Here is a 57,671-nt window from a genome sequence, read left to right on the forward strand (position 1 = left end):
TTCTACGAAATTGAATACGTTACGCGCATATAATGCGGAAGCTTCTGTCGCTACAGTTGCTGGAATATTTGGAACACCCAAAATTTTCACACCATTTTCTGTAAACACAGTCTCGCCCACTTTAGAGCCTTCAACGTTACCACCAGTTTCAACAGCCATATCAAGAATGACAGAACCCGGTTTCATCTTGGCAACAGTTTCAGCCTTAATCAGACGTGGTGCATCACGACCTGGCAGCAACGCAGTAGTAATAACGATGTCAGCGTTAGAAACAGCCTTATCAACAATCGCGGCTTGGTCTTTGATGTATTGCTCACCCGGCATCCATCCATAACCATTTTTAGCGGCGTCTGCTGCGCGTTGTTTTTCTTCTTCAGACATTGGTACGTCTAACCACTTACCGCCTAAAGATTCAACCTGATCTTTTGCCGTAGGACGTAAATCAGTTGCTTCAACAATTGCACCTAAACGTTTTGCTGTTGCAATTGCCTGAAGACCTGCAACACCCACGCCCATAATCACAACACGAGCAGGTTTTACAGTACCGGCAGCAGTCATAAGCATTGGGAACATACGTTGATATTCAGCAGCAGCAAGCAAAACTGATTTATAACCAGAAAGGTTTGCCTGAGAAGACAATACGTCCATATTCTGCGCACGAGAAAGCGTACGAGGAAGCAATTCCAATGCAAAAGCAGAAACTTGCTGATTCGCAAACTGATCTAGTTCGGTATTACGATAAGGATCAAACATTGCTACAACAGCAGTATTTGCTGGAAGTTTTTGAATTTCCCCGCCTTGTGGCGCACGAACTTTCAAAATAATTTGACTCCCCGTATAGGCATCATCCGTAATGGTTGCACCGACCTGTTCATAAGCACTGTCAATGTACGCAGCCTTTACACCAGCACCACGTTCAATCACAACGCTATGACCAGCGCTAATCAACTTCTTTACTGTCTCTGGCGTAGCAGCTACACGATTTTCACCGACGACAGTTTCGGTTGGGATTCCGATTTGCATGAGCATTCCTCAAGCTAGTTTTTCTTAAAACAATAGGAATACTCATAAATTAAATAGTGAGCATCCAATCCTTGTTAACTATTATGTATTTGTAAATATTGCTTAATCACAATATTAAATTCCTCAGCTTTTTCAACCTGAGACCAGTGTCCACATTGGTTAAAAATATGTGCATCTGCAAGGGGTACGATGTTTAAGATATCCCATGTACGAGATATTGGAATTACCACATCCTGCACACCATGAATCAACAATACAGGGATGTTGATATCTTTCATCTTTTCAAAGTCTAGTGGAAATTCGAAGCGATCACGGTCACGAGCTGAAACGACATCATGCAATCGATCTGATGCATAGTCATTTTTAGCTGCCTCAAAACGTACTTTCACTAACTCATCTGTCACTAGTGATTTATTGACAACAAACATTTCTAGTGTTTTACGAATACCAGCTTCACTCAGCTCAGGATTAGCATGTGCCTTTAATGCTGCAGTTTGCATAGCACCACCAGTACCCATCGACACAATTCCAAGCACACGCTCTGGATAATCCAAAACCATTTGGAATGCTAACCACCCACCCAAAGAGTTTCCAACCAACCAGGTTTTCTCAATACCCAATGCATCAAGCGTACGTACAGCATGATCAACCCATGCACGAATACCATAAGCTGTTCCTTCAGCAACAACCGTCTGACCATAGCCAATAGAGTCAATGGCGATGCAGCGTGCTTGCTCACTGATTTGTGGTAGATTCAACCACCAATTCGCAGCAGCCGACACGCCAGTACCTGAACCATGTAAAAATAGAATAGGGGTTCCTTGACCCATTTCATGATAATGCGTTAACTCACCTGATGCGGTTTCAATCCATTTATCCTCCAGCCCAAAAAAGCTATTCGTTTTATAGTCTGGAATTTGCACTGTACTCATTTATATTCCTCACATTGAGTAATCAAAATTGGAGCTAATATTTAATTTAGCCAATAAAAAAGCATCCATTGAGATGCTTTTCAAAAGATAATTCAGAATAATTAAACTACCTTTGACATGGTCAAAGCCAAGTCCTCGATCATGTCTTCTTGACCACCAACAGTTCCTCTGCGACCTAATTCCAATAGGATTTCACGAGCTGAAACGCCATATTTTGCTTCCGCACGCTTCGCAAATAGTAGGAATGAAGAATAAACACCTGCATAACCCAATGTTGCTGCATCACGATCTGCACGGATTGGGTTAAACATCATTGGAATAACTAAATCTTCAGCAACGTCTTGAGCTTTGAACAGATCAACTCCTGTTTCAATACCCATACGGTTTGCGACAGCAATAAAAAGTTCTAGTGGTGTATTACCTGCACCAGCACCTAAACCAGCTGCGGCAACATCAATACGTATAGCACCAGATTCAATAGCTGCAATTGAGTTAGCAACGCCCATGCTTAAGTTATGGTGTCCGTGAAAACCCACTTCAATAGATGGATCTAAATGCTCACGGATTAGACCAATACGATCCTTCACATCTTGAGGCAATAGATATCCAGCCGAGTCAGTAATATAAATACAGTTAGCACCATAAGAGACCATCTTTTTAGCCTCTTCCAGTAGTTGCTTTGGCGATGCCATATGAGCCAGCATAAGAAAGCCCACCGTATCCATGCCTAACTTACGAGCCAGAGTAATGTGCTGCTCAGATACGTCAGCTTCAGTACAATGTGTTGCTACACGAATGGTTGATACACCAATTTCATGTGCCATCTTCAAATGATCAACAGTACCAATGCCAGGTAATAATAGTGCAGAAACTTTGGCTTGTTTCATCCGAGGGATAACCGCTGATAAATACTCTTCATCAGTTGCTAGTGCAAAGCCATAGTTTACTGAGTTGCCCCCTAAACCATCACCATGCGTGACTTCAATTAAAGGCACACCCGCATCATCCAAAGCAGTTGAAATAGCTACCATCTGATCGACAGTAATTTGATGACGTTGTGGATGCATACCATCACGTAAAGTCATATCGTGAACAATAATCTTAGACATGTGATTTCTCCTTAAACTGATTGTGCTTGGTTAGACAAAACATGCTCAGCAAACATTTCTGCTGTACGTGCCGCTGCTGCTGTCATGATATCTAGGTTACCAGCGTATTTAGGTAAGTAATCACCTAAGCCTTCTACTTCAAGGTAGATAGATACACGATTACCATCAAATACTGGACCATTTACCAACTTGTAGCCAGGAACGTACTTTTGTACTTCCTTAATCATTAAATGCACAGATTCAGTAATGGCGACCTGGTCTGGCTCACCTTCTACCAAGCAATGTACTGTGTCACGCATCATCAATGGTGGTTCAGCAGGATTGATAATAATAATGGCTTTACCTTGCTTCGCTCCACCAACTTTCTCAATCGCACCTGCAGTCGTACGAGTAAATTCATCAATGTTTTTACGAGTACCTGGACCTACTGATTTCGTTGACACTGTTGCAATAATTTCAGCATAGTTCACGGTCTGAATACGTGATAAAGCCGCGACCATCGGAATAGTTGCCTGGCCACCACATGTCACCATATTCACATTTGGTACTTCGCCAGCTTTCAGCAATGACTGCAGATTAACTGGTGGTACACAGAATGGACCAATCGCCGCCGGGGTCAAGTCAATCATCAACACGCCTAGCTCGTTAAGCTTACGACTATTTTCTGCATGCACATAAGCAGAAGTTGCATCAAAAGCAATCTTAATTTCATCTTCCAATACATGTGGCAACAAACCGTCTACACCATTAGAAGTCGTTTTCAAACCCATACTAGCTGCACGAGCCAAGCCTTCAGAAGTAGGATCAATTCCAACCATCCATACTGGCTCCAAAACTTCACTACGCTGCAATTTATACAGCAAATCTGTTCCAATATTTCCTGGACCAATTAAGGCACATTTTATCTTTTTCATTTCCTTATCCTTTATTCAGCAGCAAAGCATGCAACAACTGAATTGAAGCCTTCAATTTCAACTTTAAACTCATCCCCAGGATGAGCCACCACCATTGGACCCAATGCCCCCGTCAGCACAATATCTCCTGCTTGTAATGGACGTCCGCGTCGTACCATTTCATCAGCTAACCAAACTGCTGCATTCAATGGATTAGCTAAACAAGCTTTACCAACACCTTGCGAAACGACCTCATCACCCCGAGTCATCACCATTTTGCAGTTAACTAAATCAAGTTGATTAAGCTGTACTGGATGTGAACCCAACACGAAAGCTGCACTTGATGCATTGTCAGCAACCGTGTCAATCAATGAGATTTTCCAGTTCTCAATGCGACTATCGACTATTTCAATAGCCGGTAAGGCATAGTCTGTTGCACTAATAATGTCTGCATATGTATGTCGGGCTTGAGTTAAATCCTTTTTGAGTACGAGCGCAATTTCAGCTTCAACTTTTGGCTGAATCAACTTACCCGCTGGAATGGCTTCACCATCGCCGTATGCCATATCAGCAAATAACATCCCAAAGTCAGGTTGATCTACGCCGAGTTGGGCTTGTACCACTTTAGAAGTTAGACCAATTTTTCGACCTACTAAACGGCGCCCTTCCGAGAGTGCACGTACAGTATTGATTTCCTGTACTGCATAAGCGATATCCACATTTGCCTGTTCACCACCGAGCTCAGCACGAATAGGAATAATCGCAGTTTGTGATAGTTCAGCTTGTCTTAATGCAAGTGCCGTCAACTCAATAACAGTAGAATTTTGCATTGACCTTTCCTTAATTTGTCTAATTGTTTTATCTTCAAAAAACTTAGGATGTAAAAAGACCGCCTAAAATACCAATACATATTTTATTGAGATTAATAGCTCATATATATCAAATACAATATAGTCACAAAAACCAAGCACTTGAAATTAATAACTATTTAGAAAATCTCTATAAAGAACCAAATCAAACATGCTAATTTGGTTCTCATAGCAAGAGATTATTTCAAGCCTAACGTGTTCAGAACATTGCTTAAAGTTAATGCAACTTCTGAATCACTATCAGGTTTAGTTTTGGTACGCCATGCAATATAACCATCAGGACGGACTAAAATAGCGCCTGAATCTTCAATTTCAGATTTTCTATTCCAGTTTCCATAGACATCCCGATAGCTACTCTTACCGATTTGAATAACATCTAGATAAGGCAGTTCAAGTTTTAGAGCTGCCTCATGCCAAGCCCTACCAGACAAACCTGTAACTAGCGTATATCTGCCTTTACCAGTAATATCTAAAGTTGAACGTTTCAGCCCATTTTGATCAATAATCCAAGCATGTGGGATTTTGGCACCAGGTCGTGTTGTCTCTTTTAAATAAAGCTGGTTATCCTGCTCGAAAATTTCTTGAGCATTCTCATTAATGACTGCTGAAGATATATATCGTTGGTTCAACTCAACACCTTGGGCATTAAACTCAAAGTTTTTGATTTCCAATGCATTGAAAAGTTCAGCACGAATTTTTGCTGCTTCTTCCGTCTCAGCATAGACTCTTTCTAACAGCTGAGCTTGCGTAGTGACACCTTCGTTAAAACCAAAAACATCTTTAAGTTGTTTGTAATCAAAGCGTGACTGATTTGCACGAGCAACAATTTGTTTGCCGACTGGTGCACGTTCAACAGTATATGTATCCAACAATTTTGAATCAGCCCACCCTTTAACCACATAAGCGAGCTTCCACCCCAAGTTAAATGCATCCTGTATACAAGTATTAGAGCCCAAGCCACTTGAAGGTGGATGACGGTGTACAGCATCACCTCCACAGAATACGCGTCCTACAGAATATTTAGTGGCATGTGTTTGATTCACATACCAGCTTGCTACCTTTTCAATTTCGATCTCAACATCATCAGAGCCGATGAATGTTTTGATACGCTTCATTAGCTCCTCTTGTGTATAGGTTGGCTCACCTTTTGAAACATCAAAGCCCCAGCCTGCAATCCACTTGGTCCACGGCTCAATAGCTCGTAACAATCCCATCCCAATATCACCAAAACCAGCTTCAGGGTTAACGATCCATTGCAAAATGCTCGGTCTATGTTGAACAAATTTTGTTAAATCTGCTTTAAAAATAACATACGATGTACCTGCACGTGCCATGCAACCTTCAAGTGGTAAATCTAACTCTTCAACAACTTTAGAGCGAGCACCGTCCATTCCCACCAAATATTTCGCACGTAAACTGAATTCCTCTTTAGTTACATTATTTCTAAAGTATGCAACAACACCTTCTGCATCCTGCGTATGGGATAAATATTCAGTATTGAAATTATAGATAGCTCCCCTTTCGGCTGCATTTTTAACTAGTAATGCTTCCATTTTGGGCTGAATAATATCAACTAATGGTGATGGACTACCCTTAACATAATCACCATGACGGTCATCACCAGTACCCCAAGCACGCATACGTGCAATCTCTTCCCCAGCAAGACTGGTTGTAATCAAGCTATCGCCCATTTGGTCCCAAGGCGTTGCAATTTGCTTAACTTGCTCTTCAATTCCCAAATCTCGTAGCACTTCCATTGCACGTTGGTTAGTAATGTGTGCTCTAGGACTGTTTGCTAACCAATTAAATTGAGTAAACAGTTGAACTTGAATACCATATGTTGCTAAAGCTAAACCCAAAGTTGAACCTGCTGGGCCAGTACCAATGACGATAACGTCCGTATCATATTGAGATTGTTGAGACATCTTATAAACTCCGAATAACAAATAGGATGCTCTATTCAAGTTTTAAACATTGGTAGAACAAATAATGGTACGGTAACAATTAAATGTTGAGTGCCATTTATCCTAAAAGGCTATATTCCTAATATTACCCATTCCTAGGTTAATAATTTCTTCGACAATTTATATAACAGTGAGAACACATATAAAACATTTAAAATTCGATATATAAAAAAAGTATATTTCAATATATTCAAACAATAAAAAAGAAAACTTAGAAAGTTTTTAACAATCAATTAATATAAATATTCTATTTTAATAATTTTAAAATTTTTGCTAATAATGCAATATGGTTTAGCTTAGTGAATAGATAGGATGTCTGTAAAATTAATCTGTGTATCTCATACACCATTATTAAATTTTGCCTCACCACCAGAAGAGGTTAAAAATTCTACGTATGCCTCATTTCAAAAACTGGCAAATGAGGTACAAGAATACGACCCTACTTTGATTATCGTATATGGTCCAGATCATTTTAATGGCTTTTTTTATGAGCTCATGCCAAGTTTCTGCCTCGGTATTCGGGCACAAGCTGCTGGAGACTGGAACTACGGACCAGGTCCTATCAATGTTCCTGAAGCAAAAGCAATTCAGCTATTAGATTATTGCCTAGATCATGGTATAGATCTGTCTTATTCCTATCGTATGCAAATCGATCATGGCTTTACCCAGCCATTGCACCTATTATGCAACAGTCAATTAGGCCAGTATCCTGTTATCCCTATTTTTATTAACTGTGCTGCTGAGCCGCTACCAAAGATGTCAAGGGTGATAGAGGTTGGCAGAATTATTGGAAATTATTTAAAAACTCTAGATGAACGTATTCTTATTATCGGTACTGGCGGACTTTCTCATGATCCCCCAACCCCTAGTATCAGAACAGCGCCACCAGAAGTACAAGAGTTCTTAATTGCTGGTAGAAACCCTACACCTGAAGCAAGAGCCGAAAGACAGAACAAAATTGTTGCTGTTGGTCAACAAATGGTTGATGGTGATAAACGTGCTGCTCTACCACTCAATTCTAAATGGGATAAAGAGTTATTAGAAAAATACTCAAATGCTGATTTTGAGTATTTTGCAAAGATGACTACTAGTGATATTCGTATAAATGGTGGGAGAGGTGGACAAGAAATCCGAACTTGGTCAGCCGCTTTCGCCTCTCTAGCAGCCTTTGGTGAGTACAATGCAGAGGTGATTTATTATGACCTGATTCCTGAATGGCTAGTTGCAATGGGCATGATGAAAGCTGAGCCCAAATAGTCGTCTAACGATAATCGTGGATTAAAATGGCTAGGAGGATTTTTCTAGCCAGTATATTCAAGCTACAGCTATAAAAATGCTATAGTGAAGGCATTGGAATAGTAAAACTACAATTGGTTAGACATATGGAATTACGTCATTTACGTTACTTTGTAGCTGTAGCAGAAGAACTAAACTTTACTAGAGCAGCTGAAAAAATGTTTACAGTTCAGCCCTCTCTCAGTCAACAAATAAGGGATCTTGAGGAAGAACTTGGCGTCTCATTAATTATTAGAGCCAACAGAAGAAAAGTAACCCTAACCCCAGAAGGAGAGGTCTTTCTAACTCACGCAAAAAATACATTAGAAAGTGCAAAGCTTGCAATCTCAGCTGTACGACAAGTCGCCAATAACCGCAAGAACCAATTTTACATCGGTTTTTTGAATGTAGCCGAAATTAAAATAATGTCATTAGTAATTGATAAAATTAAAGAAAAATTCCCTGAAACCAATATTAATATTCAAAGTTTACCAGACGCTGAGCAAATTCATCGACTCAAAAACAACCAACTTGATCTCACGTTTACTCGTTACTGTATTGAGGATGAAGATTTTTCTAGTATTTTGTTGTTGTCTGAAAAAATCCTCATGGTTGGATCTAATAAATTTTTTGAAAATCAAGACATCATCACGCCTGAACTTTTAAATAATCAACCCATCATTATTTGCGAACAAAATGCTTCACCTATCTTCTTTGAAAAAATTAATGATGTCATACACAATAATATAATTAACCCATCAAAAGTTATATACGCAACAAACCTATTGCAACACATCAATCTTATCAATATGAGCTTTGGCATCAGTTTTATTCCAGAATACGCCGTTAAATACTTAAATGAGGATATCAAGATATTAGAACCTTCTTTTGAAGTTCCACTATTAGACTTGTATGCCAACTTTAAGTACAGTACGACAAACCCAGCTCTAGATTACATCGCTGAAGAACTCAAAACTATATCTATCGAGAACAACTAAGGCCCCCCCCTTCTAGAATAATTATTTTGTCATTTCAGATTCATTAATTAATATTGGTACGTCTGCACGTCTTGTAAAAAAATCTACTTTTAAAATAAAATAATTACTATTTAGAGCTCCTTACTTTATTTACATCTACCAAATATATTCAATTTCCACTCTATCTATATTTAATTTGTATAAATCAATAGAATGATTCTCTTAATAATATTTTAATTATAATTCAATAACTTATGTTGATTATTATTTTTCTTGTTTTAGCAATTTTCAACTATCATTAGTGTGCTGTACTTTTTGTATTAATAATAAAGGAATATGGAATATGATGAAATCAGCACGTCTACATGAAGTAGGAGGTGAACTTAAAATTGATGAAATTAACATTCCCTCAATTGGAGAAAAAGATGTTCTCATTAAAGTTAAAAGCTGCAATTTAGTTCCTAACTTAAAAAATGTAATGCACTCTTACCCAACATGGTTTCCATTCTTACCACTTCCAAAATTACCAGCCATTTATGGTTTGGATGCAGCTGGAGTTATTGAAGCCGTTGGCGATAAAGTACATGGACTAAAAGTTGGCGATAAAGTATATGTGAACCCTGGTCGCAGTTGCGGTTCATGTTATTTTTGCCGTAGTCAGCAACCAATCAACTGTAAATCTTTTACTTTCCAAGGATATTTTGGCTTCGGTCCAGGCTCTCAAAAGATTTTTGATGACTATCCTTATGGTGGCTTGTCTGAATTCATGACAGCACCAGCTGATGGCGTTGTTAAATTGGGTGAAAAGATTACTTTTGATGAAGCATGTCGTTTTGGTTATATAGGTACAGCTTATTCTGCCCTCAAAAAAGCAAACGTCACCTCTGGTACAACTGTATTAATAACGGGAGCAACAGGCACTCTAGGGCTTGGAGCTGTTCTCTGTGCATTAGGTATGGGTGCTACTAAAATTCTTGCTGTTGCCCGCAATGCTGACCTACTCGATAAATTGAAAGCTATTGATCCTGAACGTATTGAAACTCTCTCTTATGGTTCGAAAAATATGATTGAGTGGGTCAATGAAAATACCGAATACCTCGGCGCTGATGTATACCTTGATACCTTAGGTCCAGGTTCCCCTAAAGAAGTGACATTAGATGGTCTAAACTCACTACGTCGTGGTGGTTCAATGGTTAGCATTGGTGGTATGGATGAAGATTTACCAGTACCAATGTTTAATATCATGACTCAACAAAAAAATATCCTAAGTTCACTGTGGTTCACCGTCACAGAGGGAGAGGAAATGGCTCGTATGGCTGAAGCTGGCACATTAGACTTATCTGTATTAGAACATCAAAAATACAGTTTAGAACAGGTTAATGAGGCACTTACTCTCATTGACAATCGTACAGGTGGTTTCACTAATGTTGTAATCAATATCTGAACCTAGAACGGAGTCATTAAAATGGATCTAAGAAGAGTTGTTACTGGAAATGATGAGTCAGGTCAGTCCATTTTTATATCGGATAGCATTCCTTATTCTTACACATATGAACATGTCCCTGGTTTTAAAACTTGCTTAATATGGACTCATAACAGGAATAATGGCTCCAACCATACTGAGACAGTTAGTGCTACATCAAGTTTGGCTCCCATCAAAGGTGAAACTAAGCTGCTCATTGTAGACTTTCCACCTGATTCTATTTACGCAAATGGGAACTTTGATCCAGAAGCAGCTTTTAATGAACAAAAAGAACATCTCCTTGGCCTTTTTGATCACTTCGAAGCAGATAACCCTGGTATGCATAATACCCATACTGTTGATTTTGGCATAATCCTTGAAGGAGAAATTTCATTGGAACTAGATAACAATGAAGTGAAGATCCTCAAGAAAGGTGATTACGTGATTCAACAAGAAACTCGCCATGCTTGGCGGAATCACTCTGCAACTTTTGCTCGATTGGCCTTTATCTTAAATGGTAATTAAATTAGAAAAACTAGAGGGTGGTTATACAAGCCACCCTCTAGATCATAAAAAATTTTATTATTTAAAGATAACAACCAGCAAATAAAAAACAATTAAAAGTATTTAAAAAATTAAGAGCATTACCAATTTATCTATATTTCCCAAACATACTAATATAATCACCAATCCAATCATAAAAACTATCTTTAGATACATAATAAATATTGGATTATTTATCACACAAAATAATAACCTAAACATCCAAGCCAATATATTGGCTTTAAATTAAAAAAGTCTTAATAGGATTTTTAAGACATTTATTTTTATTAAGGAAAATCATATGAATATTAATCTGTATAAACCAATATATATCATTATTGGTGTTGTACTTACTAGTTCTGCTTTTTCGGCATCAAATATTGACTCTCCAACTACACCATGGGGCATTTATGGGGGGGGTGCCTATGCCCAACTGCCAACCTCAGCTACTGTTAAAACTAATGATTCTATAATACCTGGAGCTGATGCAAAGTCATCTAATAACACAACAATTGCAGGTGGCATTACCTATCAATTTACTCCTAACTGGAGTGGTGAGTTTGCGGGAGGCATTCCTCCAACAACAACCATCAGCGGTAAAGGTACTCTAGCTAGTGCAAACACAATCGGTAAGATTACATACGCTCCTGCTGTATTTTCCGTTCGGTTTAATCTTTTTCCAGATACTCCAATTCAGCCTTATATCGGGGCTGGTATAAATTGGACACTAATTATGAATACAAAAGATGGTTTCGTACAAAACTTCAAAGTCCGTAATGCCATTGGTCCTGTTGTACAACTTGGCTTTGAAGTACCAATGAATAAAAAACTAAGTCTAGTGGTAGATGCCAAAAAAATCTGGATTGATACCAAGGCAAAAGGGAATTTACCAGCACTTGGGGGTAGCTCTGCAACAGCAGATATTCATATTGCACCACTAGTGACAATGGTTGGTTTGAGCTACCAATTCTAGAGCTTAGTTTTTTATTAAAGGTAACATTGGAGATAAAGACAAAATGCATTACCAAACTTTATGGATAACAGTGGTATGTGTAATAGCAACAATAGGGACAACAACAACATTTGCCAATTTTATTGAAGATAGCCAGACTCAGCTTAAATTTAAGAATTTCTATTTAGACCGTCGATATGACAGTACACCTGTAAAAAACTTTGGAAGTTGGTCACAAGCGGTAACTGTGGATGCTAAGTCAGGTTATGCAAAGCTTGGTTCAATACAATTGGGTATTGATGTGTTAGCACAACATGCTTTCAGACTTGACGGACATGATCGTAATGCAGACTGGGTTCTTCCTTACAATGGTACTCCTGGTACTGGAACAGGTAAACAGGAACGTCAGTTTGGCAAAATAGGGGCAACTCTTAAAGCGAAAGTCAACCAAACTGAATTACGAATAGGTGAAATTTTACCAGTAACACCAGTGATTTATTTTGATCCATCACGTCAACTTTTAACTACTTATAATGGAGTATGGTTAGAATCAAAAGATCTGAAAAATAGCAAACTGACACTCGGTTATCTCGATAGTATTAATGCACGTTATGAAAACCAACCAATGGATTTTGGTTTGTGGCCTAGAGCCTTGAACAATGATGGTCGAATAAAGGGAATGTATGTTGCAGGAATTGATCATCAGTTCAATCAACATTGGTCAACCAGTTATTTTTATAGTGATATCAAAGACATTTACCATCAGAACTTTCTTGGCGTGAATTATAAAAATAATGATGAAAAATTAAAAATCGATTCACATCTGCGGTTTTTTAATAATGCAGAGTCAGGTGATGCACTGTATGGCGATATTGATAATCAGGCTCTATCCTTCGCTTCAACGTTTGCCTATGGTTCACATCGTATAGGACTTTCCTATCAACAAATGTTTGGAGATCATGGTCGCGATGCAAGTGCCAAAACAGGAGCACCACTTTTCCCCACCCTAGCAGGCTTTGTGCCACAACCTTATTTAGATAACTGGTCAGTTGCAGGCTTTATTCGTAAAGATGAAAAATCGGTAGGTGTAACCTATAGCTATGATTTTACGGATCTCGGTATAAAAGGTTTAACACAAACGACAAAATATTGGTATGGCTGGGGCGTTGATTCAGCTTATGAATCCAATCAAGCATTGACAGGTAAAGGAAAAGAAAAGGAATTTAACTTTATGCTGAATTATGTTGTGCCTGAAGGAAAATTAAAAGGTATGGGCTTCCAATGGTTATATATTGATGTGGACTATCAAAATATTACAGGTCAAAGCAGTGATTTGCAGGAGCATCGTCTTGCAACGACCTATACCTATACATTCTAAGGTGGATATCAAATTATCAGTAGACAGAATAAGGGATCTGTATGAATCATATACAAAATAAGCACTCAACTATCACTATTACTATTTGTTTTTTGATTGCAGTAATTGAAGGAATTGATATTCAAGCAGCAGGTATCGCTGCTGCTGGTATAAGAGAAGCATTTGCACTTAATAGTTCACAACTGGGCATTTTTTTTAGTGCTGGGATTCTAGGATTATTGCCTGGTGCATTAATTGGTGGACACTATGCTGATCAGTTAGGCCGTCGAATCGTACTAATTTGGGCTGTGAGTGTATTTGCGCTTTTTACTTTATGTACAGTATGGGTGAACAGTTTTTACAGTTTATTACTGGTTCGTTTTCTTGCAGGTGCTGGTCTAGGTGCTGCAATGCCAAATTTGATCATTTTAGCATCAGAAGCAGTAACTGTTGAAAAACGTGCTCGTGCTGTAGGGTTAATGTATTGTGGGATGCCATTAGGTGCTGCAATTTTGTCTTATATTGCTAGCCTTGATTTTGGTACAAACTGGAAAAACATTTTCTATTTAGGGGGTATTTTGCCGATTGTAATTATACCTATTATGATTAAGTTTCTACCAGAATCATGTGAGTTCCTCAAAACACGCTCTAAGGAATATATTAAAATTGAGCAACAACGCTCGTTTAAACTTTTATTCCAACAAAATTATACTAATCGTACATTACTACTATGGGTAAGTTATTTTTTTACTCTGATGGTAGTTTATATCATGCTGAGTTGGTTACCATCACTATTTATAGAGCTAGGTTTCTCCCGTAAAGAAGGGAGTATCGCTCAGTTCTTCTTTATGATCAGTGCCACCATTGGTACTATAATTCTAGGGATATTAACTGATCGCTGGAATAAAATATATGTGATTTTATTAATGTACGGCGGAATATTAGTAGGTTTATTAAGCTTAAATACAGCAGATTCTCTAATCCAAATGTATTTGGCTGCAGTATTAACAGGTGGCTTTGTAATTGGTTGTCAGAGTGTCTTATATGCTTTTGCTAGTATCTTATATCCAACTGAAATTCGTGGAACGGGTGTAGGAAGTGCAGCTGCCGTTGGACGTATTGGAGCTATGCTAGGACCAGCAATTGCAGGCCAACTACTTACAATGGGCAGCGGGGCTACTGGAGTAATTTCAGCAGCTATTCCATGTATTGTCATTTCAGCATTGTGTATGTTGATTTTGATTCATAAGATTCGTTAAAGAAATATTCTAAAAATACAGGCATTACTTAAAATTCAGGTGAATCACGTTGATTAATATCTTCTGATTTTCCAATAAATAAAGGAAAGAATAATGAAATTACTAAAATTATCTATATTTGCAGCGATCATTGCTAGTATGACAGGAACGACTTTTGCAAAAGATAATCCCCTCCCGCGTGTTGGTTTTGTAGCTGGTGCTGGTGACTATCCCAAAATGGCAGTCACCAATCAAGCCTTTTTTGACGGACTATCAGAAGCTAACTATAAAGATGGAAGCACTATGCAAGTGGTCTTTCGCACAGCTAATGGTAATATGAGCCTCATGCCCCAACTAATTAAGGAAGTATTGGCAGAAAAAGTGGAGTATCTTGTAGTTTCATCATCTCCTGGATGTGCAGCTGCACAAAAAGCCACTACTACTATTCCGATATTATGTATTTCGGTACAAGATGATCCAATTAAAGAAGGGCTAACAAACACACTAGCACATGGAAATAGCAATCTGGTTGGAGTTCATAGCTATCTCGCAAATGGTATTTCTCAGCAATTGATCATGTTAAAAAAACTGAAGCCCGAACTTAAGAAATTAGGTGTACTATTTAACCCTAAAAATGAAACACACAAACGCCTTTTGAATGATTGGAAAACTGTTGCAAAAAAACAGGCTATCGATATTTTTCCTATGCCTGTAATAATTTCTGCTGAGCTGCCGGATATAATTAATAAAGCAAAATCTTCAAATGTTGATATTGCGATTGGACTTTTAGGAGCAGATACCTACGCAATGAGGAAAGAAATCGCTGAGGCTGCAAAAGAAAAAGATTTTCCAATCGCCATGGATACTCCAGGTGGATATACCCAAATGGGGGGAATTGCAACAATTGGCGTTGATATCGTTCCCCTCTATCGGCAAGGTGCGTTAGAATTAATGGTTCCTATGCTCAACGGTAGCAAACCATCTGAATTACCTTGGATTGGTCCTAAAGAAATTACTATGAAAATAAATGATCTAGCTTTAAAAGAATTTATTTCTATTTCGCATTAAAAAATAGAGGCGCATCATTATTTTTTGATAAGTTAAATGCTTAAATTAATAATTTTACATTAAGTATACTTGAACATAAATGATGCGTACTTTGTACTAATTATTTTTAGTTAAAATAATTCACAGATTAAAGAGTACTATAAATAAAACTCATAAAAATTAATTTTAGTTTTTATAATCACTACTGACATAATTTCTGAGAATTTTATAAAATATTAGGATTAAGGTTATATTTGAATTTTTGTTAGGTAACATGTTATGAGATCAGAAAAGAATTCTCTGGGCTGTAATAATAAGCAGTATTTTTCAAACCCCTATTTCTTAAAAAACAATATATATCATATGATTACAAGCACTCCTGCCTTTAGGAGACTAGATGGTATTACTTTCTTAGGCGCTATTGGGCTATTAGAAAAAGTAAATGGTAAAAAAGATATCAGTAGAGCTGAACATTCTATAAATATTGCTTCTTTAATATACAAAATTTGTAATGCTAGATGTTATGATCAAGAACTAACCAAACACTTATGTATTGCAGGGCTATTAAATAATATTGGTCATTTCCCTCTTTCTCACAGTGTGTCAGGTTACTTATCTAGAAAATTTAATATGGATCATCATGCTCTAGGTAGTTTAATTATCGATGGTGAATTTCCACATCTTAGTGACTTAAACAAAATACTAAAAAATAACTTAGATATTAGTTTTATTAAGTCTTTACTAGATAAAAAAATAGAAAAAGATCTTGGTGGAGATATTTTTAGCAGTAAATTTAATGCAAGTACAATTAATGGAATATATCAAAGTGGTTTATTTATAGGTTATGATTTGTTTAATAAAGATAAAATTGTTAATGAGGTATTCTTAAAAACCAGTAGAGATATTAATTATACTTTATTAGATCATTTTTGGGAGTCAAAGAATTTTGTTTATAATCAGTTTATTCAGAGTGAATTTGGTTTGTTTGTAGACAATATAGGTGAATTATTCTTTAAAAAAAATATAAAAAATTTAAATATTAATGATTTATTAAGCATAGAAAAAACATGGCATAAAAAATTCTTTTTTATGAAGCTATTTAAAAACTTAGATTCTTCTAGTCTCATTTCAAATTACAGAGGAAGAACCTTCTATATTCCTAAAGAAATCAATGGTAGTGATCAACTCTTTTATAAAAGAAGGAAGTATACTATTAACACAAATGAAATTTCATTAAGTAATAGATATATTTGTTTAATGAATATGCAGAAACAGAAAAAGTTTAATGATAAAATTCCAACAAAAAATCTTAGCCTTTTTTAATATAAAGTTCTAATTCTAAAAATTTTATACACAATTATTATAATAACTCTTATGCCTAAGTTTGGTCAAAGAAATAGGTCTGCTCTTAATTCCTATTTCATTTAACTTAATTGACTTTATAAAAAATCAAAAAGTAAACCCCAAATAGAAATGTCCGATTTCTCCAAAGTAAAAATGTCCGCTTTTAGAGCACTCACCTAGAGGTTTTCTGAGCGGGCTGTTTAATATGTATGTATCCATATCGGATAAAGAACTTAAAGATTGCCAGTCTTGCAAGAAGTCTGTGATCGACGCATAACACAATCCAAAGCCTCCTAACTCTTACAACTATCAAAATGCCAGATCTGGCACTTAATTCAAGGATACAGAGTTCAAGGTCCTACTACATTAGCCCACGCCAGTCGTAGTCAATCGAGTAATTACAAATTATCTAAACAATTGAGATTACAGTGTTTAACCCTTTTAACCCTTTTTACCGAACACCTCCATGGCTTCGGACCGACCTTGGCCCATGAAAAGCTCAAGACTGCTCATGGATTCAATATTTCAGTAGACACACTGTGTTGCTGGATGATTGCTGCTGAGTTCATAGCTATTTCCTGTCATTGTTGAATTTTGGATATAAAAAAGCCGTATCCATAGACACAGCTTTGAATAAAAGAGTCAAGTCATTTATAACATTGAGCGTTTAAGTGTAGTGATGAGTCAGCTTAGGCTAATAAATAGATCGCTTAGAGTTAGGTCAACATGCGTAAAGCTTGTTCAAGTCCACGTTGTTTAAGGTTAGCCCCAGCCCCAAACCATGCTGAATCCATCCGGTGATCCGTTGAAATCGCACGTTGTTCGTGATCGACAAACTCGGTGATACTACAAAGCAGCCTAAAGAAATTTGCCACAAGATTTCTGCCTCAGCATGACTGCCGATAGGCCAGACAGGAGGTTTAACTTGGTAATCTACAATGAGCACTATTATAATAAATAGAGGCCAGTTGAAAGAGGCCTTATCCAATATTTTTGTTCAAAAATATTATTTTGAATACGTTCCTATGATTTCGTGTCCATATGAATTATCTATGGGACATAGCCAAATTCCTTCGGAATTTTTTGTAAATACATAAGTCGCTTTACGAACTACTTCAGGATAATTTGGTGCTGATATACTGGTATTGGCTAAGATCAATGCAGAGTTGCCAGTTTCGAGATTATTTGTAGACCATTTTTAAAATATATAGAGATAGCTTCAGAGGTTTTACGAATAGCTTTCTTACCTACTACTGCATTTTACCGAGCTGAACAACTAATACAGCATCATTTTTATAAATATCCATGAGCGTATCAAAATCTTCAGCAATAATTACTTTATCTGCCTTATTAATTTGTTCAATAACTGGATGAGTCATAATTCAACTACTATAAATATTATTATTCCACTGGTAGATTAGTATCTAATGCCCATTCTGTCCATGAGCCATCATACACACCTAAAACCTTATAACCTATAAGATAAGCGGCCAAAAGAACAATACAAGCAGTTACTCCGGAACCACAACTAAATACCAAATTATCTGTTTTTTTTAATCCTTCTTTTTCAAATATTTTTGCTATTTCCTCAACACTTTTGTATTGACTTCCTTGAAGGACATCACTAAAAGGAATATTTAATGCGCCTGGAATATGACCACTTCTTAAGCCACTTCTTGGCTCTGCTTGAGTACCATTGAAACGTGCAGATGAACGAGCATCAATCACAATAAAACGATCTGATTTAATATTTTCGACTACGGCAGTTTTATCTATTACTTGCTCTGCCTGAAAGTTAAAAGATTGAAATATTGTATTAGAAATAGGTTCTGAGTGGCTAAAGGATGTATCCAAACCTAATTCCTTCCATGAAGATATCCCGCCATTCAAAAGGTAGACATTTTTGATCCCCATTACTTTTAACATCCACCATACTCTTGGTGCGGAATAAGCACCTTGCTGATCATATACAACTATAGTTGAGTTTGATGTAACACCAATATTTGCTAAAGAAGAAGCCATCTCCGTATATAAAGGAAATGTATGGGGAATATTTGTATTTAAATTCGAAAAGGAATTTTCTAAATCAAAATAAATCGCCCCTGGAATCACTTCTGTTGATATTTCATCATTTATGTTCACTGTTTTTTTTAATGTAGCATCAAGGATGATAATATTAAGTTTTTTCTTATTATTCACGAGCCATTGTGGTGTTACTAAAATTTTCATTTAAAATATCCTTGTAAATATAATTGTTGATGTGGACTCAGGATTTTAGACTATAGAAATATTACGATTTTCTACTTCTTGAAGATTATTTAAAATTAACATAATACGGCTTATGCGTAACGTTAAAGTTTAATTTACAATTTTTAATGAAACAGCCTGTCATAGACAGGCTGTTTTACTTTATGCTGCTTTAGGATTTTTCGCTTCAAGCCAAGCATTGATTTGGCTTTCGCTCCAACAGGCAATTCAAATTAATTCATGAAAATACGATAATATTCCTTTTAACAAGGTCTAAACATGGCTTTTGCAAAACAAAAATAGCCACTAAAAATACATATCGACCTCCTGCATGCACATGGAATAACACTAAAATATATAAGCTTTAATTAAAGATACATAGCTCATATCACTAGATTAGAATGCTCTCCATTACTATTCATTCAGTTAACACGAAAATGCATACCCCACCCCTATGATTAAGAAAACATCTAAGCGAACAAGCCATTCTTTAAGAAAAACTTTACTATTTAAAATCACTTTGTCCGAACAAAAGATTTCTGCGGTCGAGTTAGGGTTTGTCCGATAACAGCATTCCTATATTTTTAGGCGTAAAAAAAAGATAGGCAATAAAGAACCCAAAGGCTCCTTAACTCACCGCTCTGATACTTTATTTAAGGACGCATCAGAAAATTGGAGATGCACCGAACGATGCGGAGAGAGGAAACCCAAACTCTCTAAAACTTGGGAAATATTACTAAACATTACATTTTTATAAATTTAGATCAAATCAGATGTATTTTATTAAATGCGTACAATTCTATCTATTTAACATCTGGCCTAATAACACTGCCATACATTAAAATGGCAAACTTAATACCTCAGCATATTGCGCTAACCCATTATGAATGCAGATATAAAATTCAAAAAAAAAAAGAAATCAGAACGAGTAATTATTCTAAATACAGCAACTCAGCTCTTTATTCAGGATAAGTTACATTACTGTTGGGATCGACTGTATTATTACGGAATTCAATATTGCGAAAGCAACCGTTTATAAGCACTTCCTATCTAAAGAAAAACTGGTAGTCGTTTACTTACAGGAATTAAAACTCGATATTCAGATTGATGTAGGAGAGCATATCGCGACACGATCATTTTTAAAGGACATATAACTAATTATTTTTAAATACTTTTTTAACACAGAATTTTTTATGCCTTCGTAATATTTTCAATTCACTAAAGAGCCTTACATGGGTAAATATCTTTCAGCATTTTTAGCTATAGTGATTATTCTCACAAGTATAGCTTTCATTCGATTATCAGAATTTGAAATTTCCGATTATGGACAACAGCGTATTATCTCATTTAAGCATCATCAGGATGTCCTGCAGGGTACGCTAATCCTACCTCCTAATCAAATTTCACCGCCTGTGGTTATTTTAGTTCATGGTGACGGACCTCAGGATCGTTGGTCAGATAATGGCTATCTTCCACTGGTTAATTATCTTGTATCACAGGGCATAGCGGTTTTTTCATGGGATAAACCTGGTGTAGGGGCAAGTACTGGTAACTGGCTGGCACAGAACATGCCAGATCGTGCAGATGAAGCAGCATTCGCACTCCAAATTCTGAAAGAACAACCAGAATTAAAAAGAAGCCATATAGGCTATTTGGGATTTTCACAGGCTGGCTGGGTTATCCCCAAAGTGACTCAGCTAGCAACACCTGATTTTATTATACTGGCTGGTGCAGCAATCAACTGGCGCAATCAGGGAATATATTATACTGGGCAACGGCTGAATTCTGAAGGACGCTCCTTTGCTGATATTGAAGAGGCAAAAAAACGCGAAGCAATAATTTTTGATAAGCAGTTTACCAAAGGCGTTGCTGCCCGCCCATGTGCATCCCGTTGTACTCGCCAGGATTTTGAGCGTAGAAACTCCCTTGCAGATGCAACCCAAGATATCTCAAAGATACATACCCCCGTGTTCATTCTAATGGGAAAAGATGACCGAAATGTCAATCCTGATGAAACAATAGATGTCTGGAGCAAAACATTACCAACTGAAACTTCCCGTTGCATTGTACTGATCCCAAAAACAACTCACGGGCTTTTGCGGAGCACTTTGTTTGACTACCAATTACCCTCTCAATGGCCGATTTGGAAACAGGGACTCTTTTTATTACTCGGACAATATGCATATTCGCCTAAAGTACTCAATGCTATTTCTGGCTGGATACTTACTCAACAATGCAAGTATTGAACTACTTTCTTAATGGGGATTGCTTTCTAAAATTTGAATCAATTTATTGTGAATTCTTAAAACGGAATTCTACATGCTTAAGAATTCGACACACACTGCTCAGTCCAATAACCCGTTGTAAGAAAAGTTTCTCCAGCTTGAACTTGGTCTTGGTTTTATGATTCAGCAGCTTGTGCAAGTAATTGTCACCATCCTAGATGTAACATCAGTCTCAACATCATAAGTTTCTGGTTGGTCACCAAAGTTGGCCTCCCAATAAAAGCCAACTTCAATAGCCGTTACATTCAGTTCATTTTATTTGTTTTTGTTGTAGCGCCCCTGAAAAATGACCTCAATATCATTCTTATTTTTATCCAGTGTGACTAGTTTTACCTCGGTATAAATATTTTTTCCTACTGATTCAAACCGAATGTGAGTGGGCTCAAGACCTATGTATTCAGTTGTAAAAGTATCTTCATAATTAATCCAATACATTTAGCAAGATGTACTCTCGCCTGATCACCATTATAAGACTGTTTTAAAAAATTCAACTCATTGGGACAAAGCGTAGTAGGTGCTTCTAAAAGGAAAAGTACAAAATTCGATTTTGACATTCTCGGCTTAGTTATCATTAAATTTTGTAAAGACTTAGGTGGTAAAATCTTTTGTTGTTCTACAATAGCTGCAGCTTGAACTATTAAACTATAAGCCATTTTTTCGCGATGATTTCTAGTACCGGAATTTGCCAGAATTACCCATTCTGGCATAGGTCTCAAAGTTTTCTCATCAGCATCTCTATACTTTCTAAAATGTGAAGAAATAAGTAAAAAAATAATAATTGCTATAACTAATAAACCAATTAACACTGTTAACCCCCTATTTTCAATGAAATACTTACGTTAAATTGATATTTAAAGAATGGGCACATAAGTTCGTTGAAATATCTAAACTAAAGAGATGGACTATTTGAAAGTAATTTGTATGTTTGTATGATAGCAATCATACAATTTTATGTGATTGATATATTAAAAGGCAAATTAATGAAAAACCCTTTTAGAAAGAGAAATTATTAATGAAGTTTAGTACATCACTGACCAATGATGAGTTAGAGAATCTTTATAAAAATCTTGATTCCAACGTGTTAAATCTACCTGTAAATTTTAAAAAATTAAGATTAGGGTTATTACCTCGTGTATGCCAAGCATTGATAACAGCTCTAAAATATAAGCCCACCAAGGTAGTCAAATTCTTTCAGTTTGATTCAACAAAAGATGAAGCCATTACTGAACTATTACAACATCCTGAATGCTTAACAGCATTACTTATGTCAGATCAAGTTTATGAAAAGGACAAAGTATTCGGGGGGGAGAAAATAGAGGTAGAACTGAAATCAAAAATTAATCGCGATATACAACTTAGACTTAACCAAACTATTTTTCAAAAACAACATAGAATTCAAATGTTCGCTGTTGATCACTCAATAAAAAAATACGCATTCCCTAGTTGCTTTTATTTTCCAGAAGGAAGTAACACATTAAATACAAGTGAGTTTTACACTTCACTCCTTAATAAAATTATTAAGCATTATCACCCGAAGACTAAAATTAGCAATCAAGAAACCAGTAGTTTAGCTATGGCAATCCATGAGCTAATAGAAAATACGGAACAACACGGAAAGATTGAATTCAATACAGGAAAAGTAAAAAAGTCTGTTAGGGGGTTAATTATAGATTACAAGTTTATCCCCAAAACACATACGCTTGAAAGCATAAGTGGAATAAATACACCTATGACAGACTATTTGAATGCAACTCGTAAAGATAAAGGAACATTATACTTTTTAGAAATTTCTATTTTCGATAGTGGTGAAGGAATTTTAAAAACCTTTAGATCGAACAGTGATGACTCTCTAGACCTTAAAAAAGAAGTTGAAATTGTTGAAAATTCTTTTACCAAAGGAGTAACTTCTAAAGCCGAATCTCAGGGCTATGGTCGAGGCTTGCATAATGTTAGAACTGTTTTAGACAACAGAAATGGTTTTTTGTCGCTTAGAACAGGAAGAGTTTCTTTGTACCGTGATTTTAATCTCCACCCATTAACTGAGAATGATCAAACCCCTCTTTCACTTTTTGATGAAATTAGCAAATCTAATGCTCAATATAATGAACTGGCTCATGCCGAAGGATTAGCTCTTAGTATATTGGTACCCTTGCGATGAAACACTTTTATTTTTATCAAGCATCGCTCAGTGAAAACAAGGCAAATTTTATGATTTGCTATTATTCTGGAAGAGATCTTTGTTTTGAAACTTTCTGCAACGAAGTACTAACTCACTTTAATTCTTCAATATTTACTAGAAATCTTGTTTTTGTAACTCCCGCATTTAACAAAAGTGATATCGAAAGCAAGTTATTTAACTCCGCAGCCCAATCGATCATTAAAGATAGGATAAATAGCCTGCAAGAACTAGAATTTCACACCTGTTTCATTAATCGTAATGGGAAGTTTGAACTTCAAACATTCAATGAAAGTAATCCTATTCTTACAATGCAGGAAATTGAAAAAATTCTTGAGATAGGATTGTTTAACATTATCATTCATCGGAATTTAATTATTGAAGCCCATTCAAATATTCATTTTGTTAAGCCTTCAGGAAAACACACTACTAAATTTATTGATGTTAAAAATATACTTGAATCCTCCCCAGAAATATCATTTATTGCAACAAACCTCTTAAAATTGCTTCCTGAAAAAGTTGAAAAAATATATATAGATACATCAGGCATATATTCATTAGCTTTTGAATTGAGTAATCTTATTAAAACTTTTGATGCTAATATTAAAGTAATTTCAATTGACTCTTTTAGCAGCTATGGGGGATTTGAACAATACAATTTCAAATCAGATATTGGCACAGTTGTTTTAATTTCTGCTTCTACAAGTAATCAATTATACAAAACACTAAGGGGCTTAGTCTCATTAGAACAAGCTTCTTTTGTAACAGTCATTATGACTCAACAAAATTGTGAATCACAGAAAGTCTTAGTTGAGTTTGAAAAATATAGACTTAATCATAGTGCGAAATATTTCGAAAATTTTGATTCTTATTCTGAAGACAAATGTCCTATGTGCATGGAACAGTCTTCAATACCCGTAGTATTAGATAAAAGTCGGTTTGATTTTGCAGCCCCACGAACAGAATCTTATTTGCCAGTAAAAATGGATTCTGATGTAAATTTACGTAACCTGATGAGCAAGTATAAAGATCTTGACGCTTTTAGATGTATCTTTGATGGTGTTGACGGAACTAAAACTCCTACACCTGAATATTTCATTGATGTCAGCAAAATTCTGCAGTCAGATGCATTTAAAGTACAAATAAAAAAGTTTATAAATAGATTTTTCCCATTAAATACTTCTTGCATTATTCACTGTAAAGATCAAGGTGCTAAAGAGCTAGCAACATTAATTCAAACCTCTGTTTCAGACTTGGGGCTTAATATTGATCTATACAATGGAGACATTGATACCGGAACAGAGATAGAAAAAGGAATTGTTGTTGTCGCAGGTTCATTAGAGTCTGGAAAATCTCTTCTAAATATAAGTAGAGCATTAAGAAAATATCATGGACAACCAATTACCTATATAATTGGTTTTGCTAAATATAATAGTGAAATGGAGTTTGAAAAATTAAAGAAAGACTTACGTTTTTCAGCCGGAGCAAGTGGGCATCATGAGGTCCATGTCATAGAAAAAATCCTTTTACCAATTAATGAGCATAAAGAAAGTTCTTGGGATAAGGAAATTGAATTACTACTGAATCTTTCTCCTCAATATGAAGATGACAATGTCCTAAAGGAAGCAATAGATGCTCGTATCCAGTTATTAAGAAATGCATCCTCTTTGGAAACAAAAGGACTTGGTGAATCCCTTTTCAATAGTACCCAAACAGTCCACCCCCTCATTTTAGGAAAATCTTTTGCATTTTGGAACGATAGTGATACCAACCAAGAATGTAGCCACCAAGCGACAGTATATTTCACTATTTCTTCAATATTACAGAGATTAAGGACCGTAAACAAAAATGGAATAAAACCATTAGGAGATGGTTATATTATACGTCAGCTTGACCCATTACTTTTTGATAGATTCAATGAAGGAATAATCCAAGCCAGCGTATTAAGGTCTTCGAAATCAAGGGAGCTAGACTACAGTGGTAACGATGCTCAAAGTAGAATCATAGGATCATTAATTGAAAGAATGTTAAAACTACCTAACAGCGCAGAGTCCTCTGGCCTCTCGGAGTTTTTACTTGCTTTATGCCTCAAAAAGTTACAAATAAAAAGAGATCATCTCTCTAACTTCGATGAGCTTGTTTTAAATTTAGATAAAGGAACACATCCTATGGCTTGGATATTTGCAAACTATGCAAAAACACTTCTTTTAGGGAACATATCTGAAGATTCAATAAGTGAAGATTTTGTAAAATTCTAATTTAATTCAACATATAAGAGAGATTGAAATAAATATTTAATCTCTCTTAGTTTGAATTATTTGGCTTGGATAGACTTTCTCATTTAAAATAAATGGGGCTCTCAACTTAATATTTATTTTTCACCATTCTACCACCCTGATACTTCTGCCTTAATTATTTCGTGAGGTTATTATTATTCCCTACTTAAAATGAAGTCCCCCCTCTCGTTTCAAGTTACTTACTATCACAATATTTTACTATAGTAAAAGCTCTCAATTTGAGAGCTTTAAAGCAACTAGAATATTCAAAATACAAACAGTCTCTAAACTAATATTTGAATAATAAAAGTATAATTCAAGACACCATTCTTAATGCCTGTTCCAGTCCACGTTGTTTAATGTTGGTTCCAACCCCAAACCATGCTGAATCCATCCGGTGATCCGTTGAAATCGCACGTCGTTCGTGATCGACATACTCGGTAATACTACAAAGCAGCCCATAAGCCGTATCTTTGGCTGAGGTTAACTCGGCCCCACGACCATGTCCATTAAACATAGTCATGACCTTAGACATGGCACGCCCATTTGGTTCGGTTTTATTGTCAGCTTTGGATGAATGAATTTGTTTAGGAGTGACTACATTACGGTAGAACTGAATGATACTTTCATCCTGTTCAGCAATACTCAGATTAGTATTATTAAACACGGCATCAAAGTAAGCTGCCGCTTCCTGCTGGGTGACTTTACGTTTGCTGAGTTGCTTCATTTCATACATGTGTTCATCCCATGCACGAACTGAAATACCCAATTGTTGCTTGATCTTTTCAGCATCAAACTTGGTACTGTGTGGAACTTTCACCACACCTGCACTGCTATTCTGCCCGCGTAAGGCAATCGCTAAGGTGTTATTACACACCACACGAATCGAAGTAAACTGCGCCGTGGTTGCCAATGTGCCATCACATGCGGTTGCCAACAAAATGTAGCCATTACTGACATCCTTGCCTTTTAATGCTGCCGATTGTCCTGTTCTTGCCAATGCCCAGAACTTACGCCCACCTTTGAGTACCCCTGCCGTTTCCAGTTCAAAGCCTGCTTGCTCGGTAAGGTCACTGTAAAATTCTAAAATCTCAATCGGCTGTACTTCTTGGTAGCGCTGACTTACTACTGATAACGGTGCATGCGTATCTGAACGGTATAGCACTCGTTGTTCTTCATAAGGCATCAGGATATTTTGTCCCCGTTCATTCTTTGCCATATAACTGACATTGGATGATTCTATTCGCCAGTCCATACCTGCTTGTTGTGCCCAGATTTCTATGGGTTGATTTGGTGGAAGTTGATTACCTAAGCCATGCCAAGGGGTTTGACCAACGAATGCCATTGTTTCAACGAAATGTGCCATGATTGATTTCCTTTAAGTAATATAAATGAAGTGATTTAAATAATTTGAAAGTTGTAAACGATAAGAATTAAGCGAAGCCTGATTGCTGGATTTCAAAATGCTCCAGACATTGCTCACACTGGTAATACAAGGTCACCATATTGTCTTGATGCTGAACGTAGAGCAGAAACATGCCACCAATCACCAAGCCAACAAAGCCACCCACTAAAGGATGAACTGGGCTTCGCTTTGACAACTGCATACAGGCTGCTGCCAGAGACATTGGGGAGAATGATGAAAGCTTTGCAAATACGCCTGAAGTAGGTTCGGTCTTGCGCAATAACTTGATATGCAATGAGTGACAGTAAGGACACTGGTGCATGGTCTTCCTCCTTAAATAAAAGGCATAAAAAAACCACAAGCAATTGCTTGTGGTGTGATTAGGTTTATGACGTTTTTTAACTTAACGATTTACTTTTGGAGTCGCTAAACCTTTCTTGGTACAAGGTCGAATACTTTCAATATATTGCCCATCACCAGTATCTTTAAAGAAACCATGTTTAGATTTGATTTCTAAACATTGCCCTTTCTTATACGGTTTAATCAGGGGAACAACTTTAGCTGGTATGGCATAGCTATTTAAAATAACCTCACCTTTGGTGGTTGGAAATACAACTGATTCTTCACCATAGTAAACATTAGATTTTAGAGTGATCTGCTCTGTTTTAGCGAAGGCAATAGAACTGACTGAAAGGCTTAAAATTCCACATACAATAAGTTTGATTGGATTCATGATATTTTCTCTGATTAAGTTAAATAATAATTAAACGAATGCTACAGGCCAGTTTTAATTAGTGACCAAAACATGGCTGGTATCCTTCTTTGAGGACTTGATTGCTGTTCTTATCCCAGCTCACCACATACCAAGTGCATTGATAACGGTCAGAGTCCCAAGCAGCACGGTAAGTCATGGTACTGCCTTGTTGACTCCAACCTTCAACTCGTTTAGCTACCTGATCTGGACCAGAGCGCCCCCATACATTCACGAGATGCGACACTAACATTTGGTCAATCGTAGGAATGGTTGCTTTTAAATCGGCTGAAGCAGATCTGATTGGTTTTAATCCGTAACGGGAAGCATTGGAACTTAAGGTTTTTCCTTCATGATACTCTGCGTCCACTTCTGAACTGATATTGCCTAGACTTGTATCTTGTGCTTTTGCCTGATCAACTGCTGCTATTGCACCTGCAACCGCTTCATCTTCAGCTTGTGAGTTAGCAGATTGTGTCTCATGTTTTTCCGCCATGCTTTCAATGCCAGTGAAACCTGATTCAGCAGGTTCAGAAGCTGCTTGTTTTGAAGAAGATTGATTTTGTAGTTTAGATTGTTCTAAAGCCAGTTGAGCTAACTTAAGTTCAGTTTGTTGCTTTTGATGCTGATTAAATAAAATCCCGCCAACAATGAATACAATCATCATGACTACAGTTAACAGCCAATATAACGGCGGAATCTTTTTGGTTGAATTAACGTTGTTCTTTATCATGTTATTACCTTGAAATTGAGGATAAATGGCACTTTAGGAGTGCTTTCACAGGGGTAATGTGTATTTGAATTTTTTTTATTTATGATTTTCCCATATGTCGATATGTATAAAACAAGACAAAGGACAGCATAAAAATCACGATATAAGCTGCATACCATTTCCAGCGCCGTTTGAGCCGTTGGGTATTAATCTTCATTGGCTACACTCCCAAATAGGCTTTCAATACAACTCTGGCCTGATTGAGTTGCTGGGCTTGTTGCTCAATCAATTGGCGGACTGATTCAGGTAAGCTCTGGTATTTATCAGGGTGGAAATCGGCCATCTTTTTTCGGTAAGCAGATTGAAGGGTTTGCTCAGTAAGAACTTCTGGCTGAATTTCAAGAAGTTTGCAGGCCTGTAATTGTTCCTCGGTCAGATCAGAAGCTTTCTTCTGATTCATTTCACCTGCCATACATTGATAAATGATTTTGACGAGGTCTGGAAAAACTGCTCTTGAGACGTTGGTTACACGACACAAATGCGTCATGAATAAATCAGCTTGGTCCTGCTCAACTTTACCCAGTGCCATGGCATAGACCAGTTGCTCAATCATTTCCCTACGGAAGTTATAGGCAAGGTCATCTTTCAGGTCTGCCAGACGATGCAACAGGTCATCATAGTCGAAACGGGTTTGCTCCTTGAGTAGTTTCTCGACATACTGATGCACTGCCTTATCATTCAATTTAGTAAAATGGTCGGATACAGCTTCTTTCGATCGGGTGTTCCATTGACCCGCATTAAACGTAATAAAATAGGCAAATAAATCAATTATGATCCGTAGCTCGGCATCAATTTTTATAATGGTCTGCTTGGTTTCTGGCTTGCCCTGACGAAGTTCATTTAGGAATGCGACCAAAGTACGAACCATGCCTTTATCAAGTTGACTAAAGTTCAGTTCATCTTGACCATTAATCAAAATGAAACTGGTGAGTATTCCAATATCAGCCTCTATTCGCTGGATATGTTCAAACGGATAAGCTTGTTCATCTTCAAAGCTTTCTTTATAGAAAAGACCCTTTGCCGTGAGGCACATCCCAGCTTTGGCACTACCAAAAACCGTATCGTCAATCAGCATCAAAACTTCGTTGGGGCTTACACCATGAGGTAAATAGCTCATGGCACCTTGCAGCTTTTTATTGGGAATGACCGGGGAAAAATAAATGTTGTCGCTACCTCGCAATAAGGGCACCCACTGACTTTGCTGGATTCGCTCTTGTATGTTCATCATAAGTTCCCCCTAGAAGAACCAACGTATCAATATCACAGGCCAACCCAGAGCGCGACCAAGTAAGAAAGCACCAGAGTAATGCCCCGGATACTCCCAAATGCAATACAGCCAGTAGACAATGACAATCGTAAAGTAGAACGTAAAAAATGGATGTTTCATGATCAAAACTCCTAAATTGAGTTGCATAAGCCCTTCCCGTTGCCCAAACAGGCAACTGGAAATGAGTACTTCAATGATTTGTTTAAGGCTTTAAATATCTGGTGCTAAAACTTGTCCACGCATTGCTCACCAGACTGATACATCACACGGTCCAGATCGGTAGGGAGATAGCTCATACGCTCAACTTGCCGCATGACTTTACGCCCATAATGTTCTTCAACCTTGTCATAGACACATGAACAGTAGCTGCGACTGCCACCCACGTTGTAACAGCCATGTTTGACGCCCTTTTCGAAATCGGAAGAACAGCCATTTAGAATCAGAACACTGACACCCACCACACCCATCAAAATTTTATTTTTCATCGTTTTATCCAGTGACTTGGTCATGGAGGTTAGGCTTTTTTAGGCAATACAAAGCCCTGCCACGGTGTAGCTCACATGACATATTTATTAAGTTAAATTTTTAGACGAAAAAAACTAAAGCTTGAGAAACCAGAAGTTCATCAAACCCTATTAAAACTAATCAGGTGTTATAAAAAGAATATGCATAGCCAACTCCTTATATTTGGAGTTCTGCCAAAGCATTAGAGAATTATGGTGGCAGAACGAAAAGGGGTTGACAGACTGGCCGAAAAAATCCCAGCACACCCGAAGGTGTCCCCCTTTCGCTCCGCCGCAAAGGGGGCACGCAGGGATATACACTAAAAGAAGATTCTTTTAATGCTTTTTCGGATTGGTCTGTCAAAACCAACTGGCAATGTAGGCCAGCACGCAAAGGATAATGTGCAAAATTTAAGGTGTCAATAAATGTATTAAAAGATTCAATTACCTACTATTAATTTAATGGATTAATTATCCTATTCGATTGTTGCCTCATTTGAGCAAGAGGTATTTCGCTTGATATTGACTCCAAAACCGCCAGAAGCATCTCTCAATACGAAAATATAAACATCCATTAGGTCAGAATATTGTCGTCCATATTTATCATGGTAAATAATTCTTAACTTGATATCTTGTTGAAATTCGCTTTTTAAAAGTTCAAGTCGCTCTCCTATAAATTCAATATCAAGCCTAGTTTTCTGCTGTGCTGTTAACTCATAACGCTCTATATTAAAATCATCAAAATTCGAGTCCAACTCCTCAATAGTTACAAGCTTTGCCACTTCCCCCTTATTTTCAATAATAATCTTAATTTCTGCGATCTCATGAGGATCCATACCGATAATAGAGCCATCATCATCGCATTCTGGAAATTCCTTCTCCGTTAAGGTGAAAGGATAACTATAGAAAGTTAAATGAGGCCGTGCTTCAAAATGTTTAATTTCTAATTCTTGCTGCGTGACACTAAGTAACTTTCTTTGCTCTTCAACATTATTTGCTAATTCTTGAGCTTGTTGATGCAATGCATCTGTGCTTGCTTTTAACTCTTGGCTTTGTATTTGTAAGGCTTTAGTATTTTGTAAGTAACCTAAAATCAGAAATAAAAAGGCCAATGGGGAAAATGCTCCAGCTAAGAAGTCACCAATTTCATTTGCAGGTAAAGCCTTGACCTTAACTGGTGTAATGCCAAAGAATTTATATAAAATGAAAAAATAGAAAACTGTAAATAGGATAAAGATCCAGTAAGGGCTTTTTGTGTAAGTCATGGAAATTTTCCTAGCTGATTCTTAATAATGAAATGACTTCCCCTATAGTTTACCTGACAAAAAAACAGAAAAAGTAATATGCGATTTTTCATTGAAATCGCTCTAAGTCATCTTTACATCTCATTAAAGTTTTTGTTAAATTCCTTACGGTTACTAGCCCGTATACAAGTTTAAAGAAAGCCTGACTACCCATAAGTCAGGCTTTCTTTCATCAATGTGTTAATGATCTGATTCTTTAACACTAGATGAGGCAATAAAATAACTAGCTTTTATCCAACCCTACAGTTGTTCTTAATTTGTTTAGATTGAATTATACAAATTTAACTTTAACCAAATCAGATTCATCAATAGAATTGTCACCCGCAGTAATCTTAACTTGATTCTTTGTAATGACTAACGACCTTCTCTTTGTTTTATCCAACTCTTCAGAAAGCTATCTTTTTCTCACTTTTAGAGCAAAGGACCTGACTCATTCTGAACGCATCGATATCATTTTAGAAGTAGAAAGAACGATAGAACCAGATTCAAAAAAGAGAATTCATCTGATTTGGGATAATGGCTTTGCCTCAAGTGATCTAAAAATATGGTCAGAATTTCATACAGAACAAACTTTAGCATTGTCATCGATCAGAAGTTTCTTTGAAACGTTTGCATTAAAAAAGTATGCAATGCCAATCTACCTAAAAGACAAAAGAAACGAATCAAATCACTTTTCAGTATTTCCAAGCGAAAGTTATATTCAACGTTTTATAAAAAGAATCTCAACCAATATTTAATTTCAAACCGTAAATCAAAGAATAACGATATTAAGTATCGCTATTCTCAGTAATTTAGTATCAAAGTTCCTCTTAGTATCAAAAGCTTTACGCTACCCTTTGGGCGATCTTCAATTGAATCCATTCATTGATTTCCTGAGCTACCCAACCAACTCGATGAGTTGATAAATGAATCTGCTTAGGAAAAGTTTCATCATAATATTTAGATTTTGGATCAAGTATCGAGTAAATGGTTGCTCGACTAAGACCCGTAATTTGAATCAATTGTTTGATGTTTAAAATTTGGTTGATCTGAAAAGTTTGAGGAGTTAACGCATTCATCTGATGGATTCCTATTCGATATGAAGGCGTGCTTTCTGCACATAGCATGTGCAACCCAATAAAAAAATACTCACCCAACTGAAGAGAATAAAACTTCCTACTCCCACATATGTGGGAGTAGGAAATACATTCACTATCAAAATAACCTTAATTAAAAAATGATCCCTTTTTGCCATGGAAAGGCTTAAAGCCAATCGGATAAACACACAGCTTATCCATTTGCTTACTGGTACTTGTTACTGCTCTTGGTAAGTGATCTAGATTTTCTAGTGGATCATTTGGTTCAACCCAGTTAAAAATCTCATCGTTACTCACATCATTAATGATGAATTCACTATTAGCTTGGTTTTCTAGCTGAAATGTATCCAGAAGTATGCCTAAACGAGCTGTTTCTTCAGACCAAAGCTGTGCAATCCAGGCTGCGTAATTGATTTGCTCAGAATAAAAAGTTTTATGAATCGTCATATAGAAGCGGATCATATATCGATTGATTCTAGTGTTTCGAACCACATGATAGAAAGTAAACATGACCTGACTGCCATACCACAGCTGTTGTTTAAGGCTCTTCTCGAAGGCTCTAAATGCCTTCGTCAATTCATTAATGTTATAAACTTGCTCAGAACCTTCCAGATAACTGAGGTAGAACTTTAGGTCTATTGCCCCTACACTCAATTCACTCGTTGCACAATAAGCTTCACGAATAGCATCAATACGCTTCTCATATCGCTCATTTTGCTGGTTCATATGCTCATGAAATCCCGTAGTTTCAAAGAGATTCCGTAGCTTTCTCAAAATGTTTTGGATTAGCCATTGTTCGTTATGAGACTTAGAAGGTTGGAAAAAAACATCTGAAAGTTTTGCTTGTACCAAAGTATGCAAATAGGCCTTATGAAAGCAGTTTAACCAAAAACTAAATTCATAATCCCTTAAACGTAATTGAAGCAGGAAGTTCCAATCATTGATATAGGCTAAGAATACACTTTCCCATTTGTTCACTATTTGCTTTAAATGCTCCTCATACTTAACTCCTTCAACAGGTTTACTGAAATGGACCTCTCTATAAAACTCATATACATCATTTTCTAAACGAGGAGCTGTAGTGAGATCTGGTGATTGGAAGGTCATCTGAATTGTCCTATGAATTAATTTATTTCATAGGACGCTCAACCTGATATTTTTTTACTGATCTGGTATCCACAGCTCATCAAGCCATGCAGTATCATTCTGATTCCCAGTAACGATGTGCAAAGGATCTATCGAAGGTGGTACAAACTTTATTTGATACTGACGCCCATGTGGCTTATAGCTCCCCTTAAAGAGGCTCCGACGTCCTAAAGGTTTTACCAACAGCATCTGCCCATACTTTTCTGGCTCTACTAGATACTGAGCAACCTTTAAAGCATTATGAACCTGAGATGGATGCTCTCGCTTAATCATTCCTAAACCGAGGATTCCTTGTCGATCATACTTATCCTTAATTTCTTTCGTATTTGAATGTCGACCATAACCGATATTTTGAGTAATAGACTCCCACTTCTTAGTCACCATGTCCCCAAGATACCAATCTTGATCATGCTTAGAACCGTTGTAGATAAGCAAAAGGTGCCCGTGATAGCCCTTTGTTATGCCTTGTTCTAATGCAAGCCCATAGCCCAATAAATGCTTAAAGCAGTTGTTCTTATCCTTCATGAGTTTGATTAAAGAAGAAATATGAGCATAGAAATCTTTGATAGTAATGGTTGGCATGGAGTCTTTTAAATATCCAAGGTCAACCCGAACGAACAAGAGCTGATTGTGGTCATAGATAATGGTTTTTACTTGTTTTAGGAATGCTTTCTGATTGTCTCCCTCCTGATCTCTAAACTGCCGTATTTCCGCAAGAATGGCGAAACGATATTTTCTTAAAGTTCGGCGAACCTCTTTAATTTGTTCTAAGGAAAGCTGAATTAGATAATCCCCTAAACCGCACTCACCTCGTTTGTAATCTATCCAATGAACAATTTCTATAAAGGCTTGAATTGAGGCGCTGTACTGAACCCCATCCTGATCAAATGCCTTAAAGGCCGGAATCAGATGCTCAAGATAAGAAACGAACTGTTGATCACTTATCTCAAAATTCAGACTGAGTTCTATAAATTGATTAATAGCGGAGAAGGCTGCTGCTTGATGCGATAAATCAAATGACAACATGAAGCGTTTCCTTAGATATGAATTAGACATATCTAAGGTGTAATCAGTAATTTATGATTGTATTGGAGAGTAGTACTATCATATGAATAGAAATAAGACATTCTCAGTAGCTGTGGGCTATTGAGAGATAGAATGTAGATATCAGTAGCTGTGGGCTATTGAGAGATAGAATGTAGATATCAGTAGTAAGTACATATGAGTACTAGTTACTAATTAACTTAATAATAATATTTACCGACTTTACCTGAAGTGAGAAATTGAAGCTCTCCATAACATGTAGGTTTTGATCCTCTCGTATTCCCGATCGATTTATATAAATTACATTTACGATAGTTAAGGCGAAAATCCATTTTTTTACTTACTCAATTGAGCTAGTAATAGCTGATGTTTTTTTATTCTCTTTCCTACTTAAAATACCATACTGCTCTAGTTGCTCATCTGAAGGACTTATTTGCTGAGAAATCATTGTTATGAACCCTGGTTCATCAGCAATTGAGGATAGTTCAGTCCGTACTTTAACCTCTCCATAAAAAAACTGATCTTCTTTTAATTCTGTATCCGGAACAAAGGTACAACTATATCGGGTCTGTTCCATGCTTCGCGGTAAAATTCGAAATGCTGGCCTCCTGAAAAGGACTTTATGATTCTTATTACTTGCTCGTTCTTGCTCTTCAAATTCTTTGAATATTTTCAAAAAGAGATGAATTTGATTAAATGCAATTAAATCCAATGCTGACATCAACACAGTATTGAACAAAGCTTGTCTTTTCTCCATCTCACCTCTTTCTGATAAATACTCTTCATAGTCCTCTTCCGTAAGTTCCTCATTAAATTTAGTATCAATAGGTTCTTCACTATAATATTTTTTTCCTGAAAATAAATCCTCTTTTCCAAAGTGCTGAAGTCTTACATCAATATCTTGAGAAATCTGCCTATAAAGTAAAGTATCATTACTATAGAGTTCGCTGCAATGTTGCTCGAGATAACATTGTAGTAAACCATCTCCCTGATAATAACTGTAGACTTTTGCCTTAAGTTCGCTAGCACCTAACTGATCAAATCTAATCAATTTGAGATATTTTTTACTTTGTTCACTTAATTCTCCATCTGCATTAAAAAGGTACGTATAGAACTCTTCAACTACCTTTAAAAGATGCTCATATTCCGCTTGTTGATATTGAATAAAGGATTCTCGATTCCTTACCTTGGATTGGAATAAATAACTGATCGGATCACATAGAAAATTTTGACTCTCTACATCCGGATCTTCTTTTTTAATTTTTCCAGTAATTCTATGTTTAGCATGAGCCAATCTTTTCACTTCAAACTGGTGCTTTTCTGGATACTCAATAATATAAAATCTTCCATGAAAAGCAGTCTCCCCCCAGAAAGAATGAGATAGGTTCAAACTATAAATTGGATCTTCTAACGAGATAAAAGCATTACGGATACTCCCTTCAGCTCGATTGCGTATGAATCTTAAATTCATTAATTTGTACAAATATTTATACATCGATTGTTTTTTTAAGCCTGTCGCTTCATATATTTCTGTATTCCCACAACCCATTACAATGCCAAATCGATTGCTATACCTTAATAGTGTCAATAACAGTAGAGCAGAATGAAAATCCAGATCGTCCTCTCGTTCCAGTGCATTAATCGATATTGTCTCAATAACTCCTAATAATTTTTCAATCATTGGAGATAAAGTTAAACGTTGCTTTATTTTATGTATGTCCCTTTTATGATGTTCAGCAGTCTTATTCTCATTAACTAGTAAATTTTCAAAGTACTCATTGCTAAGTTTTATATGGCGTACTTTTGCACGCTTCCCCGGCTCTGGATAACTCACTGTGAGTAAATTCGCCTGTTGAAGTTCGTCAATTACTTTGCGCAATTTTTTATGTTGTACACCTATTTTGGACGACAGTTGCTGTAAAGGTAAGGAACAAACTTCTACTCCAAATGCCTGAACGAAACGTATAAACACCCAATGCCCATATGGAGACAAGTTACCTTTATTTTTCTGGCTTAATCTCAAAAGATGTAACGTATAAATGGTCAGGTCCGCTTTATTCATATCTTTTCCATACACACATGCTCACCTAAAGATAACACTATAAATAAAGGTAGGCACGAAAGCATACTTATATAAATTAATTAAGTTAATTAACATTTATTTAATGATTATTTAATGTTATTTTATTAACCGTATGAAATAAAAATGATGAGCAAAAATGGCAAATAAATTTATGAGTCTTCAAATATGGCTAAAAAAAGATGAAGGATTAAAAAAGCAATTTTTATTAAAAAAAATAGAAGCTCGTGAAGACATTAATTTCTACATTAACGAAGAAAAACAGATATGTGCTATTTATGAAGTTTCTAACTTTAACGCCCAACCAGAACAACAAGCTGTAATAGAAAACATTCAAAACTTATCAAAAGTAGTTATAGGAATTTCAAATAACACCTTTGAGCAACTCAAAAAAGATTTCCGTATTTTCAAATTCAATATAAAAAATAAAAAAGAAAACAGAGTTAAAAAGCAGCTTTTTATAGATCAAAAAACAATGACTAGATTTGAGCAAATTATTAAGGACAATAATTTAGAAACAATACAAAATGGACTTAGCTTTTTAATGGATGATTTATCTTTTAAAATTAAGGAATTAAAAGAACTAAATCGTCAGAATTCAATAAAGATGCAATTTCAAAACGAACAAATTAATTTTCTTCAGCAGAGGCAAGACCTACAAAGAAAGCAAAACCGCGCTCTTATAATTCAGCATAATAAGAAAATTGAAAAGTTAAGTGACTCTTTACCCAAATATGCCAGCCAAAATTTCAAACAACAACTGATTCAAAATTTAAAAAAAATATTAAATGAAGATGCCTATACAAAAGTCATTGAAAGTGAAGCTGTCTCATCCCTATTAGACAAACTATCTGAAGAAATTAAAATACAAGTAAATGAAGCAACTGTATTGATAGAAGTTAATGATTTAGATCCAAGGAGCTAATTAAGAAAATAGAAAATTCAAGTAGAGGATAAGTTTTAATCGCTTCTTATAATTTTGCTCAATTCAACGCAAATTTTTGAGAGGATTAGTATGTAAAAAAATACCTGTAAAAAACAATCATCTTCCGTATTAGTTACTTTTTAAGATTATTAACGGATCCAAATTTTAACTCAAAAAAATAATACTCTTTTAATAGATTGTATTATAGTTTAGTCCATTACTTATCAATCAAATTTTTTCTCACAAATTCTAATCCATTGATGAGGGTGCACTAATTACTACGCAGCCATCAATTCCTTCAATTTTTAAAATACCTTCCCTAAATTTGCCATGTTCTTGAGTTGCACGTGTCCTGTCCCACAAGAAACTAATTATACGTGCATCTTTGTATTTAGTATCTACACGGTAGAGCGATGCATCTTCGGCAATCTCACCAATAAGTGCAGGAAATGATTTTTTGGTGTCTTTACGATACTTTACTTCAATAATCGTATGTAGTGCAGGCAAATAAAGATCAATACGTGGATTCTTTTGTCCAACTGGCTGAAGGTTCACTTCGTCAGCGATATCTTTAAAGATCGGTGCGAGTAAAATATAAAGTAGATTCTGAACGTGATATTCATTTTCTATCAGCCACTTAACTGGCATCGCCCCTCTAGTTCGTCCTGCCTCCTCCCATGTCCAGCGCTTGAGACCAATTGGAATATTTTCTAGAAACTTAACTAAATCATCGAAGCTCCATCCATTGGGCGCCACTACAGCTATATCCTGATTAATTTGATCGAATACATAAATTATCAAGCTCAGAAGTGCAGTTGAAGCCTCTCCTTTTGCTCGCGCCCGGAATTCATTCAGAAAACGACTAATAAGGGAAAGGCGGCGTTGGTGATCTTCAATACGCAATATCTTCAGATAATGAAAAAATAGTGGCACACATGCACTAGAAAAAACAACAGAATCACCTCTGCTAACAAACATAGCGATATCTTTCTCAATGATATCAAGGTGATCACCACCTATTTGTTGCTCTAGAAATCCTGAGATCCAATTATTAAACTCATAATCAATGCTCGCTTCGCCCAATTTTTCAACTAACCATTTTATAGCTAAAACGCCAAAAACATCTGAGACCCAAGGTCGTGGAGTAGAGTCGATTTTCGCAGCTTGTCCAAGCAAACGAGAGATATCTTGGCTTGTAATTGTTTCAGATAAAATTTGAAGGCCAGAGATTGCACAACGCTGGTATAAAGATAAATTAGTGAATTCGAAAATTGGAGGATTCTCAGATAATTTTAGAAAGTATAGGAAGCAATTCTTAAACGGATCCTCGCACGCATCCTCACATACTTTCAAATATAGATACTCGCGTAATTGATACGCATTGTCTTTTTCTACAGAAACCATTGAGACTGCCCTATCTTTCCGATCATGACTGAGTCACTCCAACCTGGAAGCTGATTAAGCCATCCTAGATTTCGAGCGATTATATCTGAATAGCTTATTGTTACTGGCATTGGATTTGGAAAGTAACTTCGCCAAGAGTGAGAGGCAAAGCAGTGGATTTGTGCACTCAGATATTTAATGTCCTTAAATGTTGAGTCTTTATGAACATCAAGGATCACTCCTCGTGGATGCCCGTCAGTTTCTTGTCGCAACTCACGCTGACCTATCAAATAAATAAGCATTTCATGCTTGGAAAGTTGGAATGTTTTTCCACGAAATGGAGCTAATCGCCCTTTCTGAGCATCAGCTGTAGTAGAATCGAACATGTGAAGACCGTAGTCTTCAGAGATTTTAAGGAATGCATACTCGATCTGATAATCACGATACTTGTCAATAACAGCGCGAACAGCTTCAATCTCTGCTTTGTTGAACTTCTTCACCTGAGCATGAAAAATCAAGCGAATCGTATCACCTTTCAGCCAATTCATGCGCTTTTGAATTTTCTCAATAGTTTCACTGAGAACTGAAGTTAATGCTTCGCAATAGGCTTCTGGTACAACAGCTTTTGACGTGTTGGAAACAATGTAACTACCATCTCCAGAAAAAACGGTGGTAATCCCCATAACTCTTTGTCCATTAGAGCCGCGCTCTTGTCTAAGATTTGCACTACCGATGCCAATTACTAGCTCATGAGAAAGTGTTGGCGAGGACTTCAGTAACCATGGAACACCACCCATTTTTGCGTAGCAGGCTAGAGCCATATTATTGAGCGAAAAACTGAGGTTATAATCAGACTGTGACAGAAGCTCTATTGTGAAATCCTGTACCGGTACTTGATGCAGGAAAAAAAGGCTTTTGCCTAAATAGTACGGATTATCTTCTACCTTTAGCTTCTTAAAAGACTGCCGAACTTGAACAAGAGCAAGATCCCAACGACCACCATCCTCCGCTTTTTTTCGGATCGCAGCTTCAATTGCACTTTTGAACCCCTCGATATTCTCTGAGGCTGTCGTGAAAACTTCAATGCGGCTCGTACCAAGCGTAAATTTACCCTCAAGTCCGTTATTGAAATACTTACTGTTCTGAATCCCTTTCAGAAACTTACGAACAAATTGTTCTACACGCCCCTTGTCATGCTGGGCACAGATCACGCAAATGGCAGGATCGTTCCTATCGAAAGTACGTTTCGTGTAAGGACCGTACTTCGTCAACCCCTTTTCAACCCAGTCGGCCTGGCTATTGTCATTAAAGACAAATACTGGTTTCTGCATTTGTCCACAATATTTCTGAATATCATATGAATCCTCGATTTCTATGTCTACTCCATTAATCATTGAGATGGTGTTTGACTGAATGTATCCCTTTAGCCTATCGATGTACTTCTTCTTATTGTCGCCTCTATTAAAAAGAGAAATGGATTGCCGAATACGCTCTACGATGGCATCTTTTTGTGTACCATGCGTGTGCAAAATAAAATCATCGAAATTCGTCAGACTTGCCTCTAGGAAAATATTCCTAGCATTGGTCTGCACAACCTGTCCGTCTGGCCGAGTAACAGAAATTATCTCTCCAGTTACACCACTAATCATTCCTAGAAATTTCTTGTATCCATCTTTCTGTTCCGAAACGACATATCGCCCAATCAAACTGAAACCACTATTTAGAAAGTACAAGCAGTTTTCTTTAATGACTTTACGTGTTGTACAGTCAATAACAAGACATGGGTGACCTTGAATAATACGTGTGTCGATTGAATATTTTATGCAGATTTTAAATGGGTAAGTTTCACCAAGAATCGGAGCCAGCAGATTATCTTTTGGCTTAATACTCACCAATTCGATTGGATTAAAACCAGAAGGATTACGTCCCAACCCATTGAGATGTCGAATAAGCCCAGCCTTAACCAATGAACCGAAAATACCTACATTATCCTTAAGCGAAATTGTCTGTGGTATACCAAAATTAGGAAACGTACCATCTATTGAGAAGATCAGGATGTTATTGCCTTTACGGTGAAATGTATGAGTTTTTCTATGACTAATACGAAACTCATCTAAAATTTCCTTGCTATAAGGTATCTCGCATACATCAACTTCTAACTCAGAAACTTTCAGCGGAAATGCGTTTAAGACAATCGACAATATTCGCTCCTTTTATAGCTAAAAAAGATGATACCGGAATGCCATATGAAATATTTGATCCTACTTAAAGTTTCAAATACCAAGCATTATTTTGTACTTATAGGTAATTCATCCTAATATCTGTTCTTAATAAGAATTTTCATTTAGTATTTTTTACCATAAACTTTCCTAATATAACATTCTAAAAATAGGATAATTTTTCTATTATTTAATTTAGATCTAGAGTAAATTTATAAAGATCAAATCTTATATTCGAAACAATCTCTAATTCTAAAAAGACACAGTAAACCTACAACCCCAATAGCAAAAAACTAAGTCAGCAAAACCTATTTATCTTAAATACCACCCAAAATAAGTAAAAAGCAGAGTCCTTGACCAATCAACTAATGACAGATCAAGATGAGCTCAATAAAGAGGATCATCATAACTATGAGCAATTAAACCAGAGACAAAAAGTAGGCATACAATACATTTACATATAAGTTTGTTCTGTAAGAGACAACTTAAACTCAATTTATTTTATTGATTATCCAAAGTCATCTAAATTATTCTTATTTTAACTTATCCAATCCAAGTTTTAATGTGGGGTAAAATGACAGGTAAAAAATAAGCCCTTGTAAAAACAAGGGCTTATTAAGAATTTTGGCGGAAGCGGTGAGATTCGAACTCACGGAGGACTCACACCCTCGTCGGTTTTCAAGACCGGTGCATTAAACCGCTCTGCCACGCTTCCATGTGCGTAAGAATACAAAGCTTATTCATTTTATTCAAGAAAAATATCATCGCTTTGTGTTCAAGTGCATATTGTTTCATCAATTTTACAATCGAGCAGCTAATTCTGCTCCTTCTTTGATCGCACGCTTCGCATCTAGCTCTGCTGCGAGCTTTGCTCCACCAATAATATGGTAGTTCGCTATAGTCGACTCACCTTCTTTTGGCATCAAGTCTTTTACAGACTCTTGACCTGCACACACCACAACTGTGTCTACACGTAAAAGCTGATCTTGACCATTGTGCTCAATCCAAAGCCCTTCATCAGTGACTGCTTTATATTGCACACCACGTAACATACGCACGCCATGCTTTTTAAGCTGTGCACGGTGTACCCAACCTGAAGTCTTGCCAAGGCCAATTCCTAATGGCGTAGTCTTACGTTGCAGTAAATAAATCTGGCGAACAGGAAGTTCAACTACTGGTGGCTGCATACCACCTTCAGAAACATAATTCGGATCTGGGTCTACACCCCATTCACGTTGCCATTCAGCTAAAGGTTGAGGCTGTGGTTGATGTGGAGGTTTAAGTAAAAACTCAGATACATCAAAACCAATACCACCTGCCCCATTCACTGCAACTTTTTGTCCAACTTCTGCACCTTTTAAAACTTGAGCATAAGAAAGAACTTGTGGTGCATTGCTTCCTTCAATTTTTAATGCGCGAGGGATTACACCAGTTGCAACAATCACTTCATCAAAACCTTCGCGTTCAAGCTGCTCACGATTCACGCGAGTATTTAAACGTACATCCACCCCTGTTTTTTCGAGTTGTACTTTGAAGTAGCGAATCGTTTCGTGGAATTCTTCTTTACCCGGCACAACTTTGGCAAAGTTAAATTGACCACCTACATCTGAAGTTGCTTCAAATAGTGTCACTGCATGGCCACGGCTTGCCGCAACAGTTGCCGCGGACATTCCCGCTACACCGCCACCTACAACAGCAATACGTTTAGGCTGTTTGGTTTTTAAATAAACCAGTTCTGTTTCATGACCTGCACGCGGGTTAACTAAACAAGACACGCGCTTATTTTTAAAAGCATGGTCTAAACACGCTTGGTTACAAGCAATACAGGTATTAATTTCATCAACGCGGTTAGTCGCTGTTTTGTTTACCCAAAAAGCATCGGCCAATAATGGACGTGCCATTTGAACCATATCTGCTTTGCCAGTTGCCAAAATCTCTTCGGCAGTTTCAGGCATGTTAATACGGTTTGAAGCAATAATCGGAATAGAAATATGCTGTTTTACATGCGCCGTGTAATCGACAAAAGCTGCACGAGGCACAGACGTTACAATGGTCGGTACACGCGCTTCATGCCAGCCAATGCCGGTATTTAATAAAGTTACACCCGCTTTTTCTAAAGCTTTCGCAACAGTCACCACTTCTTGCATGGTGTTACCATCATGCACAAGGTCGAGTAAAGACAAGCGGAAACAAATAATAAATTTCTCACCAACTTTGGCGCGAATCGCTTTAACAATCTCAACTGGAAAACGCATACGGTTTTCAATTTCACCGCCCCAACGGTCAGAACGTTGGTTCACGTGGCTACTTAAAAACTGGTTAATTAAATAACCTTCCGAGCCCATAATTTCGACACCGTCATAGCCTGCTTTTTTGGCAATGTCAGCACACTGAGCGTAATCTTCAATTGTACTGAGAATATTTTTTTCAGAAAGCTGACGTGGTTTAAATGGCGAAATTGGAGATTTAATGGCTGTTGAAGACACAACAAACGGTTGGTAACCATATCTGCCCGCATGCAAAATCTGCATTAAGATTTTAGAGCCATGTTTATGGACAGCATGGGTTACTAAACGGTGCTGAGGAACATCAAATAGACTGTTCATGGTTCCGCCAGCAGGTGCTAACCACCCTTGACGGTTCGGTGAAATACCGCCAGTCACAATCAGGCCAACCCCACCTTTGGCACGCTCTTCAAAATAAGCAGCCAGTTTAGGGTAATTATAGAAACGGTCTTCTAAGCCCGTATGCATGGATCCCATCACCACACGGTTTTTAATAGTGGTAAAGCCTAAATGTAATGGTTTTAATAGATTGGCGTAACTTGTCATGCTGCGTCCCAATAGTTTTTTGCAACTTGTTGCATAGTACTTTAATACTTTTTTAGTAATTTTGGATGACCCAGTAAAGAAATTTATCGGAGCTTATGGTCAATCCATCAAAACCACTCCTATTACTTTTATTTAATGACACTAAGGAAATCAGGCTCTTTTTCCCATTTATATAATAAGCACAGCATAATCACACCAAGAATAGTTCCAATTGGGAATGCAAAAAGTAAAAATACCGTTAAGAAAAGTGAAATATATCTAGAATTTTTTGAGCCATCTAAAACTCTTTTAGCAGCATATAGATGAAGCCCAATCACAACCGCTTTTCCAGTAACTCCACCGAATAAATAAGTAGAGGTTGAGCCACTGATTGCCATATAATGGTAAATCATATAAATCACGTCGAGCGCGGTGATCGCAGCCACAACATAGTGTGCACGCGATAAGCCAAAATTTTTCTTCATATTTATCCTATTTTCTTTTTAAGTCATTAAAAGTCTTTTCTTATTTGGAATAACAATACTTCATTCCCCCTTCCCATTCTATAAATACGCTTAGATTTTTTATGAAATTAAAACTTCAAATCAGAACAAGTGAATTAATGCTTTTTTTGCCAAAAAAAGCACCATGAATAGTGCTACAATAGCCGCCATTCAGAATTCTCGAGACCACCTACACGGGGTCTTTTTTATAAATGTTAGGATTAGCAATGACTGATAATGCAACTATCTTGCAGCATGTACCAGTAGGCAAAAAAGTTGGGATTGCCTTCTCCGGAGGCCTAGACACTTCAGCTGCTCTATTGTGGATGAAACAAAAAGGCGCAGAGCCTTATGCATACACTGCAAACTTAGGCCAGCCTGATGAAGATGACTACGATGCAATTCCAAAGAAAGCAGAACAATACGGCGCTGTAAAAGCTCGCTTAATTGACTGCCGCTTACAACTTGCGCTCGAAGGTATTGCTGCAATTCAGTGTGGTGCATTCCATATCAGTACAGGTGGTGTTCCTTATTTCAATACGACTCCATTGGGTCGTGCAGTAACAGGCACAATGTTAGTTACTGCAATGAAAGAAGATGACGTAAACATCTGGGGTGACGGTTCAACTTATAAAGGTAACGATATTGAACGTTTCTATCGTTATGGTTTGTTGACCAACCCGAATCTTAAAATTTACAAACCTTGGTTAGATCAAAACTTCATCGATGAACTCGGTGGCCGTGCTGAAATGTCACAGTTCCTGATCGACAACGGTTTTGACTATAAAATGTCAAAAGAAAAAGCGTATTCAACTGACTCAAACATGTTGGGTGCAACTCACGAAGCAAAAGATCTTGAATACTTAAATGCTGGTATCAAAATCGTTGACCCAATTATGGGCGTTGCTTTCTGGAAAGATGAAGTTGAAATCAAACCAGAAGAAGTGACTGTACGCTTTGAAGAAGGTGTGCCTGTTGCATTGAACGGTCAAACTTTTGACAATCCGGTTGAGCTTATTCTTGAAGCAAACCGTATTGGTGGCCGTCATGGTCTAGGTATGTCTGACCAAATCGAAAACCGTATTATCGAAGCAAAATCTCGTGGTATTTATGAAGCACCAGGTATGGCCCTTCTTCATATTGCTTATGAGCGTTTGGTTACTGGTATTCACAACGAAGATACCATCGAACAATACCGCATTAACGGTTTACGTTTAGGTCGTTTACTTTACCAAGGTCGTTGGTTCGACTCTCAAGCGCTTATGTTGCGTGAAACTGCACAGCGTTGGGTTGCTAAAGCAGTTACTGGTGAAGTTACTCTTGAACTTCGTCGTGGTAATGACTACACCATCATGAACACTGAATCTCCGAACTTAACGTACGAAGCTGAACGTTTAACAATGGAAAAAGGCGATTCAATGTTCTCGCCTATGGACCGTATTGGTCAGTTGACTATGCGTAACCTCGACATTACCGATACACGTGCAAAACTTGGTATCTATACAGATGCTGGCTTGCTTTCAATCGGTCAAGGTTCTGCTATACCACAATTAGATAGCAAGAAAAAATAATTTTCTTAGCTCATAAAAAAGCCACCTTTGTAGGTGGCTTTTTTATTTGAATGCTTTTACTTAAGCAATTTCTGGTAACTGCAAAGGTTGATAATAAATCTGATTACGTCCAAGCTGCTTAGCTCGATATAAAGCTTGATCGGCAGCATGAATTAAATTTTCCTGAGTGACTTTTAAGCCTTCTGTGTAAACAGTAAAGCCTAAACTAATGGTGACCTGCTTAGAAACCAAAGATGCAGCGTGAGGAATCGCTTGACGCTCAATGGCCTTATAAATATTGGCAGCCACAGCATAGGCACCTTGAGCGGGTGTTTTCGGTAAAAGAACGACAAACTCTTCTCCGCCATAACGGGCAACAAAATCAACATGTCGAATCGAATTTTTAATTGCAGAAGCAATAGATGAGATGACTTTGTCCCCCATCTGATGTCCATAAAAGTCGTTATAATTTTTAAAAAAATCGATATCAATAAATAAAACGGCCAATGGGCGCTGTTCTTGCTTTGCCCGATAGTAAAAGAAGTCGAACATTTCATCAAAAGTACGTCGATTAGGAATTTTAGTAAGCGCATCTTGCTGACTTAAATGAAGCAATTCAGATGCCTCAATACGTAGAATCTGCTCGTTAAGTTCAGCAAGCTGATTATTTAAAAAAAGGCTTCTTTCTCTAGATGTGAGCATCGTGCTAATTGAAAAACCTAAAATACAGCTACCAAACAACGCCCTTCCCAAAGCAATATAATCACAATTCGCTTGCAATAATAACAATAGAGAAAAAACAGAAATCGCTGCGATCAAACCTACATAAAGCATATGCAAAGGCTTTATACCGCTCAAAATAAAACCAAGCATATATAGAAAAGAAAGCAGTAACATCGACTGATTTTTAAGGGCGGCATTTCCGACACTAAGAAGCAACATTGCATTGATAATTATGGTAAAAAAAATAATAACGCATGCGGCAATATAAAAATAATCGGTGAGTTTCTTAAACTTTGCAAAAACCCAAAATAGCAGTAGCGCACCTGCAATATTAATTGCACTTAATATGCAGTAAATAAAATCCCAAGTGATGTAAGGTACACCTATCACCAAATAGTCAGTAGGTAGCGCTAGCAAAATAAAAATGAGATAGGTTAAAACACCACTTGCTAAAAACTTAGAGATATTTTGTTTGGTTCTTTCAAGATTTAAATGCCAGAACTTTTTTTCTAATTGATGAGGCAAAGGTGTATTGGCATAACGATGAGTATGTAGAGTTACCAGATATTCTATTTCTTCTTTTGCTTTGAGTAATTCATGTACATTCCCCCTATTTACCACTACTCAATTCCTAGCTCTTACACATTAACAAAATATAACATTATTTTTTAAGGCCTCTTGCGCTTTATTTTGCCATTTGTCCGTAATTCTCGTTACCATTTTCACACTTTATCGATTATCATTTGTTTTATTTCGAAGTTTGAACTGCCTTGAACTCTATTACCCTGCTCCAGCCAGATGACTGGCATGCACATTTACGTGATGGTTTAGCATTAAAACGTACCGTACCCGATTTGGCTAAACAATTTGCTCGCGCAATCTGTATGCCAAACCTTGTTCCGCCAGTAAAAACTGTGGAAGAAGCATTAGCTTACCGTGAACGTATTCTTGCTCACGTTCCAGAGGGTCTCAATTTTGACCCGCGTATGGTGCTTTATTTTACTGACTTCACCTCACCAGACGAAGTTCGTAAAATTAAAGAATCTGGACATGTAAATGCAATTAAACTTTATCCAGCTGGCGCAACCACCAATTCTGATAATGGTGTGAGTGATATCCGTAAAGTTTATGCGGTTATTGAGCAATTAGAAGAGCATCAAGTGCCGTTATTACTTCATGGTGAAGTGACTCATAACCACGTCGATATTTTTGACCGTGAAAAACGTTTCCTTGACGAAGTACTCAACCCGCTTTTAAAACAGTTTCCAAAACTTAAAGTGGTACTTGAGCACATTACGACAAGCGATGCTGCTCATTTTGTTTTAGAACATGACCGTAATGTTGCTGCAACAATCACGCCTCAGCATTTATTGTTTAACCGTAATGACATGCTGGTCGGTGGTATTAAACCGCATTTTTATTGTTTACCAATTTTAAAGCGCCAAACACACCAGACAACTTTGCTTGAAGTTGCAACGAGTGGTAACCCTAAATTTTTCTTGGGTACAGACAGTGCGCCGCACTCGCAAGATGCAAAAGAAAATGCGTGTGGCTGTGCAGGCTGTTATAGTGCACCTAATGCAATTGAACTTTATGCTCAAGCATTTGACCAAGTAGGTAAATTAGAACGCCTAGAAGGTTTCGCTAGCCATTTTGGTGCGGACTTCTACGGTCTACCACGTAATACTTCTACCATTACCTTGGTAAAAGAAGATAACCTTGTACCAGAATCTTTTGATTATTTAGATGATCAAAAAATTATCCCGCTGCATGCCGGGAAAACGCTGCAATGGAGAAAAGTGTGACACAAGAAACCTCTGTCCCGGTCATTGGCCAACGTTTTCGTGGCTTCTTACCTGTTGTTGTTGACGTTGAAACGGCAGGTTTTAATGCCCAGACAGATGCATTGCTAGAAATTGCGTGCATTCCAATTGTGTATGATGCTCAGGGACAATTTGTCCCTGGTCCAGCATTCCATGCACATATTAACCCATTTGAAGGGGCTAACCTCGACCGCCGTTCGCTAGACTTTATTGGTATTGACCCATTCAACCCAATGCGTATGGCAATGGCTGAAGATGAACGGACTGCATTACGCCGTATTTTTAAATCAGTAAATGAAGTTCGTAAACAACAACATTGTACCCATGCAGTGTTGGTTGGTCATAACGCCCATTTTGATCTTGGTTTTGTTCAAGCAGCGATTGCACGTACAAGCACAAAAAATCAGAACCCATTTCATAGTTTTTCAGTGATGGATACAGTTACTTTAAGTGCTGTTATGTTTGGACAAACTGTCCTTGCCAAAGCCTGTATTCAAGCTGGAATTGAGTTCGATGGTAAAGAAGCACACTCTGCTTTATACGATACTCAGAAGACTGCTGAACTGTTTTGCTATATTTTGAACAAACTATCTCCTTACCTACTTGACAGTTTGATGGCGGCTTCTTAAGATACCGCCATCCTCAACGTCCCTATCGTCTAGAGGCCTAGGACATCGCCCTTTCACGGCGGTAACCGGGGTTCGAATCCCCGTAGGGACGCCAATTTCTTTTATAAGAAATTCATTTCATAATCAGATCATTTAAATTACATTATCTCACTTCAAATTTTATCCATGAGATAACTTAGTATTTTTCAAAATTTAAGATTTCAAATTTACTTCATCAATATGTTGTGAAGGTTGTATTGTTGGCTCATCTCTTTCAACAATTATTGCATCAGCGACAAACTTTGTTCTTGTTTCACTTGAGTTTGGTTCTATTGAAACTTGTGGTAATGAAACGGACGAAATTTTAAAATCAGCATGTATCTGTGTAAGCTCTGGTGTTCTTTTATAACGTATAACTTTAAAACCAGCTTCACGAATTAAAGCATCTCGTTCTGCATCTAAGTCTTCTTTTCCTTTATGGCTAGAATCATCTAATTCAACAATAGCAACAATATTGAATGATTTATCTAATACGGCAAAATCAGCTACTTTCCGATTAAATAGATTACGTGTTGCGTATCCTTGTGCAGTCATAAAAGCGCTAAAAGCAACTTGTGCCAAAATAATATGTTCAGGTAAAGCTTCTTTTAGCTTCATAAATGTCGGTTGTTCATTCATGGTAATGATACGTTTTCCTTTGATTGGATTACGCTTTCCATTTCCACCTTTACTTTCCCCTTTCTTTAAAGTACTTAAAATTGCCAATATAATTATGACCAACAAAAACATGCCAATAAGCATAGACATTAAACTTCCCCTTGATAAAAGTAAAAAACATCTTAATTTTCAAAAAATCTAATTTAAAACGATTAGCTATGAAATATTCAATTGATTTTAAAGCTATTGTTTATATATTTGATGCTCTATTTTAAACTGTAATTTATAATTATTTAAGCTCACCTGAGTATACTTTTTATTCTCATATTTCCAAATAAAATACACTTGTCTAGATTTATCCCTACTTTTGTATTCCTTTTACACGCAGTTACATTATAATAATTCTTATTTTTATACTGATATTTATTATCAAACAGGTTTTAAATGGATCTTAAGCTTCGCCTCCTCTCCCTGAGCATTGCTCAATTCTGCTGTTTATCACCTGCTTTTGCAGAAACAGATCATTCTTCAACTACTCTTGCGACGATTAAAATTAAAGCTCAACAGGCTTCTGACCAAACTTACAAAGTCGATAGCTCGAGTAGCGCAACACGTAGTGAAGTCGCATTAAAAGACACTCCACAATCAGTTAGTGTGGTGACTCAAAAAGTAATTGAAGATATTGGTGCGACACGCTTAATTGAAGCTCTTGATTTGGCGGGTGGTGTTGGACGAGCGAATAACTTTGGTGGTCAAGGCTTAACTGGTTTTAACCTTCGTGGTTTCACCAGTGGTGAGTTTTACCGTAACGGCTTCCCCATTAACCGTGGCTATCCAAATGCGCCAGACAGCAACACGATTGAACGTATAGACGTTTTACGTGGCCCCTCTTCTAGCTTATATGGTCGTGGTGATCCAGGCGGTACTTTTAATTTAATTTCAAAAACACCAACGTCTGAGCAACAAACAACATTAGGCGCTCAGCTTAACAGTGAAGGTTTATACCGCACCACTGTAGACACTACAGGCACCATTCCAAATGCAGAAAATATCGGTTATCGCCTAAATGTGATTGCAGAAGGTGGTGATAGTTATCGAGACAATGTCGAATCTAAACGTTATGGAATTGCACCTGTTATTCAATGGCAAGCGACTGATGCAACTAAAGTAACCTTTGAAGCCGATATTTTACGCAATCAGCATCCGCTTGATCGTGGGCATACGCGTTATCCTGCACAGAAGTCTTTTAATAGTTCACCAGAAACCTATTTGTGGGAAACAGGTAAATATAACAACCGAATCTACAATGATAATAATATGACTCAATTACGAGTTGAACATGACCTTGGAAATGACTGGAAGCTTAATGCGGGTGTGCAATATTTAAATGGCAAATTACATGGCTATGCCGTAGAAGCAAATGGAATTCAGTCTGATGGAGAAACACTCGAAAGAAATTACAACTATCGCGAATTAAAATGGCAAGACACTGATGCACAAATTAACCTAACAGGTAATTTCCAACTTTTAGGTTTAGCACATACCTTGGTGACTGGACTCGAATACGAAAACTATGATTACAAGTCATACATTATTCGTTCAGATCTAAAGTCAAATAAATACCCAATTAATATTTATAATCCTGTTTTAGGCCAACCTCTACCTGAGCTTAAAAATGTTACTACCCATGATCGTGAAAATTTAAAAACAACTGCCCTTTTTGTACAAGACCAAATCGATTTAAATGAACGTTTAAGTGCTTTATTGGGTTTACGCTTTGAGCACTATGAGCATGACTATAAAAACCTATTACCAAATACTGCAAACTGGAATACTAGTCATGATGCCTTTATTCCCCGTTTAGGGTTGGTTTTTAAAGCCCGTGATGATCTTTCAATCTATAGTAATGCCGCAAAATCGTTTAAACCAAATGCTGGTGCAAATTATAGCGGCGAAGGCTTTGACCCTGAAGAAGGTATGGCTTACGAGTTAGGTTTTAAATGGCAAGCGTTAGACAATATGCTATCGGTTGACTCTGCTATTTTTTATGCTGAAAAAGAAAATGTCTTAACGGACGATCCTTTATATCCAAATCAAAATAAAAAAGTTGCTGCTGGTGAAGTCCGTAGTCGTGGTATTGAGCTAAATATTGCAGGTCAGATTACACCTGCTTGGAAAATTATTGGTGGATATGCATATACAGATGCTGAAGTGACTAAAGACAATACTTTGCAAAAAGGAACGTCTTTAGCCAATATTCCAAAGAATAGTTTTAACCTTTTAAATATTTATGAGTTTCAGGGTGGAGCTTTACAAGGTTTAGGTCTAGGGGTTAATCAAAAATATATTGATAAGCGTGCAGGCCAAACAGCAAATAGTACCTACACCATGAAAGGTTATGCAGTTACCGACTTAGTTTCTTACTATCAAGCAACACCAAAACTTCGTCTTAACTTAGATTTGAAGAATATTTTTGATAAAGTTTATGATGAAAGTGCCTTTAATTTATATGCATACCCAGGCGAACCGCGTACTGTTCAGTTTGGTATGAGCTATACGTTCTAAAATAAATGCGCCATTTCAGCTTTTGAAATGGCGCATCGGATTTATGCAGATTTACGTGAATTCACGCGACCTTTTACCACAGCTGTAATATTGCCTTTGGCATAATTTAAAAAGACGACTAGTGGTGAAAGTTTCGGATTTGGCTTTTTGCCTTTACCAATGGTTTTAAATTGAGCGGCATACCAAATAATTTCCATGATTGCCATTTTGTCGACAAAAGGTAGGCCTGTTTTAATTGGTTTTACTGCATAGCGTACGTCCTGCCCTGCAATTAAACGGTCTGTTAAATCAGTCTCAACTGCAAGCGGACGCGCAATACCAATAAAATCACAAGCCCCACTTGCGAGTGCTGCATTCATTCCTTCTACAGTACGGAATCCACCTGTCACCATGAGTTTACATTTAACATGTTGGCGGATCTTTTCAGCAAAATCTAAGAAATAAGCTTCACGCGCAATTGTACTTGTCTTGCGCTTGTCAGCTTTAGCCCCAGCCATGGCAGGTGCTTCATAGGTGCCGCCTGAAATCTCAATTAAATCAATACCAGCATCATCAACTGCTTTAAACACTGAAATTACATCTTCTTCAGTAATTCCACCACGTTGGAAATCGGCAGAATTCAGTTTGACTGAAATAATAAAATTCTCTGAGGTTGCTTCGCGAACAGCCTTATAAACTTCTAATAAAAAGCGGGTACGGTTTTCAACTGAACCACCCCATTGGTCGGTACGCTTATTCGTTAAAGGTGATAAGAACTGGCTAATCAAATACCCATGCGCACCGTGTAATTGCACTCCTTCAAAACCTGCTTTTTCACAAATACGAGCAGCGGTTGCAAATCGATTAACGATATCTAGAATTTCATCATGAGTTAATTCACGTGGCGTTCCAAACATGGTTGCTAAAGCGGGGCTAAAAGGTACTGCCGATGGTGCAACAGTTTCTTTATTTAAACCTTTTGGACACTGACGACCTGGGTGCGACAATTGAATTAACTGCACCATGCCATATTTTTTACCTAAGGCCGCCCACTCTTTTAAGCGATCTAGGTCACGTTCAGTTTCAATAATCACAACGCCTGGTTCATTTTTTGCTCCGGCATTTACCATGACATTGCCCGTAATGGCACAGCCAAGTTCACCTTTTGCCCAAGCACCATATAAGCCCAAATGTAAATCATTTGGTTGGCCTTCATAATTTGCAAGCGCCTCACTCATCGCACCTTTAATAATTCGGTTTTTAAAGGTGGTATTACGAATTGTGATGGGTTGAGCAATCTGGTTCATGGTTAACCTCTTTTTTTGATTTTTAGAGCAATTACTCTAATTTAAATGAGTTATTGAGCGTGTCAAGTCATAATCGATAACTGACAATAGCACATGTCAATTTTAAAGAATATAAAAATATGCAACTTTTTGCATAAGTAAAAAATTAAATTTATTCTATTAAAAACAAATAATTAAAATAAAATCTTAAAAAGATGCTCTAATTAACTGTCTGGTATATTCAGTTTGAGGCTTAGAAAATAGGAGTTCAGTTTCCTGATATTCAACAACTTTGGCATGACGTAATACCATCACTTTATGGCACAGTGATTTCACGATATTTAGATCATGACTAATAAAAATATAACTTAACTGCTCAGTTTGCTGTAATTGTCGCAACAACTTGATTATAGCTTTTTGCGTGGTCCGATCTAAGGCCGATGTAGGTTCATCCAAAATTAAAAGTTTCGGCTGAACCACCAAAGCTCTAGCTAAGGCCACACGTTGACGTTGGCCACCCGAAAGTTCATGAGGATAACGATGTTGAAAATCTTCAGCCAATTCAACTTTTATCAAGGCAGATTTAACTTGCTGAGTTACCTCTTTTTCATTCACAGCTTTTAGCTTTAATCCTTCAGCAATAATCTGCCCTACCGTCATACGTGGGTTTAAACTGCCAAATGGGTCTTGGAATACAAGTTGAAAATCTGATCTCATCAACCGTAGCACTTTTGACTGTAACTGATTCAAATCTTGCCCTAAAAAAACAATTTGCCCGTTACTCTGAATAAGCTGAACCAAAGCCAGGGCTAAAGATGACTTACCTGCACCACTTTCACCAACTACCCCAAGCGATTCACCTTGAGCAAGATCGAAACTCAAATCTTCTATTGCGGTGAAATATCCTTGAATGCGATTTAAAATTCCTTTTCTTATAGGAAATTGCACGCTGAGCTGTCGAACTGATAAAACGTTCTGCTGAGCAGGTCTAGACTCTATACGTCCAAAATCATGATCTAGTAACTGTGCTGTATAAGCTGTTTTAGGGTTTGCAAAGATTTGGCTCAGTTCACCTTGCTCTTCTACACGCCCACTTTGCAATACAATCAGTTTCTCAGCATAGCGATGTACTAAATTTAGATCATGACTAATTAAAATAAGTGCCATTCCATATTTTGCTTGTAAAGATTTTAGTAGCTCTAAAATCTGAATCTGTAAAACCATATCCAACGCAGTAGTAGGCTCATCAGCAATTAAAACTTTAGGCTGAAGTGCCAAAGTCATCGCAATCATGACACGTTGTTTTTGTCCACCAGAGAGCTCATGTGGATAGCGTTTTAAAATTTGTTCTGGTTCAACAATTCCCACATCTTTTAGTAGCTCAACTATTTGTTGTCGAACTTCAAGTTTTGAAAAACCTGATAAAAGAAGATTTTCCCCTATAACTTTTTCAACCCGATGTAGCGGATTTAACGCAGTAGCAGGTTCCTGAAAAATCATAGCGATTTGACGACCACGTAAACATACTTGAGCTTTCTCATTTAACTCAAGCATGTTTTGTGAACCAATCCAGACCTGACCCGTTACTTCTAATTTTTCTTGTAGCAACCCCATTATTGCTAAGCAGCTCATCGATTTACCTGAACCACTTTCACCCACAATAGCGAGTGTTTCCCCTTCGCTTAAGTAAAAATTTAGATCTTCTAATAAAATCTTTTGGTCTTTGGTTTGAACTGAAAGATGTTCTACCTTCAATAATATTGAGGCGGTATTTAAACTATTTTCTTGGGTCAAACGCATCACGGGCCGCCTCCCCAATATAAATTAAAAGTGAAAGAACAATAGCCAGACTAAAAAAGCCTGAAACTGCCAGCCATGGCGCATCTAAATTATTTTTCCCTTGTAGCAATAACTCGCCTAATGAAGCTGCATCGGGCGGCAGTCCATACCCTAAAAAATCAAGAGCGGTTAAAGCGCTAATATTAGTCGTTAAAATAAAAGGTAACTGAGACAAACTCGAACTGATCGCATTGGGCAAAATATGCTTAAAAATAATAGCGCGATCAGTCACTCCCAAAACTTGGGCTGCACGAACATAATCCAAATGGCGAGCTTTCAAAAATTCTGCTCTGACAATACCCACCAAAACGGTCCAGCCGAAAAATAGCATAATGAAAAATAGCCAATATACATTTGGAACAAACATACTGACTAAAATCATGACCATAAAAAGCATAGGTAAGCCATTCCAGACCTCAACTAAACGTTGTCCTAATAAATCTACCCAACCGCCATAGTAACCTTGAATAGCACCCACGGTAATTCCAAATAAAGCGGAACAAAAGGTTAAGGCTAAACCGAAAAGTAACGATACTCTTAAACCATAAAGAATGCGGGCGAAAACATCCCTTCCCTGATCATCTGTTCCCAACCAGTTTTGCTTGGAAGGCGGTGACGGCACAGGAACTGCCAAATCTAAATTGGGCGTTTGATATGAAAATTGAATGAGGGGCCAAACTGCCCATCCTTGAGCATGAATAAGTTCTTGCACAGCCGGATCTTTATAATCTGCTTCTGTTTCAAACACGCCACCAAACGTCGTTTCTGGATATGTCTTAAACACAGGCAAATAGTAAGAATCTTCATATTTCACCAGTAAGGGTTTATCGTTAGCAATCAACTCCGCAGCTAATGACAAAATCAAAATTAGACTAAATAAAATAAAGCTGGTCCAACCTAATTTATGTTGTCTAAAACGTTGTAACCGTGTCCGCACAATCAAAGACATTATTTGCCTCCTTGTGCGTCAAAGTGAACCCGAGGATCAATCCATTGGTACAAGACATCACAAATGAGACGTAAAATTAGACTAAATAAAGTAAAGAAAAATAAAACCCCAAAAATAACAGGATAATCACGCTGGACAAGGGCTTCAAAGCCCAGCAACCCCACCCCATCTAAATGAAATATAATTTCTACAAACAGGTTACCCACAAAGAAAATACCCGCTAACACTTCTGGCAAGCCTGCAAGCACAACTAAAATGGCATTACGAAATACATGCTTATATAAGACCTGTTGGCTATTCAAACCTTTTGCATAAGCAGCTAAAACATAGGGTTTATTGAGTTCTTCTAAAAATGAGTATTTAGTTAAATAGGTTAAACTGGCAAAACCGCCTAATACCATGGTAATCAGTGGCAAAGTCATATGCCATACATAATCGGTAACTTTGCCCCAAAGACTAAATTGATGAAAGTTATCTGATACTAGGTTTTGTAAGGGAAACCATTGAAAATAAGAGCCACCTGCAAAAAAAACAA

General features: G+C 37.1%; 48 protein-coding genes, 2 tRNA genes and 2 pseudogenes (1 of these 52 running past the window's edge). 20 read left to right on the forward strand and 32 right to left on the reverse strand.

The genetic code is table 11. The features are described 5' to 3' along the window. The 6 genes from FY048_RS12835 to FY048_RS12860 form a co-directional block, all read right to left on the reverse strand. A partial coding sequence (locus FY048_RS12835; protein ID WP_446091399.1) for an NAD(P) transhydrogenase subunit alpha occupies window positions 1–1,023 on the reverse strand: 1,023 nt, incomplete at its 3' end. 74 nt (window positions 1,024–1,097) lie between these two features. Beyond that, the gene (locus FY048_RS12840) at window positions 1,098–1,955 is read right to left on the reverse strand and encodes an alpha/beta fold hydrolase (RefSeq protein WP_446091400.1); all 858 of its coding nucleotides are present in this window, start codon (window positions 1,953–1,955) and stop codon (window positions 1,098–1,100) included. Between the two features lie 101 nt (window positions 1,956–2,056). Then, window positions 2,057–3,064 (reverse strand): 4-hydroxy-2-oxovalerate aldolase, encoded by a 1,008-nt coding sequence (dmpG, locus tag FY048_RS12845; RefSeq protein WP_446091401.1) that lies wholly within the window; start codon window positions 3,062–3,064, stop codon window positions 2,057–2,059. A gap of 11 nt (window positions 3,065–3,075) precedes the next feature. After that, window positions 3,076–3,978 (reverse strand): acetaldehyde dehydrogenase (acetylating), encoded by a 903-nt coding sequence (locus FY048_RS12850; protein ID WP_446091402.1) that lies wholly within the window; start codon window positions 3,976–3,978, stop codon window positions 3,076–3,078. Window positions 3,979–3,989: 11 nt separating this feature from the next. After that, a complete protein-coding gene (locus tag FY048_RS12855) occupies window positions 3,990–4,787 on the reverse strand; it encodes a fumarylacetoacetate hydrolase family protein (protein WP_446091403.1) in 798 nt (265 codons plus the stop codon). Between the two features lie 218 nt (window positions 4,788–5,005). Further along, window positions 5,006–6,751: an FAD-dependent monooxygenase gene (locus tag FY048_RS12860; protein WP_446091404.1), complete on the reverse strand. Its 1,746-nt coding sequence runs from the start codon at window positions 6,749–6,751 to the stop codon at window positions 5,006–5,008. Between the two features lie 351 nt (window positions 6,752–7,102). On the opposite strand from FY048_RS12860, the gene FY048_RS12865 reads away from it, so the two are divergent. The 10 genes and pseudogenes from FY048_RS12865 to FY048_RS12910 form a co-directional block, all read left to right on the forward strand. After that, window positions 7,103–8,047, forward strand: coding sequence for a 3-carboxyethylcatechol 2,3-dioxygenase (locus FY048_RS12865; protein ID WP_446091405.1), 945 nt, complete (start codon window positions 7,103–7,105; stop codon window positions 8,045–8,047). 125 nt (window positions 8,048–8,172) lie between these two features. Next, complete coding sequence (locus FY048_RS12870) at window positions 8,173–9,063, forward strand: LysR family transcriptional regulator (protein WP_424608473.1); 891 nt, start codon at window positions 8,173–8,175, stop codon at window positions 9,061–9,063. Between the two features lie 322 nt (window positions 9,064–9,385). Then, window positions 9,386–10,486, forward strand: coding sequence for an alcohol dehydrogenase catalytic domain-containing protein (locus tag FY048_RS12875; protein ID WP_424608472.1), 1,101 nt, complete (start codon window positions 9,386–9,388; stop codon window positions 10,484–10,486). A gap of 21 nt (window positions 10,487–10,507) precedes the next feature. Further along, window positions 10,508–11,029: a cupin domain-containing protein gene (locus FY048_RS12880; RefSeq protein WP_424608471.1), complete on the forward strand. Its 522-nt coding sequence runs from the start codon at window positions 10,508–10,510 to the stop codon at window positions 11,027–11,029. Between the two features lie 319 nt (window positions 11,030–11,348). Further along, window positions 11,349–12,020 carry an OmpW/AlkL family protein gene (locus tag FY048_RS12885; protein WP_446091406.1) on the forward strand — a complete coding sequence of 224 codons (672 nt, stop codon included), beginning with the start codon at window positions 11,349–11,351 and terminating at the stop codon, window positions 12,018–12,020. 43 nt (window positions 12,021–12,063) lie between these two features. Continuing rightward, on the forward strand, window positions 12,064–13,377 hold the full coding sequence (locus FY048_RS12890) for an OprD family outer membrane porin (protein ID WP_446091407.1): 1,314 nt from the start codon (window positions 12,064–12,066) through the stop codon (window positions 13,375–13,377). A 41-nt stretch (window positions 13,378–13,418) separates the two neighbouring features. Next, on the forward strand, window positions 13,419–14,615 hold the full coding sequence (mhpT, locus tag FY048_RS12895; RefSeq protein ID WP_446091408.1) for a 3-(3-hydroxy-phenyl)propionate transporter MhpT: 1,197 nt from the start codon (window positions 13,419–13,421) through the stop codon (window positions 14,613–14,615). Between the two features lie 93 nt (window positions 14,616–14,708). Next, complete coding sequence (locus FY048_RS12900; protein ID WP_446091409.1) at window positions 14,709–15,662, forward strand: ABC transporter substrate binding protein; 954 nt, start codon at window positions 14,709–14,711, stop codon at window positions 15,660–15,662. Between the two features lie 258 nt (window positions 15,663–15,920). Further along, on the forward strand, window positions 15,921–16,964 hold the full coding sequence (locus FY048_RS12905; protein ID WP_446091410.1) for an HD domain-containing protein: 1,044 nt from the start codon (window positions 15,921–15,923) through the stop codon (window positions 16,962–16,964). Window positions 16,965–17,202: 238 nt separating this feature from the next. Then, window positions 17,203–17,549 (forward strand): annotated as a pseudogene (locus FY048_RS12910) (ISNCY family transposase); the annotation flags it as partial. 152 nt (window positions 17,550–17,701) lie between these two features. Here FY048_RS12910 and FY048_RS12915 read toward each other — a convergent pair. The 3 genes and pseudogenes from FY048_RS12915 to FY048_RS12925 form a co-directional block, all read right to left on the reverse strand. Next, window positions 17,702–17,848 (reverse strand): annotated as a pseudogene (locus FY048_RS12915) (DUF932 domain-containing protein); the annotation flags it as partial. 387 nt (window positions 17,849–18,235) lie between these two features. Continuing rightward, entirely contained in the window at window positions 18,236–18,364 is a 129-nt protein-coding gene (locus FY048_RS12920) for a hypothetical protein (RefSeq protein WP_446091411.1), read from the reverse strand. A 22-nt stretch (window positions 18,365–18,386) separates the two neighbouring features. After that, window positions 18,387–19,214 carry a sulfurtransferase gene (locus tag FY048_RS12925; RefSeq protein ID WP_446091412.1) on the reverse strand — a complete coding sequence of 276 codons (828 nt, stop codon included), beginning with the start codon at window positions 19,212–19,214 and terminating at the stop codon, window positions 18,387–18,389. A gap of 1,250 nt (window positions 19,215–20,464) precedes the next feature. Between FY048_RS12925 and FY048_RS12930 the strand changes: the two genes are divergently transcribed. Beyond that, window positions 20,465–21,478 (forward strand): alpha/beta hydrolase family protein, encoded by a 1,014-nt coding sequence (locus FY048_RS12930; RefSeq protein WP_446091413.1) that lies wholly within the window; start codon window positions 20,465–20,467, stop codon window positions 21,476–21,478. Window positions 21,479–21,906: 428 nt separating this feature from the next. Here FY048_RS12930 and FY048_RS12935 read toward each other — a convergent pair whose 3' ends face one another. Continuing rightward, the gene (locus FY048_RS12935; RefSeq protein ID WP_446091414.1) at window positions 21,907–22,323 is read right to left on the reverse strand and encodes a hypothetical protein; all 417 of its coding nucleotides are present in this window, start codon (window positions 22,321–22,323) and stop codon (window positions 21,907–21,909) included. Between the two features lie 206 nt (window positions 22,324–22,529). On the opposite strand from FY048_RS12935, the gene FY048_RS12940 reads away from it, so the two are divergent. Continuing rightward, window positions 22,530–23,675, forward strand: coding sequence for a hypothetical protein (locus FY048_RS12940; protein WP_446091415.1), 1,146 nt, complete (start codon window positions 22,530–22,532; stop codon window positions 23,673–23,675). Continuing rightward, window positions 23,672–25,951 (forward strand): hypothetical protein, encoded by a 2,280-nt coding sequence (locus FY048_RS12945; RefSeq protein WP_446091416.1) that lies wholly within the window; start codon window positions 23,672–23,674, stop codon window positions 25,949–25,951. Before FY048_RS12940 ends, FY048_RS12945 begins: the two co-directional genes overlap by 4 nt. A gap of 334 nt (window positions 25,952–26,285) precedes the next feature. Here FY048_RS12945 and FY048_RS12950 read toward each other — a convergent pair whose 3' ends face one another. From FY048_RS12950 to FY048_RS12980, 7 genes are all read right to left on the reverse strand, one after another. Next, window positions 26,286–27,335 (reverse strand): DUF932 domain-containing protein, encoded by a 1,050-nt coding sequence (locus FY048_RS12950; protein ID WP_446091417.1) that lies wholly within the window; start codon window positions 27,333–27,335, stop codon window positions 26,286–26,288. A gap of 67 nt (window positions 27,336–27,402) precedes the next feature. Beyond that, the gene (locus FY048_RS12955; RefSeq protein WP_446091418.1) at window positions 27,403–27,696 is read right to left on the reverse strand and encodes a hypothetical protein; all 294 of its coding nucleotides are present in this window, start codon (window positions 27,694–27,696) and stop codon (window positions 27,403–27,405) included. Window positions 27,697–27,777: 81 nt separating this feature from the next. Then, window positions 27,778–28,107, reverse strand: coding sequence for a hypothetical protein (locus FY048_RS12960; protein ID WP_446091419.1), 330 nt, complete (start codon window positions 28,105–28,107; stop codon window positions 27,778–27,780). A gap of 58 nt (window positions 28,108–28,165) precedes the next feature. After that, window positions 28,166–28,858, reverse strand: a complete 693-nt coding sequence (locus tag FY048_RS12965; RefSeq protein ID WP_446091420.1) for a hypothetical protein — start codon at window positions 28,856–28,858, stop codon at window positions 28,166–28,168. A gap of 199 nt (window positions 28,859–29,057) precedes the next feature. Next, the gene (locus FY048_RS12970; RefSeq protein WP_446091552.1) at window positions 29,058–30,122 is read right to left on the reverse strand and encodes a J domain-containing protein; all 1,065 of its coding nucleotides are present in this window, start codon (window positions 30,120–30,122) and stop codon (window positions 29,058–29,060) included. Window positions 30,123–30,388: 266 nt separating this feature from the next. Next, window positions 30,389–30,649: a hypothetical protein gene (locus FY048_RS12975; protein ID WP_446091553.1), complete on the reverse strand. Its 261-nt coding sequence runs from the start codon at window positions 30,647–30,649 to the stop codon at window positions 30,389–30,391. A gap of 494 nt (window positions 30,650–31,143) precedes the next feature. Continuing rightward, window positions 31,144–31,932: a hypothetical protein gene (locus tag FY048_RS12980; protein ID WP_446091421.1), complete on the reverse strand. Its 789-nt coding sequence runs from the start codon at window positions 31,930–31,932 to the stop codon at window positions 31,144–31,146. Between the two features lie 389 nt (window positions 31,933–32,321). On the opposite strand from FY048_RS12980, the gene FY048_RS12985 reads away from it, so the two are divergent. Further along, on the forward strand, window positions 32,322–32,708 hold the full coding sequence (locus FY048_RS12985) for a hypothetical protein (RefSeq protein ID WP_446091422.1): 387 nt from the start codon (window positions 32,322–32,324) through the stop codon (window positions 32,706–32,708). Window positions 32,709–32,795: 87 nt separating this feature from the next. Here the strand turns inward: FY048_RS12985 and FY048_RS12990 are convergent, their stop codons facing one another. The 4 genes from FY048_RS12990 to FY048_RS13005 all read right to left on the reverse strand — a co-directional run bounded on the left by FY048_RS12990 (window position 32,796) and on the right by FY048_RS13005 (window position 37,299). After that, a complete protein-coding gene (locus FY048_RS12990) occupies window positions 32,796–33,029 on the reverse strand; it encodes an AlpA family phage regulatory protein (protein ID WP_304395172.1) in 234 nt (77 codons plus the stop codon). 147 nt (window positions 33,030–33,176) lie between these two features. Continuing rightward, window positions 33,177–34,154: a hypothetical protein gene (locus tag FY048_RS12995; protein WP_446091423.1), complete on the reverse strand. Its 978-nt coding sequence runs from the start codon at window positions 34,152–34,154 to the stop codon at window positions 33,177–33,179. 54 nt (window positions 34,155–34,208) lie between these two features. Beyond that, the gene (locus FY048_RS13000) at window positions 34,209–35,219 is read right to left on the reverse strand and encodes a hypothetical protein (RefSeq protein WP_446091424.1); all 1,011 of its coding nucleotides are present in this window, start codon (window positions 35,217–35,219) and stop codon (window positions 34,209–34,211) included. 358 nt (window positions 35,220–35,577) lie between these two features. Beyond that, the gene (locus FY048_RS13005; protein ID WP_446091425.1) at window positions 35,578–37,299 is read right to left on the reverse strand and encodes a hypothetical protein; all 1,722 of its coding nucleotides are present in this window, start codon (window positions 37,297–37,299) and stop codon (window positions 35,578–35,580) included. A 157-nt stretch (window positions 37,300–37,456) separates the two neighbouring features. Here FY048_RS13005 and FY048_RS13010 point away from each other — a divergent pair, with 157 nt between their 5' ends. Continuing rightward, complete coding sequence (locus tag FY048_RS13010; RefSeq protein WP_446091426.1) at window positions 37,457–38,242, forward strand: hypothetical protein; 786 nt, start codon at window positions 37,457–37,459, stop codon at window positions 38,240–38,242. A 249-nt stretch (window positions 38,243–38,491) separates the two neighbouring features. On the opposite strand, the gene FY048_RS13015 is transcribed toward FY048_RS13010, so the two are convergent. The 5 genes from FY048_RS13015 to FY048_RS13035 all read right to left on the reverse strand — a co-directional run bounded on the left by FY048_RS13015 (window position 38,492) and on the right by FY048_RS13035 (window position 45,139). Continuing rightward, on the reverse strand, window positions 38,492–39,646 hold the full coding sequence (locus FY048_RS13015) for a PD-(D/E)XK nuclease domain-containing protein (RefSeq protein WP_446091427.1): 1,155 nt from the start codon (window positions 39,644–39,646) through the stop codon (window positions 38,492–38,494). Continuing rightward, window positions 39,634–41,826, reverse strand: a complete 2,193-nt coding sequence (locus FY048_RS13020) for a stem cell self-renewal protein Piwi domain-containing protein (protein WP_446091428.1) — start codon at window positions 41,824–41,826, stop codon at window positions 39,634–39,636. Before FY048_RS13020 ends, FY048_RS13015 begins: the two co-directional genes overlap by 13 nt. A gap of 643 nt (window positions 41,827–42,469) precedes the next feature. Further along, a tRNA-Ser gene (locus FY048_RS13025) sits at window positions 42,470–42,559 on the reverse strand. Window positions 42,560–42,644: 85 nt separating this feature from the next. After that, the gene (locus FY048_RS13030; protein ID WP_446091429.1) at window positions 42,645–44,675 is read right to left on the reverse strand and encodes an oxidoreductase; all 2,031 of its coding nucleotides are present in this window, start codon (window positions 44,673–44,675) and stop codon (window positions 42,645–42,647) included. Window positions 44,676–44,803: 128 nt separating this feature from the next. After that, on the reverse strand, window positions 44,804–45,139 hold the full coding sequence (locus tag FY048_RS13035; protein ID WP_005042104.1) for a hypothetical protein: 336 nt from the start codon (window positions 45,137–45,139) through the stop codon (window positions 44,804–44,806). A gap of 230 nt (window positions 45,140–45,369) precedes the next feature. On the opposite strand from FY048_RS13035, the gene argG reads away from it, so the two are divergent. Further along, window positions 45,370–46,728: an argininosuccinate synthase gene (gene argG / locus FY048_RS13040; protein ID WP_080547616.1), complete on the forward strand. Its 1,359-nt coding sequence runs from the start codon at window positions 45,370–45,372 to the stop codon at window positions 46,726–46,728. Between the two features lie 60 nt (window positions 46,729–46,788). On the opposite strand, the gene FY048_RS13045 is transcribed toward argG, so the two are convergent. Then, the gene (locus tag FY048_RS13045; protein ID WP_446091430.1) at window positions 46,789–48,051 is read right to left on the reverse strand and encodes a diguanylate cyclase; all 1,263 of its coding nucleotides are present in this window, start codon (window positions 48,049–48,051) and stop codon (window positions 46,789–46,791) included. A gap of 149 nt (window positions 48,052–48,200) precedes the next feature. Between FY048_RS13045 and pyrC the strand changes: the two genes are divergently transcribed. The 3 genes from pyrC to FY048_RS13060 all read left to right on the forward strand — a co-directional run bounded on the left by pyrC (window position 48,201) and on the right by FY048_RS13060 (window position 49,976). After that, window positions 48,201–49,235, forward strand: coding sequence for a dihydroorotase (pyrC, locus tag FY048_RS13050; protein WP_004641891.1), 1,035 nt, complete (start codon window positions 48,201–48,203; stop codon window positions 49,233–49,235). Continuing rightward, a complete protein-coding gene (rnt, locus tag FY048_RS13055; RefSeq protein ID WP_446091431.1) occupies window positions 49,220–49,882 on the forward strand; it encodes a ribonuclease T in 663 nt (220 codons plus the stop codon). Before pyrC ends, rnt begins: the two co-directional genes overlap by 16 nt. Window positions 49,883–49,900: 18 nt before the next feature. Then, window positions 49,901–49,976, forward strand: a tRNA-Glu gene (locus tag FY048_RS13060). A 98-nt stretch (window positions 49,977–50,074) separates the two neighbouring features. Here the strand turns inward: FY048_RS13060 and FY048_RS13065 are convergent. After that, the gene (locus FY048_RS13065; protein ID WP_446091432.1) at window positions 50,075–50,668 is read right to left on the reverse strand and encodes a DUF2726 domain-containing protein; all 594 of its coding nucleotides are present in this window, start codon (window positions 50,666–50,668) and stop codon (window positions 50,075–50,077) included. Between the two features lie 294 nt (window positions 50,669–50,962). Here FY048_RS13065 and FY048_RS13070 point away from each other — a divergent pair, with 294 nt between their 5' ends. Beyond that, the gene (locus FY048_RS13070; protein ID WP_446091433.1) at window positions 50,963–53,083 is read left to right on the forward strand and encodes a TonB-dependent siderophore receptor; all 2,121 of its coding nucleotides are present in this window, start codon (window positions 50,963–50,965) and stop codon (window positions 53,081–53,083) included. Window positions 53,084–53,124: 41 nt separating this feature from the next. On the opposite strand, the gene FY048_RS13075 is transcribed toward FY048_RS13070, so the two are convergent. From FY048_RS13075 to FY048_RS13090, 4 genes are all read right to left on the reverse strand, one after another. Beyond that, complete coding sequence (locus FY048_RS13075; RefSeq protein ID WP_446091434.1) at window positions 53,125–54,369, reverse strand: NADH:flavin oxidoreductase/NADH oxidase family protein; 1,245 nt, start codon at window positions 54,367–54,369, stop codon at window positions 53,125–53,127. A 186-nt stretch (window positions 54,370–54,555) separates the two neighbouring features. Further along, entirely contained in the window at window positions 54,556–56,151 is a 1,596-nt protein-coding gene (locus FY048_RS13080; protein ID WP_446091435.1) for an ABC transporter ATP-binding protein, read from the reverse strand. Further along, on the reverse strand, window positions 56,126–57,136 hold the full coding sequence (locus FY048_RS13085; RefSeq protein ID WP_446091436.1) for an ABC transporter permease: 1,011 nt from the start codon (window positions 57,134–57,136) through the stop codon (window positions 56,126–56,128). Before FY048_RS13085 ends, FY048_RS13080 begins: the two co-directional genes overlap by 26 nt. Then, on the reverse strand, window positions 57,136–57,671 hold the 3' portion of the coding sequence (locus FY048_RS13090) for a microcin C ABC transporter permease YejB (protein ID WP_446091437.1). The gene runs 517 nt beyond the window's last position; 536 of the gene's 1,053 nt are visible here — the last part of the coding sequence; its start codon lies beyond the right edge, outside the window; the stop codon is at window positions 57,136–57,138. Before FY048_RS13090 ends, FY048_RS13085 begins: the two co-directional genes overlap by 1 nt.

The organism is Acinetobacter sp. 1124_18A, assembly GCF_052824995.1.

What these genes read in the sequence shown, in the direction of transcription:
- FY048_RS12840 (WP_446091400.1), bottom strand. Translation starts at nt 1,955, where the DNA reads ATGAGTACAGTGCAAATTCCAGACTATAAAACGAATAGCTTTTTTGGG.
- dmpG (WP_446091401.1), bottom strand. Translation starts at nt 3,064, where the DNA reads ATGTCTAAGATTATTGTTCACGATATGACTTTACGTGATGGTATGCAT.
- FY048_RS12850 (WP_446091402.1), bottom strand. Translation starts at nt 3,978, where the DNA reads ATGAAAAAGATAAAATGTGCCTTAATTGGTCCAGGAAATATTGGAACA.
- FY048_RS12855 (WP_446091403.1), bottom strand. Translation starts at nt 4,787, where the DNA reads ATGCAAAATTCTACTGTTATTGAGTTGACGGCACTTGCATTAAGACAA.
- FY048_RS12860 (WP_446091404.1), bottom strand. Translation starts at nt 6,751, where the DNA reads ATGTCTCAACAATCTCAATATGATACGGACGTTATCGTCATTGGTACT.
- FY048_RS12865 (WP_446091405.1), top strand. Translation starts at nt 7,103, where the DNA reads ATGTCTGTAAAATTAATCTGTGTATCTCATACACCATTATTAAATTTT.
- FY048_RS12870 (WP_424608473.1), top strand. Translation starts at nt 8,173, where the DNA reads ATGGAATTACGTCATTTACGTTACTTTGTAGCTGTAGCAGAAGAACTA.
- FY048_RS12875 (WP_424608472.1), top strand. Translation starts at nt 9,386, where the DNA reads ATGATGAAATCAGCACGTCTACATGAAGTAGGAGGTGAACTTAAAATT.
- FY048_RS12880 (WP_424608471.1), top strand. Translation starts at nt 10,508, where the DNA reads ATGGATCTAAGAAGAGTTGTTACTGGAAATGATGAGTCAGGTCAGTCC.
- FY048_RS12885 (WP_446091406.1), top strand. Translation starts at nt 11,349, where the DNA reads ATGAATATTAATCTGTATAAACCAATATATATCATTATTGGTGTTGTA.
- FY048_RS12890 (WP_446091407.1), top strand. Translation starts at nt 12,064, where the DNA reads ATGCATTACCAAACTTTATGGATAACAGTGGTATGTGTAATAGCAACA.
- mhpT (WP_446091408.1), top strand. Translation starts at nt 13,419, where the DNA reads ATGAATCATATACAAAATAAGCACTCAACTATCACTATTACTATTTGT.
- FY048_RS12900 (WP_446091409.1), top strand. Translation starts at nt 14,709, where the DNA reads ATGAAATTACTAAAATTATCTATATTTGCAGCGATCATTGCTAGTATG.
- FY048_RS12905 (WP_446091410.1), top strand. Translation starts at nt 15,921, where the DNA reads ATGAGATCAGAAAAGAATTCTCTGGGCTGTAATAATAAGCAGTATTTT.
- FY048_RS12920 (WP_446091411.1), bottom strand. Translation starts at nt 18,364, where the DNA reads ATGACTCATCCAGTTATTGAACAAATTAATAAGGCAGATAAAGTAATT.
- FY048_RS12925 (WP_446091412.1), bottom strand. Translation starts at nt 19,214, where the DNA reads ATGAAAATTTTAGTAACACCACAATGGCTCGTGAATAATAAGAAAAAA.
- FY048_RS12930 (WP_446091413.1), top strand. Translation starts at nt 20,465, where the DNA reads ATGGGTAAATATCTTTCAGCATTTTTAGCTATAGTGATTATTCTCACA.
- FY048_RS12940 (WP_446091415.1), top strand. Translation starts at nt 22,530, where the DNA reads ATGAAGTTTAGTACATCACTGACCAATGATGAGTTAGAGAATCTTTAT.
- FY048_RS12945 (WP_446091416.1), top strand. Translation starts at nt 23,672, where the DNA reads ATGAAACACTTTTATTTTTATCAAGCATCGCTCAGTGAAAACAAGGCA.
- FY048_RS12950 (WP_446091417.1), bottom strand. Translation starts at nt 27,335, where the DNA reads ATGGCACATTTCGTTGAAACAATGGCATTCGTTGGTCAAACCCCTTGG.
- FY048_RS12955 (WP_446091418.1), bottom strand. Translation starts at nt 27,696, where the DNA reads ATGCACCAGTGTCCTTACTGTCACTCATTGCATATCAAGTTATTGCGC.
- FY048_RS12960 (WP_446091419.1), bottom strand. Translation starts at nt 28,107, where the DNA reads ATGAATCCAATCAAACTTATTGTATGTGGAATTTTAAGCCTTTCAGTC.
- FY048_RS12965 (WP_446091420.1), bottom strand. Translation starts at nt 28,858, where the DNA reads ATGATAAAGAACAACGTTAATTCAACCAAAAAGATTCCGCCGTTATAT.
- FY048_RS12970 (WP_446091552.1), bottom strand. Translation starts at nt 30,122, where the DNA reads ATGAACATACAAGAGCGAATCCAGCAAAGTCAGTGGGTGCCCTTATTG.
- FY048_RS12975 (WP_446091553.1), bottom strand. Translation starts at nt 30,649, where the DNA reads ATGAAAAATAAAATTTTGATGGGTGTGGTGGGTGTCAGTGTTCTGATT.
- FY048_RS12980 (WP_446091421.1), bottom strand. Translation starts at nt 31,932, where the DNA reads ATGACTTACACAAAAAGCCCTTACTGGATCTTTATCCTATTTACAGTT.
- FY048_RS12985 (WP_446091422.1), top strand. Translation starts at nt 32,322, where the DNA reads ATGACTAACGACCTTCTCTTTGTTTTATCCAACTCTTCAGAAAGCTAT.
- FY048_RS12990 (WP_304395172.1), bottom strand. Translation starts at nt 33,029, where the DNA reads ATGAATGCGTTAACTCCTCAAACTTTTCAGATCAACCAAATTTTAAAC.
- FY048_RS12995 (WP_446091423.1), bottom strand. Translation starts at nt 34,154, where the DNA reads ATGACCTTCCAATCACCAGATCTCACTACAGCTCCTCGTTTAGAAAAT.
- FY048_RS13000 (WP_446091424.1), bottom strand. Translation starts at nt 35,219, where the DNA reads ATGTTGTCATTTGATTTATCGCATCAAGCAGCAGCCTTCTCCGCTATT.
- FY048_RS13005 (WP_446091425.1), bottom strand. Translation starts at nt 37,299, where the DNA reads ATGAATAAAGCGGACCTGACCATTTATACGTTACATCTTTTGAGATTA.
- FY048_RS13010 (WP_446091426.1), top strand. Translation starts at nt 37,457, where the DNA reads ATGGCAAATAAATTTATGAGTCTTCAAATATGGCTAAAAAAAGATGAA.
- FY048_RS13015 (WP_446091427.1), bottom strand. Translation starts at nt 39,646, where the DNA reads ATGGTTTCTGTAGAAAAAGACAATGCGTATCAATTACGCGAGTATCTA.
- FY048_RS13030 (WP_446091429.1), bottom strand. Translation starts at nt 44,675, where the DNA reads ATGACAAGTTACGCCAATCTATTAAAACCATTACATTTAGGCTTTACC.
- FY048_RS13035 (WP_005042104.1), bottom strand. Translation starts at nt 45,139, where the DNA reads ATGAAGAAAAATTTTGGCTTATCGCGTGCACACTATGTTGTGGCTGCG.
- argG (WP_080547616.1), top strand. Translation starts at nt 45,370, where the DNA reads ATGTTAGGATTAGCAATGACTGATAATGCAACTATCTTGCAGCATGTA.
- rnt (WP_446091431.1), top strand. Translation starts at nt 49,220, where the DNA reads ATGGAGAAAAGTGTGACACAAGAAACCTCTGTCCCGGTCATTGGCCAA.
- FY048_RS13065 (WP_446091432.1), bottom strand. Translation starts at nt 50,668, where the DNA reads ATGTCTATGCTTATTGGCATGTTTTTGTTGGTCATAATTATATTGGCA.
- FY048_RS13070 (WP_446091433.1), top strand. Translation starts at nt 50,963, where the DNA reads ATGGATCTTAAGCTTCGCCTCCTCTCCCTGAGCATTGCTCAATTCTGC.
- FY048_RS13075 (WP_446091434.1), bottom strand. Translation starts at nt 54,369, where the DNA reads ATGAACCAGATTGCTCAACCCATCACAATTCGTAATACCACCTTTAAA.
- FY048_RS13085 (WP_446091436.1), bottom strand. Translation starts at nt 57,136, where the DNA reads ATGTCTTTGATTGTGCGGACACGGTTACAACGTTTTAGACAACATAAA.